Below are 57,671 nucleotides of genomic sequence, written 5' to 3'. Positions count from 1 at the left end.
GGTGCCTGAGTGCGGCACTGCTGCTCGGCGGTCTGTCCGGCTGCGGAACTGCCCGGCAATCGACCGCACAGACGCAGGCGGCGGTCTCGTGGAGCGACATGCAGCCGACCGACAGCGTGGATTTGGAGTATGCCGAGTGCTTCTCGGTCGATCACTATGACGGCGGCTATTCGCTCATTACCGTGAAGGACGACGCACGTTATCTGGTCGTTCCGGAAAACGCGTCCGTGCCGGACGGTCTGGACGCAGATATCGTGGTGCTGCAGCAGCCGCTGGACAGCATTTATCTGGTCTCCTCGAGTGTCATGGACCAGTTCGTTGCACTGGATGCGCTGGACAGTATTGCACTGTCCGGCACCAGGCAGGACGGCTGGTACATCGACGAAGCCAAGCAGGCGATGGCGGACGGCAAGATCACCTATGCGGGCAAGTACAGCGCGCCGGATTACGAGACCATCTACTCCGCTGACTGCAATCTTGCCATTGAGAATACCATGATCTACCATACGCCCGAGGTCAAGGAGCAGCTCGAAAAGCTGGGTATTCCGGTGTTTGTCGAGCGTTCCAGCTACGAGCCGCACGCACTCGGCCGCATGGAGTGGATCAAGGTGTACGGTACGCTGCTCGGCTGCGAGGACAAGGCGGAAAAGCTGTTTGCGGATAAGGTGGACGGCATTGTAGACATCCTGCAGAAGCCGGCAGCCGGCAAGACGGTTTCGTTCTTTTACATTACGTCAAACGGTGCGGTCAATGTTCGCAAATCCACGGATTATATCGCGGAGATGCTCAGTCTGGCAGGAGGAAAATACATTTTTGATGATCTGACGGACGATACGGCAAAGTCCACCGTCAATATGCAGATGGAAAGCTTTTACGCCGGAGCCAGGGACGCGGATGTGATGATCTACAACGCCACAATCGACAGTGAGCTGCAGACGCTTGACCAGCTGTTGGAAAAAAGTACGCTGCTTGCGGACTTCAAGGCCGTGAAAACCGGCAATGTGTGGTGTACAGAGAAGAATCTGTACCAGTCCACAATGGAACTGGACGAGCTGATCCGCGACTTCCATACCGTCATTGCAGACGGCGACCCGTCCACACTGAAATACTTACACAAGCTGTCCTGAAAGGAGAGGATTTCCCATGAAACCGCAGCCTAAAATGCGTTATGCGGGCGCGTTTGCCGTGCTTCTGGCACTGCTGGCCGTGCTGTTCGTGTGGAATGTCAACTCGGGCAGCCTGCACCTGTCAGTACGAGAGGTCGCGCAGATTCTGCTGACGCACAGCGGCGACAATGCGGTCATCGTGTGGGAGATTCGTCTGCCGCGTATCTTCGCGGCCATTCTACTCGGCGGTGCGCTGTCGGTCTCCGGCTTTCTGCTGCAGACCTTTTTCGCCAACCCGATCGCGGGACCGTTCGTGCTGGGTATTTCCTCGGGCGCCAAGCTGACGGTTGCGCTGACGATGATCGGCGCGCTGTCCTGCGGGCGCGTGCTCGGCTCTGCTGTCATGATAACAGCTGCCTTTGCGGGAGCCATGCTTTCGATGGGCTTTGTGCTGCTCATCGCGCAGCGCGTGCGGCAGATGCCGCTGCTAGTCGTGAGCGGCGTGATGATCGGTTATATCTGCTCAGCGGTGACGGATTTCGTCATTACCTTTGCCGAGGATTCCAATATTGTCAACCTGCATAACTGGTCGATGGGCAGCTTTTCGGGCATTTCCTGGGACAATATCCGCGTGATGACGCCGGTGGTGCTGGTGTCGCTCGTGTGCGTGTTCCTGCTGTCCAAGCCGATCGGTGCGTACCAGCTCGGAGAGGGGTATGCCCGCAGTATGGGCGTCAATATCACCGCGTTCCGCGTGGTGCTGATCCTGCTGTCGAGCGTGCTCTCGGCGTGTGTAGCGGCGTTTGCCGGACCGATTTCGTTCGTCGGCATCGCGGTTCCGCATCTTGCGAAAAGCCTGTTCGGCACGGCAAAACCGATCCTGATGATACCGGCGTGCTTTCTCGGCGGTGCGGGATTCTGCCTGCTGTGCGATCTCATCGCGCGGACGGTGTTTGCACCGACGGAGCTGAGTATCAGCACAGTGACAGCCCTGTTTGGTGCGCCGGTCGTCATTTATATTATGGTGCATCGGAAGTCCTCCAGAGGGTGAGTTGCGCTCTGCGGAGCGCGGGAGAGTGCGGCGCCCGCCGCGGGGGCAAAAAGGAAGGGACACCTGCGGTTTCCCTTCCTCTTTGAACTCCTACCTTTCCCTTGTGAGATAGTCTGACGCAAACCAGAGACCGGCGACCGCTCCGAAAAGGGGGAACGGCAGACGGGTTACTCTTTCGTGTCTTTCTCCGCTTTTTCGCGGTTCACAGATAACGTACTGCTACACAGGTCGGAAGGTCTCCGCAGGCGCGGCATGGCAGTGCCGCGCAACCCTTGGGCACGCTGTAACGCCCGGCACCTACGAATTTTTCTGCTTAGTAGAATTTATCTACGCAGATGCTGTCTATTATAACCGGCTCACAAATCGTGCGGCACTGTTATGCCGCACCCTGCACAGAGTAGCCGGTATGTGTAGCAGTACGCTATCTGACACTGCGAATATGTGGACACATGGGCGCGTTAAACGTGTCCTGCGGAAGAAAAAATCCTCTGCCGTTCCTTTGCGAGTCTCAGCTCTGCAAATTTCGCCGTGCTATCCCAAAAGGAAACGGGATTCATAAGGGTGGAAACCTTGGTGTCCACCCTTATGCCCTTCGCTGTAGGCACGGCGCCCCTGTCGGGTAGGCAAGATTCTCTTGCTTCGTAAGCAATCATGTTAAAGAAGAAGGTACAAAATGTCCCATCCTTTCGTCGAAACAAAAGAAATGACCGTCGGCTACCGCGGTGTGCCGCTCATCCGCGACATCGCCCTGCGTGTTCACCGCGGTGAGATTTTAACGCTCATCGGTCCGAACGGCTCGGGTAAATCGACCATCCTCAAAAGCCTCATCCGTCAGCTGGCGCTCATCGGCGGTACGGTATATCTGGATGGCAAATCGCTGCAGACCCTGCCCGAGCGTGACCTTGCGCGCACGATGTCCGTGCTGCTCACCGAGCATGTGCGGCCGGAGTTGATGACCTGCTGGGATGTGGCGGCTGCAGGCCGCTATCCGTACACCGGACGGCTTGGTCTGCTCAGCGACGAGGACCGCGCTAAGGTGGACGAGGCGCTGGCGCTTGTCGGCGCGGATGAACTTGCCGACCGCGATTTTTCCTGCATCAGCGATGGACAGCGGCAGCGTGTGCTGCTGGCCCGCGCCATCTGCCAGGAGCCGGAGGTCATTGTGCTCGATGAACCCACCTCCTTCCTCGACATTCGCTACAAGCTGGAACTGCTGACCGTGCTCAAGCAGCTGGTGCGCGAAAAGCAGGTGGCGGTCATTCTCTCGCTGCACGAGATTGATCTGGCGCAGAAGCTGTCCGACCGGCTCATCTGCGTTCACAACGGCAGAATTGAGCGCTGCGGCACGCCGGAGCAGGTATTCACCGGCGACTACATCCGCACCCTGTATGACCTCGAGCGCGGCACCTATAACGAGCAGTTCGGCAGTCTGGAGCTCGAGCGGGTGACAGGCGAGCCGCGTGTGTTCGTTATCGGCGGCGGCGGAAGCGGAACGGCACTGTACCGCAGACTGCAGCGGCGCGGCATTCCGTTCGCGGCAGGCGTTCTGCCGGAGAACGATGTAGAGCTGCCGACGGCTCGTGCTCTGGCGGTCGAGACCGTCACCGAGCGGGCGTATCAGCCGATCGGTGAGGACGCTTACGCGCGTGCGCAGGCGCTTGTACGGCAGTGCGGAAATGCGGTCTGCTGTCTGGATTTGTTCGGTCCGGTCAACGAAAAAAACCGCGTGCTGCGCGACTGGGCACAGCAGGAGGGGCTGCTGCGGAGCAAATCGGAATTGGAAAATATTACATGATGATCGCCTGAAATGTTGCTCAAAACGCAATGTTGTGGTAAAATAGCCAATAATGCCAATGGTGACAGGGGAGGTTCCGCCCGGTCACCGGTGAGAGCAACCACTTTGTCACAGGAAAGTGATAACATGGCAAGAAAGCAACAAAAACGACATAACAGAGGCAGCTATCGGCGGAAAACCGCCCATGCACATCGCAGTACGCGGCATATGCAGCCGGTAAGAACGCAGAAAACGGTCAGACGCCGTCTGCCCGAGGCGGAAGTGCGCCGCAGACAGCGGGCACGCCGTCGGCAGTTTGCGCTGCTCGGGCTGGCAGTCCTGCTCATTGTGCTTATTTTCGCCTTTCGGCATTTGATCAGCACACCGCAGCAGAGCGGCGCGGACGGTGATACCGGCAATTCCGGCACGAGCGCGACCGAGGAGGTCAAGCAGGTAGCCAAGGCAGTGAATGTCTATCAGTCGGTTATGTACTATCAGCCGGTGGTGCAGAAATATGCCGAGCAGAACGGCATTCCGGAGTACACGGATGTACTGCTGGCCATCATGCAGGTGGAGAGCGGCGGCAAGCTGACCGACATCATGCAGTCCTCCGGCAGCGCCGGACTGCCGAACGATTCACTCGAGGAGGAGAGCTCGATCCGGCAGGGCTGCACCTATTTTGCACACCTGCTGAGCAAGGGCAAATCGCTGGACTGTGATCTGGACTGCATCATTCAGGCGTATAATTACGGCAGCGGTTTCCTCGATTACGCGGCCAAGTTCAACGGTGTGTACAGCACCGAGCTGGCTGAGAAATTCGCGGAGAAGCAGTCTGGCGGCAATACCATCCAGTATGATAACCCGATGGCAGTTCAGGAAAACGGCGGCTGGCGGTATGCCTACGGCAATATGTTCTATGCCCGTCTGGTGAAGCAGTATTTGATCGAGTGATCGTATTTTACGCTCTGTTTGGACAAAACTACTTGACAAACCGCCTGTAAAAAGCTATACTTATCCCACAGCTTAGAGTATTTAAACCGCAGGAAAAGGAGGAAATCACCGTGCGTGCAGTTCGAATGGAAATGTGCATGATGTGTGGTTCTGCTCGTTTTTCTGCGAAGCAGCCGTAAGGCTGAAACGCATAGGCGGGCCGCTTTTCATGCGGCTGATACAGAAAACGGGCGGAAAGCAGAAACCTGCTTTCCGCTTTTCTTTTGAAAATGTAAGGAGGAATGAATGTGGCACAGGATGTGATCGTCCGGATTCAGGGTCTGAACAAGACCTTTCGCGGCAGAGCCGGAACGGTAGTTGCGCTGAACGGTATCGACCTTGATATCTATCGCGGCGAGATTTTCGGCATTATCGGTCTTTCGGGCGCAGGCAAGTCCACACTGGTACGCTGTATCAACTTTTTGGAGAAGCCCACCGAGGGCACGGTAACGGTGGATGGACAGGAGCTTGGAAAGCTGAGCAAAAAGCAGCTTTTGGAGGCCCGCCGGTCGATGGGTATGATCTTCCAGCAGTTCAACCTGCTGCAGCAGAGAACCGCACTGCAGAATATCTGTTTTCCGCTCGAGATTGCGGGAACGAGCAAAGTCGATGCGGAAAAGCGGGCGCGTGAGCTGCTTGAGATCGTCGGCCTGTCAGACCGTGCGGATAACTATCCGAGCCAGCTGTCCGGCGGTCAGCAGCAGCGTGTGGCGATTGCACGAGCACTTGCGACCAACCCGAAAATCCTGCTGTGCGACGAGGCGACAAGCGCACTCGACCCGACGACAACGCGGTCGATCCTCGCACTGCTTAAGGAGATCAACAAGACGCTCGGCATCACCATCATCGTTATCACGCATGAGATGGCGGTCATCGAGGAAATCTGCCAGAGAGTTGCAATCATTGATTCCAGCCGTATTGCCGAGGTCGGTACGGTGGACGAGGTGTTCACCCGACCGAAATCCGCAATGGCCAAGCAGCTTATCTATCCGGACGGCAAGCGCAATTCTCTTGCGACCGGCAAGCGGTACTGCCGCATTGTATTCGACGGCAATTCGTCGTTCGAGCCGGTAATCTCCAACATGGTGCTCGAGTGCAAGGCGCCGGTAAATATTATGTTCGCGGACACCAAGAACATGGATGGCAAGGCTTACGGTCAGATGATCCTGCAGCTTCCCGAGGACGAACGCGCGGCAAAACGCGCACTGGCGTACCTCGAAACCCAGAACATACACGCAGAGGAGGTAGCCGATTATGCTTCCGTTTAATGTTTGGGCGCAGAGCCTTTGGGAAACCCTGTATATGGTCATTGTTTCGACCGTTATCTCGTATGCGATCGGTCTGCCGCTCGGTCTGACGCTGGTTGTTACCGATAAGGGCGGTATTCGTCCGATGCCGATCGTCAACACGGTTCTGGGCGTGGTTGTCAATATCCTGCGCTCTATCCCGTTCCTGATTCTTGCCGTTATGATTACGCCGATTACGCGCGCGATCGTCGGCAAGGCCATCGGCACCACTGCGATGATCGTTCCGCTGACCTTTGCGGCAGCACCGTATGTAGCCCGCATGGTCGAGTCCTCCATCAAGGAGGTGCCGTTCGGTGTGATCGAAGCCGCACAGTCCATGGGTGCAAGTCCGTGGCAGATCGTGTGGAAGGTGCTCGTGCCGGAGGCAAAGCCGTCCCTGATGGTCGGCGGCGCGATTTCGGTCGTTACCATCCTCGGCTATTCCGCAATGGCAGGCTTTATCGGCGGCGGCGGTCTGGGTACCGTAGCCGTAAACTACGGCTATAACCGCTATAATTTCCCGATCATGTTGGTAGCGGTTATCATTATCGTTATCGTTGTTCAGATTTTTCAGGAGGTCGGCATGCGTCTTGCACACCATCTGGATAAGAGAAACAGATAATCGTTTTTCATTCTCAATTTTATTTTGTTATCATTAAAAATGATATATATCAGAAAAGGAGCGAATTCCCATGAAGAAGACAATCGCAGCAATCCTGGCAGGCGCCCTGTGCCTGACCGCACTGACCGCTTGCGGCGGCAGCAAGACCGACAGCGCTGCAGCTGACAGCAGCAGCGCTGCAGCAGGCGACGACAAGACGATCACCGTTGGCGCTACCCCGACTCCGCACGCTGAAATCCTGAATGCGGCAAAGGATGCACTCAAGGCTGAGGGCTACACCCTGAATGTTGTTGAGTTCACCGACTATGTGCAGCCGAACACCGCACTGGTTGACGGTGATCTGGATGCAAACTACTTCCAGCACACCCCGTACCTGAACAACTTCAACAAGGAGAACGGCACGGATCTGGTTTCTGCATTCGATATGCACTACGAGCCGTTCGGCATTTACGCCGGCAAGACCGCTTCCATCGAGGAGCTGAAGGACGGCGCTTCCATTGCCATTCCGAACGACGGCTCCAACGAGACTCGCGCACTGCTTCTGCTGCAGGATGCCGGTCTGATCAAGCTGAAGGACGGCATTGACCCGACCTCTGACGCTACCAAGCTGGATATCACCGAGAACCCGAAGAACCTGGACATCCAGGAGATCGCTGCTGAGCAGCTGCCGCGTTCTCTGGCAGACGTTGACCTTGCTGTTATCAACGGCAACTATGCACTGCAGGCAGACCTGAACGCCGCTGAGGACTCCCTCATCACCGAGAACCCGGACTACGCTAAGGTCTATGTAAACGTAGTTGCTTGCCGTTCCGGTGAGGAGAACAGCGACAAGATTCAGGCACTGAAGAAGGCGCTGCAGAGCGACGACGTTAAGAAGTACGTTGACGAGACCTATAAGGGTGCAGTCGTAACCGTATTCTAACTTCGATCACGACCACGCTCGTGATCGAGGAGGACATGCCGAGCAATAGCTCGGACATGTCTGGGGCGGGATTCTGCGCGCCCGCTTTGCGGGCACACAGAATCCCTTACTTGTATAAAATCTCACGCACATGTCGCGGGATTTTATGAAAAGAGGCGGCATAGACCGCCTTTTTCTATTATATGCGCGCTTACGCGTTGTCCGCTGCGGCGGAGCCAATGGCTCGGATTTCTGGACGAAATCCTGCCATGCGGGTGCGGCTTGCAAGCAAGCCGGAATAAAAAGAAAACCGAGGCGGATGCCTCGGTTTTTGTTTTGCCTGTTTACTGTACATTGAGCGTAAACGCCGGATTTTCGGCGGCCGCGTCCGCCAGCACGCGGAGCACCAGCTCGCCGTAATTGCCGAGATGTACGACCAGCATCTCCGGGTGCCGCAGCGTAAGCCGCGCCGCCGGATAGGCGGTCAGCAGGTCGTACAGTGCGTCCAGATTGCGGCCGTAGTCAGCAGGGAAGCCGCACACCTTGGTCAGCACATCGTGCAGTTGCTCGCGCGTGTACAGCGTTTCCGCATCCAAAAGCAGTTCTTTCATTCTCATTTCCCCCGAAATTTGAATTGTTATTCTGTGATTTCTTCAAATGTTTCATAGTGGTCGGCGGTGTAGTAGATTCGGCCGTCGTCCGCGTAGACCAGCCGTTCCGCGCCGCGCTTGTCGGCTCCGCGGGTGTTGAGGTCGCATTCGTGATAGCTGCCGTCCGGCAGGGTGCCTTCGTAGTTGCCGAACCGGTCGCCGCCGATCGAGCAGCCGGGTGCATACGGCTCGAGCGAGCCGCTCTGCCAGCCGAGTGCCTGCGCCTGCTTTTTCGTGATGTAGTTGGAGGGTAAGTGCCCGTATTCGGTCAGATAGGCGGCAACCTCGTTCTTGCTGTCGTACTGCCCATCTTCGGTGACGGAAACAGCGGAAGCGCTGTCCGAGGTGATGATGGCGGTCGGTCCGTCCGCCCCGCCAATAATGCCGATTTGACCGGCACAGCCGGTCAGTGTGCCGAACGCCAGCAGCAGAGACAGCCATAAAGCGGTTAATTTTTTCATATTCTGTTACTCCTTCGCCGTAGGATAGAACAGCACGAACAGCTCGTGGTACAGATTGCGTCCGTCACCGCTCTTGATGGCGCGCAGCTTGCCATTGACGAACACATAGCCGTCTGTATTTACGCCGATCGAGTTGCCGTTCTGGAAAGTCACGGTCAGGCGGTTGGCAGTCAGCTTGTTCTGGCTGGGCTTGATAAAGTGCGGATAGGCGGTGTAGGTCTGCTCACTGAGAAGCTGTATGATAGCGGTTTTCTGGTTGTCGTCGGTTTGCGGTACCTCCACGTCATTCTCGGTGAGGGTGATGGTGGATTGCGGTCCGGTTTCCGCGATGTCGGAAAAGTCCTGGCTGTAAACGTGGGTATAGATCAAACGTCCGGTGGCGAACAGCAGCAGAAGCAGCAGCGTGCCGCAGATAGCCAACACGAGCGAAACGGTTTTTCGCATGGAAAATTAACTCCTTTGGGTTTTATATAAAACAGATTTTTGATTGTGAACGGTAGGTTTTTTGCCTGAAATCAGGCGGGGAGGTGCGCGCTGTGGAGCGCGGGAGTTCGCCGCGCCCCGCGGCGGGGCAAGAGGGTAGACACCTACGGTTTCTAGCCTCTTAACTCCCGTTTCCCTTTATTTCTTAGTCTGGCGCAGACCAGAGATCGGCGACCGCTTCGATCAGGAGGACGGCAGATGATTTTTTCTACCGTAGGGGAGCACAGTGTGCTCCCATGTCGAAACCTATACGCAGTGCCGGATACCGTTCTGCTATATATGTGGTTTCACCTCCGCTGGGTGCGGCATAGCAGTACCGCACAACTCTTTAACGTGTTATACCAGACGGCACCTGCGAGGATAAATGCTACTAAATAGATAGATTCGTAGGTGCCGTCCATAATCTCCAGACTAACGAGTTGCGCAACACGAGTATGTTGCGCCTGCGTTGACCCTCCGACCTGTGTAGCAGAACGGTATCTGACCCTGCGAACAGGTTACGAAAAACACGGTAGAAAAAATCCTCTGCCGTTCCCCTTTTCGGAGCAGTCACATGTCGGTAATCTGCGCCAGATTAGGAAGCAAGGGAAAGGTAGGAGTTCAAAGAGGAAGGAAAACCGCAGGTTGTCCTTCCTTTTTGCCCCCGCGGCGGGTGCCGCGACGTTCCCGCCGCAGCGGCGGCGAATCCCTCGCTGAACCTCAGCGAAAAACCTCCCGCCCGTTAGGGGCGAACACGCTTACGCAGTTAGCATACCCCGGTCAGCCGGTGCAGAAAAATCCGTGCCGAATTGATAAATCAAACGCATCTAATTAAAGCATATCCTAAAAAAACAGCACTGTCAACGCAATAAAAATTACAAAATGTAAACAATTTGTATATGTCAGCGCACTTTGTGGGAATTTGTGCAATAAGGATTGACAACCATCTTCTACTATTGTAGAATATAAGCAATAAAAGGTGTTTTACATTTGTAGAATAGAAGGAGGGTTAGACTATGCGAAACGACAAGCGATTGCCCGATGCGGAGCTGGAGGTCATGCAGACAATCTGGTCTCTGGGCACACAGGTCACGGCGGCCGAGGTGCAGCAGCACGCGGATAAGGATTGGAAAATGACCAGCGTGCTCACGTTCCTGTCCCGCCTGTGCGACAAGGGATTTCTTTCCTGCACGAAGGAGGGACGGCAAAACCTGTACACGCCGCTCGTCAGCGAGGAGGACTACCGTCAGCGCGAGAGCGTCGGTTTTCTGCGCCGGCTGTGCGGCGGCTCGGTGAAAAATCTGGTCGCGAGTCTGTCGGATGCGGGCGCACTGACCGAGCAGGACATCGACGAGCTGCGCGCGTTCCTCGACAGGCAGGCGCACTAAGGAGGGGATCTTATGCTGCAATTCTCGGAAAAACTGCTCAACAATCTGATGCAGATCGGCCTGACCGTATCGTTGGCGGCGCTCGTGCCGCTCATTCTGCGGCGGCTGATGAAAAAACGCTATCCGGCCCGTATGGTATGTGTGGTGTGGGCGATTCTCGCGCTGCGGCTGCTCGTTCCGGTGCAGCTGACACTGCCGCAGGCGCCGGTGCAGGTCATGCCGCGCACCAACTATGTGGTGCAGAGCAACCAGACGGCGTTCCGGCAGGCCGGACTGCCGGTTGCGCAGAACCCAGCCCGATGGGTGACGGGCACGCAGGCGCAAATGCTCAGCGCGGCAGACACCGGCACGGTCAAGACCGTGGATATTACCGACATTCTGCTGACACTGTGGCTGGCCGGTGTTATTTCCTGTATACTCTGGCAGGGGATTGGCTATTACCGGCTGATACGCAGCCTGAAAGGTAAGTCCCGTTCGGTCGAACGCGCGGATCTGCACACGATTTTGCAGGAGCAGTGCGCCGATCTGGTTATTGACCGGGAAATCCCACTGCGGGTATCTGCGGCGGCGGACTGCCCGATGCTGGCCGGATTTATCCATCCGACGCTGTATTTGCCGGATGAGCGCATTTCCCGGACGGATGCGGCGTTCATTTTCCGCCACGAGCTGACGCATTACAAGCATGGCGATCTGTGGCTCAAGCTGCTGCTTCTGGCGGCACGATGCCTGCACTGGTTCAATCCGCTGGTGCATCTGATCGCGCGATTCGCGCAGGAGGACATTGAGGCGGCGTGCGACGACGCGGTTGTTCGCGGACACGACGGCGCGTACCGCAGAGCCTATGGCGAGACCATCCTGCGGTCGGCTATCGCGCAGGCGCAAAAGAGAAAGGCTTTGGTATCCTGCTTCGGTGATGACAAAAAGACGCTCATGCGCCGGTTTGAGGGACTGTTTGACAAGTCGGTCAAAAAACGCGGTGTCGCGCTCGTTGTGATGATCGCGCTTCTGGTCGGTTCGCTTAGCTGCACGATCGCGGTCGGTGATAACGATAAGGGTCTAACGAAAGAGCTGCGTATACAGCTGGCACAAAAACAGGCGAATGAGGCGGAAAATCTCGGTTATACGGTCAAACTGGACGGGAAAGACACCTATTTGATCACGGATAGAGAGTTCAGCGATAATCCGGGCGAAACTATTCCCGGACGTGTGGTACAAAAGCTGACCTTTGCAAAACAGGATGGAGAGTGGGCCGTATCGAACAGCGAGATTGTGCCGGAAAACGGCCGTGTTACTTCTCTGGATGAATTTAAGCTGTTGTATGAGAATGATCTCGGCTTGCCTGATTTCCTCTCGGACAGCAACCAGTGGAAAATCACAAACGGCTACAATATCAGCGACCCGGTAAATGCAGCAGAAGTGCTGCTCGGTATTTTCCCGGCGGCCAGTCAGGTGGAAGGCAGCAACCAAGATGCCGCACCGTACAACGACATCCGCAAGGTGACATTCACGTTTAAGGATAACAGCAAGGTTGTTGTCACGATGGTCAACCAGTTCGGTCAGGGCTGGCTGCCGCAGGACTGGACGGACGGCAGCGGCGTTCGTTCCCGCACGGCGGCGGATCTCGCGCAGCAGTACGCACGCGCAGTTCTGCACAAGAGCGCACAGTATATCTTCCCGATTTTGACGCCGGACGGTCAGAAAGACCTTATCGCGCAGCAGATGGCTATGACCGGCGGCGAGCAGTGGACGTGGAAATACGGTCCGTCCTCGCCGTCTGCAACGGATTTCGTGCTTGTACCCACCGATGACGAAAATAGCTGCCGCGTTGTATTCCGTCTGTCGGGCAGCGGCGTGAATGATGCGCGCTCGGCTTACACCGTGCAGACCATCCGCGAGAACAAAAACAGCTCGGTGATCGGCAATATCCGCGAACTCAGTACGGACAGCATGACGCAGAGCGAATTGTTCCGGACGTACTATGCGACCGGTCTGTCGTGGCCGACCGTGCCGCAGTACATCGACAGCATGGATACGCAGATGATAAGAGGCTACGCCGATCCGGCACAGGCGGCTATGCAGTATTTCGGCATGGCGCTGCGCGGCGATTCCTATCTGATGCTGGTGAAGGACACCGAGGTCATCCGGCGGGCGACCGGTTCGTTCGGTGAAGGCGACAGCAATACAGAAACTGCCGTTGTACAGCTGACATTTGGCGATTCCAGTGCGCCGGTTAAGGTGCAGCTGGAGAAAACCGCCGCGGGCTACTGGCAGCCGGTCGGCGTGGTGGAGGACATCACCGCCAAGAGCGGGGAACAGGAGCTCGGCATCGGTGCGAACGCAAGAGGTGCGCTGATAACCGGCAAACTGCCTGAGCTGGCAGTCGGTGATACCATCAAATTTACGTTTGCGAACGAGCCGTCCGGCGGCGTACAGCTCACCAATCGGCTGGTCAATTCGGACGGCACCATGCAGGATGCGCTGACAGATGAGCAGACAGTGCTCACCAAAACCGCTGACGGCTGGACGTACACCGTGCCGGAGAGCATGAGCAAGTCGCTTACCTCCACGGCGGTGGAGCCGTATCTGCACGCACTGGTGCTGGAATACACCGATGCCCGTCACATTCAGCACAAGGCGGCGGCGCTGTACGCCATGCAGAACGGGGAGGCGGCCACCGTCGTACACGGTGACGAAACCCTGAACTCGGTGGCATACCGCAATGATGTGCTGGACTATACGCTTGAGCTGCCACTTTCGTTCCATAATACGGTCGGCATCAGCCAGTATGAGGACGGCAGTGTGCATTTCAATATGCTGGATGAGGCAGACAGCAGCTCGGCGCATGACATCTGCATTATGACGCTGAATGTAGACGCAACCGCCGTTTTGCACAGCGAATACGGCGAAAACTGGACGAAAAACTATCCGTCTCCGGTCAAGCAGCTTGCCGAGAAGGACGGTTTGACCTATTATCTGGCGTATGTATCCGATGTGCAGTATGACCCGGCCAATCAGGAGATTGCCGCCAAGTACAAGGAAATGTTCACTGCCGCGCAGAATATCACTGCGGATGATTTTGTACTCGACGACCTGACGGATAAGGACGGTACCGTTCGCCGTGCGCAGCTGCTGACAAGTCTCGGTGCACATTATGCGGTCCTGCATATGGGCGCACAGCACGATCAGCCGTATCAGGTTGCCGTGAATACGGATAATAATTCCTGTGAGGTCTATGTCAGCCGTATCGACTGGACAACCGAAGCACAGTATAAGGTCTATGCCGCTGATAGGGTGACTTTCAAGGATATTACCAATACCGAACCGACAACAGTGGAGCATCTGGCCGATTCTACACAGGGTTTGACCGCAGAGCAGTTTGATTTGCTGTACGGTACGCTTGATTTGCCGGTCTATACCGATGATGAATTGGCAAATCTGCAAAGATTATTGCAGAAAGATCAGATACCGGAACAGGGAGCCGCATTTTTCCTTGGTTTAGGTGATATGTACGGCATATTTGACGGTGATTCTGTGAAGATTTACGGCGATAATAACGAATTTGCATCGCTGACATACCGGTTTACCGACCCGAATACCGGTAAAGAGAACGGCAAATACGTCAAGCTGACCATGCACAAGGCAACAGCCGACAGCAGCCTGCCCGCACTGTGGATTCCGTATAGCTACGAGTTGTTCACGGCTTAATCCAACGGTGCCGTGCACAATAACGTGCAAACGAGTTGCGCGACACGGGTATCCCCCAGGGGACCTTCTCTTGCCCTTCGGGCAATTCACCTTGTGTCGCGCCTGCGTAGACTAAACCGTATGTGTAGCAGCAGAGTATCTGATACTGCGTAAAGGTAGAGAAATGGGCGGACATATTGGTCGCCCCTACGGAAGATAAACAATATGGCCGTTTCTCTGGCGAGTCTCAGTTCTATGACAGGCAGACGCTAAGAGGAAGCGGGGAGATTCACAAGAGGGGTGGAAACCATAGGTGTCCACCCCTCTTGTGCCCCTCGCCGTGGGTACGGCGCCCCTGCCGGGGAGGCAAGACCCGTTCGCTTCTCAAGTGACAACCTCAAGTGCCACAAAAATTGAAAACCCATGATTTTGTTCACACAACGAACAAACACCGGCGGTATACTTGCGGTATTATAAAGAATGTAAGGTGGAATTATATTGTCTACTATTTTAATCGCAGACGATGAGGCGCGTATCCGTCGTCTGGTCAGCGACTTTCTCAAGCGGGACGGTCATACCATCGTCGAGGCCGCCGATGGCAAGGAAGCGCTGAATATTCTGGAGAACCGCCGTCCGGGACTGGATATGGCCATTCTGGACGTGATGATGCCGGGGATGGACGGCTTTGAAGTCCTGCGGGAGCTGCGCGAGCAGGAGCACGGCGAAACCCACCTGCCGGTTATGCTGCTCACCGCCCGTGCCGAGGACGCAGATCAGGTGCGCGGCCTGGAAGGCGGCGCGGACGATTACGTCACCAAGCCGTTTTCGCCGATCGTGCTGGCGGCCCGCGTGCGCACGCTGCTCAAACGAGAAGGCCGCGTCGGTGCACCGCTCGAACAGCTTGGCAAGCTGTCGGTCAATGAGCTGCGCCGTGAGGTCATGGTGGAGAACAAGCCGATCGACCTGACCCCCAAGGAGTACGAGCTGCTCATCTACTTCAAAAATAACCGCGCGATTGCGCTGTCGCGCGAGAGCATCCTCAATGCTGTCTGGGGTTACGACTACTTCGGCGATCTGCGTACCGTGGATACACACGTCAAAAAGCTGCGCGCCAAGCTCGGGGAGTGCGGCACCATGATCGAAACCGTGCGCGGCTACGGTTACCGCTTTGAGGTATGAAGCTGAAGCATCGGTCAATCCGGTTTACGTTTTTTGCTGCGATCAGCATTATCGCGTTGGTGTTTATCGGTATTCTTGTGCTGCTTAACGTGTTTTTCTATCAGGATTACTATATGATGACACGCCGGAGCGAGCTGCGTGATGCCTACGGCAGCATCTGTACCAGCTACGCGAGTGATTCCTCGGATGTTGCCGCGCTGCTGGACAGCTATGAGAGCCGCAGTGCCATTCGTCTGGCGGTGGTGACCGATAACGGCGATGTGATTACCTCGTCTGCCATGCAGGAGGGCGATGTAGGGTTTGATTTTGGGCACATGGAGCAGAAGTTCCGCAGCTTTGCGGTGCTGGCATCCGTGGTCCAGAATCGTGACTGGGTAGATTTGGGCAAAAACGAATACCGCTTTATGACGATCAGTCTGCGCGATAATGACCAGTATTTATGTCTGATCGGCGTGCTGAATGCGGAACACGGTGAATATCTGATCGCATATATGCCCTATGCGTATATCGAACAGAATTCTTCGCTGAATCTGGTGTTTCTGCTGATTGCCGGCGGCTGTGCGCTGCTGATTTGTCTGGGGTGCGGCTATGTTATCTCGCGTCAGTTTACGCGCCCGCTTATTCAAATGGCGGGACTGGCCGACCGAATGAGTGAGCTGGATTTCTCTATGCAGTACACCGGCAAGGAGGACGGCGATGAGATTGACCAGCTGGGACAGTCGCTCAACCGCCTGTCTGCGTATTTGGAGCAGGCGATCGGTGAGCTGAAGGAGTCCAATGATCAGCTGGCGCAGGAGATCGAGGAGAAGGAGCGTATCGACAATATGCGGCAGGAGTTTATCGTCAACGTGTCGCATGAGCTGAAAACGCCGATCGCGCTCATTCAGGGCTATGCCGAGGGCCTGACGGCTGGCGTGGCCGATGACCCCGAGGACCGCAAGTTCTATTGCGACACCATTGCCGATGAGGCCGATCACATGAACAAGCTGGTCATGCAGCTGCTCAGTCTTTCACGGCTGGAGCTGGGGGCAGAGCAGACGTTCGACGAGGATATTGATCTGCATGCACTTTGTGCGGAAGCGGTGCGAAAAACGGCTGTTTTGTGTGAAAACCGAGGTTTGACCGTGGAATATGAGAACACGCATATTACGGTCCGCACGGACGGTGATCTGCTCGATCAGGTGCTGATGAATTACCTGTCCAACGCCATCCGCTACACGCCCGAGGGCAAGCACATTGAGATTTCGGCGGCAAGAACCGGCAGCAGCGTGCGCCTGTCCGTGTTCAATGAAGGTGAAGGTCTGCCGGAGGAGGAACTGCCGAAAATCTGGGAGAAATTCTACCGCACCGATCGCGCCCGCACCCGAGAGGCCGGCGGCACCGGCATCGGTCTGTCGCTTGTCCGCGCCATCGCGGATACCCTGCACGGCGCCTGCGGCGCGGAGAACGTCGAAGGCGGTATCTGCTTCTGGTTTGAGCTGCCGGATCTGCTGCCCGCGGAGGACAGCAAGATAAAAGACTGAATTTGTCGAATAGAAAATTGAAAATTATGCTTGACAACTGTGCTATCCTATGGTATAGTATATAAGCACTCTGAGAGAGAGTTGCGATAAAATCTATATCGCGGGGTAGAGCAGTTGGTAGCTCGTCGGGCTCATAACCCGGAGGCCGCAGGTTCAAGTCCTGTCCCCGCAACCATGTTTAACCGCTGATTTCGTAAGAAATCAGCGGTTTTTTTGTATTTTCAGAGGATTTGAAGATGCGCAGATAGGCGCTCCAGCCCCAATTGTACCCCAACGGGGATAAAATGAGAGTGGGATTTGCTGGTTTTCGTTTGTGTGATAGGTATAATGACAATAGAAGTTTTTTTGAATTTATTCCCGCGCGAATAGAATATTGAAGTGCCCCCAAAAAAAGTTAGACAATCCTTCATAGCGTAATATCAACTAATTTCGCAACCTTTTTAAATATTCGGTTGATGTTGACTCCATATAAATTAAAAGGGAGACTACAACACCGCGATGCTGTGCGTCTCCCCCTTATGACTGATTTTATCGTTGTCCGCCAACACTCCAGCCCATACGTCTGGAATCACAATCAGGTTTTATCGTTGCCTGCCAACCCTCCGGTCTATACATCCGGATTCTCTATCGGATTTAAGGTGTCAGCCGCACCAGCAGGATGTCGCCTGCTTTCCTATTTATAGTATATTCGATATATGGTTTTTAATCAACCAGTTTTGAGAATTCTCTTTTGAAATTTCGTTTTATAAAGTGCATAAGCGCAGCGCTATCAGTAGCTTAGCTGAGAAGCGGTAGTGGAGATGTAGGTCTGCGACGGATCTTAACTCTAATATTGTATCTTAACTTGAAAAGAGTTATGATGCAATATTAGAGTTAACTGCGCAAGTAGACAGCTCTTTCTTCACACGTTTCGTTGACTTTTCCACTGGAAATGCATATAATGAAAATGGACAGAGGGCGTCATCCCTCTGGTGCGGCTGGCACCTAAAATCTGAAATTGATGCCGGACTTTGGGCCGGAATGTTGGCGGGCAACGGAAAAACCCGATAGCGATGCAGTAGAATGGTCTTTGATCAGATGGAACTGTATGTCGGCGGACGACAGAAAAACCAGTTATGAAGAGAAGACATGCGGCATTGTGAAGTGCCCCCAAAAAGTTAGACAATATTTTGAAGTAAAAATTGTTCAAGCAGCCGAAAGGGCTTGCTGTCTGTGAATTGCAGGCGGCAAGCCCTTTAGCTTTGCCTTGATCCTGCGATTGTTGTAGTAATCCAGATACGCAATGAGCTCCTGCTTGAAGTGTTCCATGGAATGAAATTCCTGTAGATACAACAGCTCGCTTTTAAGTAATCCAAAGAAGTTTTCAATCACAGCATTATCCAGACAGTTTCCCTTGCGGCTCATGCTTTGCCGGATGCCCTTCTCTCGGAGCATGCGATAGTACTGCTTGTGCTGATACGGCCAGCCCTGGTCGGAATGGAGAATGAGGTCTGTACCATACAGATCATCTAAGGTGGCTGCCATTGTTAAAAGTTTAAGCTCATTCAGTTCATTGACAAGCTCGTTCATGAGAGCGGTTCCTGTAAGCACCAGTTATCCACCTCCTTGCGCATCTGATTAACAAGAGCTTTGCTGCGAGATAAAAGGGTGTCTATACTGAAAGCTTCCGGCGGCAAACCAAAGAAACTTGGGCGGACTGTCCAAGTTTTTTAGATAAAAAGGAGAAAAATGGGAAATTTTTTCATAGCCCAAGAAAAGTAACGGGACAAAATTTAGATGAGTTTAAAGTTCCGTGCAAGTGTGATCGGAGCGATTATAAGTATCAACCAGTGACAGCAGAAGGCGAGTTAACGCTGGAAGGCGGTTACGAACAATTTTTGCTGGATATGCAAAATGATCGTCACTGGGCCAAGAGTACATGCATAGCGTATGACAGAGAATTCTGGCGGTCTGTTGCACCGATTTTTCGGGGGATACCGTATGCAGATCTCAATGAAGAACTGGCAGAAAAGCTGTGGATGGAAAGGCGACAGTTTGGTCTGGGTGACAGGATCATTGAGCAAAACGCTGAGAAAATTTTTTCCTGCATTGTTGAGCAAGCATATCAGCATGACCTGTCCCAGATGCGTTTCTGGGGAAATGTTGATGTGGAACTTTGCAAAAATGGTCTTGCGCGCACCGCTGAGGGGCAAAAGTATTTGTTCAATCTTGCACATAAGCTGCTGAAGCGCCCAAAATCGCTTCCCATCAGCGTAGTAATTCGTATTTATGAAGAAATGTTAAGTCGTGCAGATCGCTTTGGTGAGTGCGTTGCACTGCTTGCAATGCTGCTGCTGGGCCTTCGCACCTCAGAGGCCGCTGGCTTGTCATATGGCGATATTCGTCAGATGGATGAGGATCTATATGCGATTGAACGCAGATATGTGGAAAAGCAGAGCTCGCGTGACGTTCAAGTGGGCGGAAAAACATCAAATTCATATCGCTTGCTGCCACTTGTAAAAGAGTTTCGAAATTTTCTTATGGAACGTAAAAAGAAAGCGCTCACATATTACCATGAGCATGGAGGTACATCGGATGCAGAGGTAGATAGATGGCCGCTTGGATGTCAAGGTCAAGCGTACTGGAAACGCTGCACGACGAGAGAAGTGAATCAAATGTTTAAAAATATCTGCTGCGATGCTGGTGTAGAAGAAGGTTTTTTTGAGGAAGCGGATGCACTGTTAACGGTTGATGAAACATATGGGAAAGAGTATGAACAATCTGTCACGGCGTATATTCTGCGTCATCAGGCAGCAACCGAGTATGATACCACGGATGCTTCTCGTGACGAAATTTCGGCACTGATGGGTCATGCACAGGAGAATGATGGAACCGAGGTGTTTGACTTCGCCAATGCAGATGGACAGCGCAGACTGCTTCATGTCATGATGCAGCGGCCGATTTATATGTATATCTGTGGTAAGACCGGGATGGAGCAGGATACTCTGAAAAAGGGTATGTCGAAAGTGTATGACGGTCCGGTTGAACTGACGGTGACGGAGAATGCAGAGTATGAGCTTTATACGGAAACGATAGAGCCAAATGATAGGTTGAGAGTCGAAATCGAGGGCGAGGCAGAGTTATTGACAGAGCAAACAATCCTGCATACATATAGTTCGTTTAAACGGCCGATGGAACTGGGATGTACGTCAGCAATGCGTGAGGAAACACGTCTTGCGGCGGATATGGCTGAGAAGAGCCGGTCTATTTATACATCGGTCGGCCTTTTTGAGAATCCGGAACTTGTGGATAGTATGCCGGAAGTGGAGGATTTAGAGCGCGAGTGGCTGCCGGAGGTCGTGGATGCAGAGGGAAAGCCGTATCCATGCAGCCAACAGGCTGAATCGTCAAAGATGAAGTCAAAGCTGGAGGAGAAAGAGGGTATCTGTGAAGAAGAATTGCTGGCTGTGTTATCCAGCGGCAGACTGGTTAAAGTGCCGGAAAACCGCTGGATTTGTAAATCAGGCGTTTGTTCGATGGGATTGGATAAGAAACTTCAAGTGAAGCGGATAGTGGTTTTCCGACAATCAGCTGATAAAGTTCTGGTCAGTTCGAGTGGTCAGGCATGGTATCTGCCGGCTTCAATAACAGTGGATGACTTCTGCAAAAATGGTAGATGGCAGAAATGTCATGAAGCATTGCTTAAAGATGGTGTGCTGACCGAATGTAATCTTAAGGATACTTCGCTGGTCTGTGCAGCGCAAAGCGGCAGGCAGGTGCGGCTGTCGTTGGATCAAGTGCGTGTTATACCAGACGGTATGCAGATTGTACGTACAGGTGGGGAGAAAATTGTCACAGCGTGTTGCAGCACAGCGGAAGACGAATTGCTGTTTGTCAGCCGTCAAGGAAAGGCATTGCGCGTGTCTGTTCAGGCGATGCATGAGTATAAAAATCTAGGTATCGGATTGGTTTCCGGCATGAAGTTGAAGACAGGAGATTCACTTTGTCAGCTTATGGTCTACCAGCCGGAGCATAAGCTGATTATTGTGACAGAGAAAGGCAGAGGACTTGTACTGTCGCCGGACACAGCGGAAAAGCGTATGATTGAGCCAAAGCTGGGACTGGGTGCAGGTGTACAGCTGATACAGTGGGGGCATGGCGGCGATGTCATAGATGCGTTATATGTGGAAACAGGTGTACTGCTGGTAACTAAGCAGGGTAAGGCGCACTGTCATGACTTGAGTGAAGTAACTCCGCAAAATAGAGATACGACGGGACACTGGTGGGTTACAAATCATGATGTTGTGGGTGCGGTTGAGGTGGGGATTGCTAAGGCAACACCGCACAATTAAAGTCGCGGCTCCTTGCGTAGGTTCCGGTCACGCTGCCGCGCCTCATGCGCAACGTCATTTTACCGGCCTTGACGCAGGACGTGGAGTGTGCCGCCGTCGCAGGCAGAGGCCCCAGTTAATAGCCGAAGTAGTTTTAACTGGTTATGCTATTTTCAGTGTGTTATAATAAAATCAAATTATTGCGAAAAACGAGTGTCTGACAATACGAGGAGGGTTAAACCATGCCATTACCGCAAACCACACACAGCACCTATGCCGACTATCTGACATGGGATACCGAGCAGAAGTATGAGTTATTCGACGGCGTGGCAGTCATGCAGGCGCGTCCGAGTATCCAGCACCAGAACATAGAGGGCGCACTTTTGCAGCAGCTCCGCAACTTTCTGGACGGCAAGCCTTGCCGCGTATTTGCAGAGATTGAGGTGCTTCTTCCGAACCATGCCAACCAGAGCGCAGATGATGTGAGTACCGTCTATGTGCCTGATCTGGCGGTAATCTGTGATCCTAACAAATTGCGTGAACAATACTGCTTCGGTGCGCCGACTGTAGTAATGGAAATCCTTTCTCCCTCAACTGCCAAAGCGGATCGACTGGTGAAGCTGAACCGTTATCAGCAGGCGGGCGTACCGGAATACTGGATCGTATCGCCGCAGGAACAGAATGCAACCGTGTTTGTGCTGGAGAACGGCTTGTATCGTACCGTTGCCGTTTATACTAAAGAAGACACCGCCGCAAAGGTGTTTACGCTGATCGGTTGTGAGCTGGATTTGATGCACGTATTTGAGTGATGAAGTAACGAAACGTCACCCTATTTCAGAGGGGATAGCAATTTACGATACCTACATGGGTGCAATCCACTATTCTGTACGGGATAATGGAGTCATTCGTAAACTTGCAGCCTACGTTATTCTCGGCATTAATGCGGAGGGGAAAAAGAAGTTCTGACGATTACGCTTGTTGACAATGAAAGCGCAAAATACTGGCTGGCAGTCTTGAACGAACTGAAGAATCGCGGAGTGAAAGATATCCTGATTGTCTGTGCCGGTAGCCTTACCGGTATGAGAGAAGCGATTTCAGCTGCGTTTCCCAAGACAGAATATCAGCGGTATATTGTCCGTCAGATAAGAAACACCCTGAAATACGTTCCGGATAAGGACAGAAAAGCCTTTTTTGCAGATTTAAAAACCATCTATCAGGCCGTTGATGAGCAGAAGGCTCTGGCTACCTTAGACCGCGTAACTGAAAAATGGACTCCGAAATACCCGAATTACATGAAACGCTGGAAGGGCAACCGAGATGCTATTCTCTAATTTTTAAGTTTTCAACCACTGTCCGAACGGTCATTTATACGACAAATACAATCGAATCGCTGAATTCCACTTACCGGAAGCTGAATCGCCAGAGAAGCGTATTTCCAAGTGATACCGCTCTGTTAAAGGCGCTGTATCTGGATACTTTTGAGGCGGCGAAAAAATGGACTGCTACGATTCATAACTGGGCTCAGGTTTATGGAGAATTGAGCATTATGTATGAAGGACGCTTACCTGAATAATCCAAAAGCGGATCAAGAAGACAGGCGGGGAATCGCCTGCTCTTGACAAGCCCGTAGGTAGCCGTTATATATAAAGCAAGAGCGACAAGCCTGATTCACAAGCTTATCGCCCGTAATTATCATAGAAGAATCTTATTTACAGAGTTTTTTCATACACTCGAATCTCCGTTTCCGGGAACACTGCATGGATGGCTGTATCGAAACCGGTCAAATTGTCTGTACATGCGATAAAAGTATCCTCTACGCCCCGATTCCTCAGGCCATTCAGTACGGTCGCCCAGAACTTTGCGCTCTCATTCTCGCCGACCCACATCCCCAGAACATCTTTGCGGCCATCCAGATCAAGGCCGATGGCAATGTACACTGCTTTTTTACAATCTGACCTTCGATAGTGGATCGCATCCAGAAAAAACTACGGCGTAGATCGATTCCAGAGGCCGCTGCTGCCATTCTTTCGCCACAGGCAGAATCTTATCCGTGATCCGGCTTACCGTACCATTGCGACCTTCTCGGACGGTACCCGCACCCGCGAGATCATCGAGAAAAAACTTGTCGGCGTGCCTGATATTACCGAGCCCATGCCTGAAGGCTTTGGTATGTACGCAAGATAATTACTTCATATCAAGTGGAAAGAGTCGGACAGTTTGCGAAGTAGTCAATAGTTAGTAATGCGCAGTATGTGATAAAGCGCCGTATCGGCGAGATGCAGGATATGCTTATGCATACGGTCACACCGATTGCGGAAATTGCGGATATGCTCGGCTTCAGCAGTATCTATCACTTTAATGCAATGTTCAAGAAATACACCGGCCTTGATAGGATTTGTCACTCCATCAGGGAGTTGATGTATTATCCGAAAAATATCACAAAACGATTAGTTGTGGTTCATGCCAAACGGCTCGCAGGTCAGCAGCTTTTTCTTCCAGAGCGTTTCTGCATCTATGATCTGATGCTCTGAAAGCGATTTTGACAAAATTTGCAGAACAGAAAACTGCAAATCGTGACAGCTGTGGTCCGCAGACTTCAAATGGCTGATCATGCCCTTGTTATTTCCGTGGCCGCCAGTGGATACATAGACGGACCAACGCCCAAGAAGTCCGTCGTAACCATATGTCGATCCGACATATCGGTTCCCTGTCCTGGTATCCACGATCAGATAAACTGCGTTGACAGAAGACATGGCCGCATGCCACAGTTCATAGTCCGTATCATTTTCAATCACTTCTTTCAGATCATCAAAGGACAGAATGAGCTGTTCAAACCCCACAAACGGCTTTTGAGTCTTTGACTCAATCGCTACGATGGGCTTTTCGGTCGTGGCCTTTTGGTGCCACATTCGAGTCGATCCGCCCCAGTCGATGACCAGCTTTCCTTCGTAGTCCTTCAGCAGATCCACCGGTTCCAAATCAAAAAACGCTCTTTCACCACGGTATTTTTTTGCCTCACAGTCGGGCAATCCGGCGGGACATACATCCGGTATATCCGCTACAAAGCCATTGACACGACAGCAGGAATGCAGTCTCGCGTATGTACCGCCGTCGCTGATAAAAGTGATCCAGTAGGAATACCCTTTGCTGAAACCTGTTTTTTGATGCTGTGTGTATTCGTATACCATACCGGCCTTGTAGCATTCTCTGAATCGTTTATCAGACAATGCGTGGCGTATCAGCTTGACCTCTTTCGGGTCAAGTCCTACTTTCTTCAGCACATCGGAAAAGTTCAAAATCGCCATGACTGCCCATCCTTTTTCTCTTTTCGGTTACAGTTTACCATAGTTTTTGCCGCAGTAAAAGCACATTTTCACACGCTTGCAGTATCCCTTCCAGCTCCGGTGTCAGGCGTTTGCGGCACTCCTGTTTCAGATCTTCCTGCACACCATAGAATGCCTCGGCGATGCTGCCGGTGATAGCGGCCAGCGTGTCGCTGTCACCGCCGAGGGACACCGCCGTGCGGAGGGCATCCTCAAAATCCGTGCTTTCCAAAAATGCAGCAATAGCCTGCGGCACAGTCTCCTGACAGCTCTCCACATGATGATAGGTTGGGCGGATTTCGTCGCAGGTGCGGGAGAGGTCATAACTGAACTCGCATTCCACATACGCTTTGATCTCCACCTTGCTGTGGCCGGTGCGGGCAAGAAAAATCGCTGCAGTAACGGCTTGTGCGCCCTTGATTCCCTCCGGATGATCATGCGTTACCTCGGCGGTGAGTTGTGCCAGATGCAGCGCCTCTTTCATACTCTCTGCCAGCCATGCCGCGGGAGAAACCCGCATGGCACTGCCGTTGCCATAGCTGAGGTACGGCTGCGGGTTATCCTCATACAGCCACTGATTGAACCGCACACCGTAGCCCTTGTCGGGATAAGCGTGTCCCAGCCGCTGCATTTCCCGCACCAGCGCCGTTTTGATGGTGATAGCATCCTGTCCGTGAGTATCCAGCAGGGCCTGTGCCACGGCCAGCGTCATTACCGTATCGTCGGTAAATTCGGACCGCTGGCTGAATAACGGAAAGTCCTTGGCCTTGTAGTTGTTGCAGTCAAATTCGTAGGGACTGCCCACAATGTCGCCCAAAATCGCACCGTACATATTCATCATCTCCCGCGTTTCTGCACATCTTCGTCGATGCGGCGCTTCCAGTCGGCGCCGAGAGGTCTTGCGGCGCGAACGCTGCAAACTATTTCGCTGATGACCTCATAGTTCAGTGCTGTACCGGCCTCATCGCACTTGTAGTTCACCGCACAGTCAGCGCCGATGCCAAAGCGTGCCGCTTCCTTCGCTGCGTCGATATTGGCACCCAGAAAGAGAAACTCCCAGCCGTACTTTTCCTTCTGTCGCTCGATCATGCGCCGCACCGTTTCATAGTCATAACGGCGGCTGGCATTTTCGTAACCATCGGTGGTGATAATGAACATCGTCTTTTCCGGTACATCTTCGCGGCGGGCGTACTTGTGGATGTTGCCGATGTGGTGGATGGCCCCGCCCACGGCATCTAGCAGCGCCGTGAAGCCGAGGGTGAAATACTCCTTCTCGGTCATGGGCGGCACATCCTCCAGCGGCAGGCGGTCGTGGATGACCACGCTCTCGTTGTCAAAGAGTACGGTGGAGACCAGCGCCTCGCCCGCTTCCTTTTTCTGCTTGGCAATCATGGAGTTGAATCCACCGATCGTGTCTGTCTCCAGCCCCGACATGGAGCCGCTGCGGTTCAGGATAAAAACCAATTCTGTTGTATGCTTCATAAAAAAACCTCCTGTGATTTGTTATCTCTATGGTAGCAAATCACAGGAGAGCAGTGGTCGCTTTTCAAGCGACATTTTTATGCGCCGAGCAAGCTCTGATCAAAGGCGAACAGAGCTTCGTTGATTTCAAAGACGTTGTAGTTTCCATGCTCCACGAAATACTCCACGATAATGTCAAACTTGTTGGAATGGGAGAGCGCGAACCCCGCCTTCATGAGCATATCCTTCATTTCCGCAAGCGGCAGCTCAAGGGCAATGGCAAATGCAATGACTGTGGGCTTGGAAGGTTTGTAGGATTTGTCCGAACGGATCTTCGAGAAGAGTTTCCGATCAATATTTGCCTTCTTATAGCACTGTGCGTCCGTCATGCCGCGCTCATCAATCTTCCGCAGAAGCATCTCGGAAAAGCTCTCGTCGATCTGTCCCAGTGCATCATCAAGGGTTGCCGCCTTTTTAGGGGCAACTGCCGCAGAGAAGGGAGGTGTGAGCTGTTCGATTGCAATTTCACGAATGGATGCCTCGCAAGGCATCGGCTCTTCCATCCGGAAGGTGTTCATTCTGCGCAGACGCTCGGAACGACTATCGGTATGTTCGTCCACATAGCGGTCATCTATGTACGCTGCAATATCAGCAAACAACTTGCCGCTGATCTGATAGGCTTTACGGTCAAAAATGACAATGTATACTGTCATTTCGTTTTCAAGAAGGAAACTGCTGATGGTGTCAATTGCAACCTTGAGAGCCTGATCCTTCGGATAGCCGAAAATGCCGGAGGAGATCAAGGGGAATGCAACCGATTCGCAGCCGTATTCCTTCGCCAGCATGAGCGAAGTCTGATAGCAGGAGATCAACAGTTCACGTTCACCATGCTGTCCATCGTACCAACGAGGACCGACAGCATGAATGACATATTTGCATGGCAGCTGATAGCCCTTTGTGATTTTCGCGCTCCCGGTTTTGCACCACGGAGCGTTTTACATTCCGCCAGCAGCTCTGGTCCTGCAGCACGATGAATACAGCCGTCCACACCGCCGCCACCGAGCAGCGACTCGTTGGCAGCGTTGACGATGGCGTCAACCTTCATTTTCGTAATGTCGTTTCTCACAACCTGGAGCGGCATAATCTTCACCTCTTGATTTTCGTTTGAATCTATTGCATCAAAACCGGTTTAACAATAGGTATGTTGAATGAGTGCACCTTTCTTGATCGGCTGACATAGATTTCCTTTTACAGCGGTTCGGCTCGCTTGCGGGACAAAACTTCACCAGCTTGTTTGGTAAAATGTGAAATGTTTAAGACAACACCGTACAGAATTTACTCGTACATCGCTCTTACCCAGTTATGCGGTATTGCCATACGCCGCCGGGATTTTGATCTGGATTACTCGAATTATGTGAAAAAGGATTTTCCCGCGTTCAGACGCGAGCGTTCCAGACTCTCCGGGAGATTTGCAGCATATGAGGAATATTCTGGATTTCACGAAAACGAAAAGCGATTGCCTTTTTTTACCGTAATTCCCTTTGAACGCTAATGAGGCGAAAGACAATCCCTTTCGGGAAAGCCTTTCGCCTTATTTTGCGACCGTCTATACGCAACGAGTCTTTTGAACGATATGTAATTGCACTGGGAGTGCAGCGGATAATCACTCACGTTTCTCCGCATTATCGCGCTCCATAGTTTCTTTGATTGCACGTTTGATAAATGCGGTGGTGGATTCGCCTTGGTGGTTAGCGTGCGCCTGAATAACGGCGCGTTCGCCCTTGGGCACGCGGAAACGCACCTCATCTGTCTTTTCTTTCTGCCATTTTGCAGTAGCACGCATTTGCGCCTCGGTAGCCGCCATTTGCTCCCCCCTCGATATTATATCAGAGAATAGATTACACGAATATAGTGAAATTGAAATACAAGTTGCACTTATATTTGTGCATAATGCATGTTATGCAAGTGCTACTTATATGCTATTATATCAATAGTAAGAGAATTTCAAATCAAATACGGCAGTACAAGAGAGCGCCAACTCCCTTGCACCTGCGCAGGTGACGACCCACCTACACAACGGAAATCTCCCCACTATAGTACCAGTATACCCTTTTTTCGACGTTTACGCAAGGGTAAACGCCACGATCAGTGCAGAACTTCCGTCTCTTTGTCATACCGATAAATACTGTGTAGGTTTTAGATCTGCACAGTTTTTTATTTTTGACGGTATTTGCATTTATGAAATGACAAAGGAAGGCGAGATTTAATGAAAAACAAATATTTATTTCGTGTTTTTCCATATCCGGGTATCGAAACAGTATGCTGGGAAAGCTGGGACTTTGAACGTCAGCAGTTGACTCTGCCGGACGGCAGAAAAGTTTGTTTGGACAATATGCAGGCAGCTTTTGTGCGATATTGTTATCGCAAGCAGTGTGAGTATCATCAGCACGCGCCGCACATGGGCGACCGTATTTTTCAGACGTTCAAGGTGAAAACGGTATGACGCTGAACGAATGGACAGGGCAATGGCTCGCAACATATGTCAAGCCCGTGGCGAAATCGAGCGGTTATGAGCATTACTGCGACAATATGTATAAACATATTCTCCCTAAACTGGGTAATCTGCCGATGAGCCAGCTGACGACAGCGGTCGTGCAACGGTTTCTGAACGACGAGGCACAGCATGGCAATCTGCGCACCGGCGGTCCGCTGAGCGCGAAAAGTGTCAAAAACCTGCGCGTGGTGCTCGATGTCTGCTGCAAACGTGCGGTCGCAGACGGAGTTCTGACCGCAAATCCGGTCCCGGAAACCGTTTACGCGCACTGCCGGGCGAAAAAGCTGACGATGCTGAGCGACAACGCGCAGACAAAGCTCGAAAAGTGGCTGTTTTCCGACCTGTCGCTTAACAATGCGGGCATCATTCTTGCACTGTACACCGGAATGCGGATCGGCGAGGTCTGCGCAGCGCGGTGGAAGGATTACGACGCGTCGAGCGGCACGCTGCATATCACGCAGACGGTTCGGCGCGTCACGATCGACCCGAGCGCGGAATACGGAAAACGCACAAAACTGGTGTTCAGCACGGCGAAAACCGAGGCTTCGGAGCGTTCACTGTACCTACTGGAAGTGCTGCAAGGCCTGCTGACCGTGCAGTGGGAGCGGTTTCGTTCCCTGTTTGAACGGGCGCCGACAGAGACAATTTACAGCGCAGTGGGCGGCGTGCTCGACCTAGACCATCTGAGCGCTTACTGGCGAGATGTGCTAGTCGGTCTGCACCTGCCGAATGTACGGTTTCACGACATTCGGCACACGTTTGCGATGCGCGCCATTGAGCAGGGCGTGGACGCCGCGACTGTCGCAGGTCTGCTCGGGCACGCCGATGTGACGACTACTACGCATTATTACGTTCACCCGCGCGAAGCGTCCATGCACCGCGAAATGGAAGCAATCGAGCCGGTCGGGAAAATCGGTCACGCATGGCAGAACACGCGCTTGTTTGCGCCGACTCATGCGGAGGAGAAAATCCCGAAAGCGGATTTCTATGAAAAACTTCAAAAGTTTGTGTAAGGTGTGTCAGCAACGCCCCACGAATGCGGAGGATGGGATTTGTGCGATTTGCCGCCACCGAAGCAGAGAACGGTCACTCTATAAAGCGTGCGGAGAAATTTGGACAGCATCACCGGACGGGTTCTGTTGTAAATGCTAGAAGAAAGACAAAGAGAACAAGCGGTACGACTCGGATGCATTGCAGAAAGCGATTAAAAGAACGCAGCTGACGCTGACCATTCTCAAGTATCGTGCGGAGGGCATTTCCTATCAGAATATTGCCAGTCTTGTCGAGCTGCCGGTGGAAACCTGCTATACGATGGCCAAGCGAGCGCTTGAGGAAGGGCAGAAGTAAACGATCGAAAGGGCCTGCTGTCTGTGAATTGAACCGCTACCCGTCAAGAGGACAGTGAAAAAATATAAAGATTTTCTGGCCGGCAGCCTATAGGTTGCCGGCCGCATTTTATGCAGCGAGCCACAACGAGAAAGCGTTTGTGACTAACAAACAGGACGCTTCGTTCTCTTTTTATAGTGCTTGCATCATTTCAAGTATAATTCCATCTGGATCTTTGAAATAGAAGGCTTTACTTTCTCCAAATCCTTGTGAAGTGAAATTGAAATGTTGAGGTTCAGATAAGCACTCTACATTGTTTTCAATAAAATGCTTATAAGTCAAATCAATATCATCAGTATAAAAACACAGTTCGGAGATAGATGTAGTGAATAAATCTGACTGTATCTTATGAACCGCATTATCTATAAACTGAATAAGTTCAACCGGTGGAGATTCAACATTTTTAGAACCGTTTAGATAAGCAATCCGTGCTTTACAGTTTCGCCTATGAAATAATTTATCAGTTTCCTCACCCGCCATCAATAATTCTCCTTGGAATTCAAGTCCAAGAATATCTCTATAAAAAGCAATCGACCTATCCAAATCTGATATTGTTAATCCAACGTGATATATTCTTCCAACCATTTATTATATATCTCCTTAAAGATTTTCCATACTCCTGTTTTCATTACACAACTGTATTCATAAGGCAATACCGCATAATTTCCGCAAAACGCCGCAGCTTTAATTGTGCGGTGTTGCCATAAACCTTACCGGTACTATATCAAAAGGATTTCGGTATGATTCTGATGCAAAATCGTACGGTATTCTTCAGGCACATCATCCGCAATCAGATATTGAAATGCATCGAGATCGGCAACAGGATACATGGCAATTTGACCAAATTTATGGCAATCTGCCATCAAATACCAGGACCGTGCCATAGACGGCAGATTGCGATAAATATGCGTCGAAACAATAGAATGTACTGTAAGCCCCGCCTGTAAATCAATGCCTGAGATACTCGTAAATGCTTTTGAAACGAAAACATGATTTGTGAAGGTGTTTGGGTTTTCAGGACTTGAAAATAAGGTATGCGCATCTGTGGATGTCACTTCTCCACCGAGCAGATATACGCGGGAATCCGTCTTCAACAGGTCATTTAGCGCGGTAATATTATTCGTTACGATCGACAGGCCATGAAAGCGCTCAAGAAGCTTGGCCAGATAGCAGCAGGTTTGTCCGGATCCCAAAAAAATGCTGTCACCATCCTGTATTTCTTCGCAAGCGCGTTCAGCCAAAGCAATTCGTGTTCGATCGTTTACATTGGATAGCGAAGAAGGCAAAGCGCAGTCCGCCAGCACCGCACCACCGTAAATACGCTTGGCAATCCCCTCGTCCTCTAGCTGCTGCAAATCTTTCCGAATGGTAACACGACTGATGTCGAACTGCTCACTCAAATCGTTGACTAACACTTTTTTATTTGTAAAAAGCATCTTCCTTATTTCTTCAATACGACTTGTCATAGTACATTCCCCTTTCTTCTTTTAAGATAAACGAAATAAAACGAAATGTCAATATGAAATAATCGAAACTGAAAGAAAGCGAAAGTTGAAATAAACGCAGGATGGTGATATGCTAAAATCAACAAGGGAACGAAAGCCCAAAGGAGGAATCCAACATGAAAAATGTGCAGGATCGGCGTATAGAACTGTTATTGTCCGGACGTGCGGGGATCGACCTGAACACCACAAAAGCAGGCTGCACCTTTGCTGATATCCCGGCATTCACAAAATCCGTAGGCGGATCTCCCGCTAATATTGTGCAGGGAGCGGCACGTTTAGGACTAAAAACAGGCTTTCTTGGAAAAGTAGCGCACGATGGTATGGGAGAATATATCCTATCCGCTTTGCAGACACAAAATATCGAAACCAAAGGTATTGTGGTTGATAAAACAGGGGCTCGCAACTGTATTGCAGTAACAGAGATCATCAGCGCCGAAGAGAGTGGCGGCTATGCAACCGGCGGGGATGCATTCCACCATGGAACGTATCTATACCGGCAGGGAACAGCAGATATGCTATATTCCCCCGCAGATGTAAATCGTGATCTGATTGCCGCATCCCAGTCCGTGATGCTTTCTGGCACTGCCTTCTCTCAATCCCCTTCGCGTGAAGCAATGTTTACAATATTGCAGCTGGCACGAGATTTTGGAACGATGACCGTTTTAGATATCGATTACAGACCGTTCGGATGGGTATCAAAGAATGAAACTGCACGTTGCTACCAACAGGTGATCACACAATGCGACATCGTTATTGGCAATCGAGAAGAATTTGATGCTGTTGAATACCTCACCATGCCGGGCAACAAAGACAATACCAAATCAGCACAGGCGCTGTTGAATGCCGGCGTGAAGCTGGTCATTGTAAAGGACGGTGCAAACGGATCCGCAGCATACACGTCTGACGGTAAGGTCTTGCGCTGCGGCAGCATTCCTACCGCAGCAGTAAAGACGTTTGGTTCCGGTGATGCATACGCAGCAGGATTGATGTATGGCATTCTGCGAAAACACAACTTAGCGTATGCAATGCAGCTTGGCACCGCCTGTGCCTCATTGGCGCTGAAAACAATCAGCTGTGGAGATGCAATGCCTAATTTACAAGCCGCAGAGCAGCATCGTGCACAGCACGAAAAGGAGATGATGCCATGAAGTGGGAACAGAATTATGTTGCACAGGCCGCACAGCAAAAGCGAATCATCCCGGGATTTAATATATTTGGATACGAAGATGCGCAGGCTGTGATCCGTGCCGCCGAACGCGCTGTTTGTCCGGTTTTGCTGATGATCAACCGTGATGCACGTACGGCAATGGCGGTGGAGCATTGGTCAGCACTGCTGAACGCTTTAGCCGAATCTTCGAGTGTACCTGTTGGCATTCATCTGGATCACTGTACCGAAACAGATACCCTCATCCGTGCGATCGACAGCGGCTTTACCTCGGTTATGTTTGATGGTTCGCACCTACCGATAACCGAAAATTTGAAGATCACACAAGCTATTGCGCAGTATGCACATAAAAAAAACGTGTTTTTAGAAGCGGAACTGGGAACCGTTCCGTATAGCGATATCGGAGAAACCGAAATAAATCTAACCGATCCGGAAGAAGCGCGGGAAATGCAGGAGCAGACACAGGTCGATTGGCTCGCTGTTTCGGTTGGGAATATTCATCGTTTAGCCACCCGTAAGGTTTCCATTCAATTTCCTGTTTTGCAGCAAATTGAACACAAATGCCAACTACCTCTGGTAATTCACGGAGCAAGCGGCATCAAGGAGGGGGAAATTTCACAGCTCAAGCAAACTCGGGTTGGAAAAATGAATTTTGGAACCGTTTTACGAAAGACCTTTGCAGATCACTTGCGTTCCGAAATGAAAGCCCAGCCGGACGAATTCGATCGACTTCGCCTATTCAGTCATCCAATTGCGCAGGTAGAAGAACAGGCGCTTCACATCATCAAAATGCTATGGCAGGAGGAAAATTAACATGAAAATTCATCAGCAGGAGCCTTTTTCGATTGGTTATCACCCAATTACAGAATTAAACGGCAAGTATCGTGAGATGATGATGGATTTTGGTATCCTCAAGATTTCCGCAGATATGGAATTTGAAGATAACCTGCCGCTTGAACGTGTATTTGTCTTGCTTTACGGTGAAATTGAAGTCGAGTTCAATGGAAAAATCGTAAAGGGTACTCGACCCACCTACACCAACGATACGATCTGGAGCGTAAACTTGCCCAAGGATATCCCTGTCAAATTGCGTGGTATTGCAAAAGAGAGCGAGATCGCAGTCATTCGAACTGAAAATGAACGTGATTTCATGCCGGTAATCCGCGCTCAGGATGATATTGTGGAAGAAGTACGTGGCCAAGGTTTCATGAACGAGGCCGGTACTCGTATTGTGCGAACGGCACAGGATGTAAAACTTTCTCCGGAATCCAATATCATGTTTGGGGAAGATATGCACTATCCCGGAAAATGGTCCGGCTTCCCGTCACATTCACACGCACAGCCGGAGATCTACTTTTATAAGTTTTATCCTCAAAACGGTTTTGGCTTGCTGCGGCTGGGAGAGGAAGGCGTTCTGCTGGAACACAACGACACCGTTTTAATTGAACCCAACAAAGTTCATCCACAGGTTGCCGCCCCCGGCTATGCGATGTATTACCTTTGGGTCATTCGGCATCTGGAAGGGAATCCGTATATTAAACCGGATTTTGACCCGCAGCATCTGTGGGTGGAACAACCCGGCGCAAAATACTGGCCTGATTCCTGCGAAGGAAAAGCGTAAAGGAGGACTTACGCATGTTAGGAAAGGCATTACATACGAAATCAATTTGGAAAAGCAATCTAATGACCGACATTCGCCTGGCCAGCGAAGCCGGATTTGGCGCAATGGAAGTGGCTTCAAGCAAAATTTGGGACTACTTATCCTCCGGAAGTCCATTAAGTGATGTGACGGAACGGCTGAAACAATATAACATGCAGATCATCAGCATCAATGATATTGCCAATGTGGAGCGGACAGACGACGATGCGGTGCGGAATACACTGGCAGAAACAGAAAAGCTGTCTGCGGTTGCGCAGCGGTTGGGCTGTGATTGCATCCAACTCGTTCCACTGCTGGCTCTGGAGGGGCGTTCGGAAGATGAAGTAATTGCACTGACCGCAAAAAATATTGCGCGTATCTGTGACATCGGTGCGAAGTACGGCGTGCGCTTCCAGCTGGAGCCTGTTGGGTGGTCACCGATCAACTCGCTTCGCCTGACACAGAAGCTGATCCAAGCAGTAGGACGGGACAACTTCGGCACCGTCATCGACTTTTTCCATCTGTTTGTCGGCGGTGATACTACACCGGATGATGTGCGGCATTTTGATCCTAATCGTATTTATCACATTCACTTCTGTGACTGCAGGCTTCCCAAGGAGGGAGAATCCTTCGATGAGACTATTCTGCGAGGTATGTACGCTGGTGAAGGTGAAGTCCCTCTTGCAGAGTGGGTGCAGGCCGTCAAGGACACCGGCTATGAGGGTTGGTGGAGCTACGAGCTGATCAGTGCCAAGCATTGGCAGTGTGATGTAGCGGAAGTGGCTGCCGAAACCAGCCGATTGCTGGATAAATATGTGCTGAATAGATGAAAGTAACGAACATTCAGTGAGGAGATCATGAAAATGAACACAGTAAAGCTGACAATGGCGCAGGCGTTGGTACGTTTTCTTGACATGCAATATGTCTGCGTTGATGGGAAAGAAGAAAAGTTTGTGCATGGCATCATGGGAATTTTCGGTCATGGCAATGTAGTGGGATTAGGGCAGGCATTAGAGCAGTATGCCGACCAGATGCCCTTCATTCAGGGCAAGAACGAGCAGGAAATTGCCCACGTCTGTGTGGCATTCGCCAAGCAGATGCGCCGCCGCGCGATCTACGCCTGCACTGCGTCCATCGGCCCCGGCTCGCTCAATATGGTTACCGCAGCCGGCACGGCCTCGGTCAACCGTATCCCGGTGCTGCTGCTGCCGTCCGACACCTACGCCGACCGCCAGCCCGACCCGGTGCTCCAGCAGTTCGAGCATGACGAGGACTATTCGATTTCCGTCAACGATTCGTTCAAGGCGGTCAGCCGCTACTGGGATCGTGTACAACGCCCGGAACAACTCATGACAGCCATGCTCAACGCCATGCGTGTTTTGACCGATCCTGCTAAGACCGGTGCGGTCACTGTCTGCCTTCCTCAGGATGTACAGGGAGAAGCCTATGATTACCCTGAAGAATTCTTTAGAAAACGCGTCTGGCATTTGGATCGCCAGCCCGCGAGTGCCGAGGCAGTGGAGCGGGCAGCAGAACTTCTGATGACCAGCAAGAAGCCGGTCATTCTGTCGGGCGGCGGCGTGCGCTACAGCGATGCGGGCGCGGCTGTGCTGGCGTTCGCTGAAGAATTTGGTATTCCGGTTGCCGAGACGCAGGCGGGCAAGGGCGAGGTCAGCTGCGAAAGCGACTGGTATCTCGGCTGCGCTGGTATCTGCGGCACGCTGTCTGCCAACGTGATCACCAAGCAGGCCGATCTGATTCTCGCGGTCGGCACCAAACTCAATGATTTTGTTACCAATTCCAAGAATGGCTTTGCAGCCGATGCACGCTTTGTTTCCATCAACACCAGCCGCATGGACGCGCTCAAGCTGGATGCCGAATCGGTTGTCGCCGATGCGCGTGCAGGCGTGGAGGCGTTGCACACCGCTTTGCAGGCGCGCGGCTGGCACACCGACTGGAGCGATGAGGTAAAGGACGCAAAGCGCTCTTGGCAGACCGAGCTTGCGCGTCTGGCGCAGCTGGAGGCTCCGGAAGCCGCGGCGCTCAACCAGACCCGCGTGCTGATGGAACTGAATGAATTGCTGCGCGAGGACAATATCGTTGCCGCCTCCGGCAGTCTGCCGTCCGATCTGGAACGCGTCTGGACTGCGCGCCGTCCGGGTGCATACCATCTGGAATACGGTTTCTCCTGCATGGGCTATGAGGTCTCCGGCGCTCTGGGCGTCAAGTTGGCCGATCCCGAGCACGAGGTCTATACCTTCGTCGGCGACGGCGGCTTCCTGATGGGTCACTCCGATCTGCTGACCAGCATTCAGGAGGGGCACAAGATCAACGTTCTGCTTTTCAACAACAGCGGCCACCAGTGCATTCACAATCTGGAGCGTTCGCAGGGCATGGGTACCTTCGGCACTGAGTTCCGCTTCCGTGAACAGTCCACCGGCGGACTGACCGGCGGTTACGTCCCGGTGAACTATGCCAAGCTTGCCTCTGCCTATGGCGTAAAGACCTGGCGCGTCACCACGCTCACCGAGCTGCACGCTGCCATCGAGGCCAGCAAGCAGTCCGATGTCTCGACCCTGATCGAGATCATGGTTCTGCCTGGAACGATGACCGAAGGTTATGAGAATTTTTGGCGTGTTGGCACCGCCTCTGTCGCCGAGAAGGAATCCGTGCGCAAGGCTTACGAAAAGCTGAATGATGTTGTCAAGAATCTGCGGAAATATTAAGGAGAATAAATATGAAGGTACAATTTGGCTGCGCGCCGATCAACTGGACGAACGATGACCTGCCCTCTCTGGGCGGCGAACTGACTTATCAGCAGTGCCTGAGCGAAATGGCTCTGGCTGGATACAAGGGTAGCGAGGGTGGCTGCAAATACCCCAAGGATTTTGATGTGCTCAAGAAGGCGCTCGATCTGCGCGGTCTGCAGATCTGCAATATGTGGTTCTCGAGCTTTTTCACCACCTTTGAGAACGAGCGTACCTTTGCAGAGTTTGAAAAGCACATGGACTTTACCTATGGCTTGGGCGCTCGTGTGATCGGCGTCGGTGAATGCGGCGTGACCGTACACGGCCAGGAGGAGACTCCTCTCTTTTCCAACTGCCCGATCCTGACTGAGGAGCAGATGAAGAATCTGGCCGAGGGTCTGAACGAGCTGGGCCGCCGCGCCCAAAAGAAGGGAATGAAGGTCTGCTTCCATCCCCATGTTGGCACAGGCATTCAGTCGCTGGATGAGATCGACCGCTTGATGAAGCTGACCGATCCGGCTCTGGTCGGACTGCTGTTCGACACCGGCCACTCGACGATTGCGGGCGAGGACCCGGTCGAGATCCTGAAGAAGTACATCGGCCGTGTTGCGCACATCCACGTGAAGGATGTCCGCAGCGAGGTGTTTGAGCAGGTCAAGTCGGGTGGCCACAGTTTCCTGTGGGGTGTAAAGAACGGTATGTTCACCGTGCCGGGCGACGGCAACTGCGTGGACTGGATGTCGATCTTTGAGATTCTGAAGACCAGCGATTACGAGGGCTGGATCGTTGTGGAGGCCGAGCAGGATCCCGCTAAGGCTGATCCGCTGGAGTACGCCCAGAAAGCGCGCGCGTTCATGCGCGAGCAGCTCGGCGTATAATTAAGGAGAGACGGTGCAGCATGAAGAAACAACTTTCCGCTAAGCAAGCTGTTGATATGATTCCGGATGGTGCCGTAATCATGTGCGGCGGGTTTCTGGGATGTGGCACGGCACATCGTCTCATGGATGCGCTAGCAGCCAGTCAAAAGAAGGATCTTACTATCATCTGCAACGATGCCGGTCTCTTGGAAGGCCCGAACGGAGAAGCGTATTATGGCGTAGCCAAGCTGATTCACAATCATCAGGTCAGCCGCTTAGTTACTACCCATATTGGACTGAACCCAGAGGCAACAGAGCAGATGAATGCCGGTACCATGCGTATTGATCTGTTGCCGCAAGGCTCTTTGGCGGAGATGATCCGAGCAGGCGGTGCCGGTCTGGGCGGAACCTTAACCAAAACCGGCGTTGGCACGTTGGTTGAGGACGCAAAAGATTATGTGGTCGGGCGGCAGAACATCGACGGTGTTGACTATTTACTGATGCGTCCTCTGAGCGCTGATTTCGCGTTGATTTGTGGTCAGCAGGTAGATGAGGAAGGAAATGTCTGGTATGCCGGCACGGCTCGCAATTTCAATCAGGTTATGGCAACTGCTGCAGATATCGTCATTGCAGAAGCCGAGCAACTGGTATCCGTGGGAGAGATTCGACCTGAAGATGTGCAGACATACGGGATTCTGGTGGATTATATTGTGAATGGGGGGCAAGACGATGAGTGAAGCTCTGAACGCATTTGAAGCACGTTCCGCCAAGGAGATTATTGCACGTCGCACAGCCTTGGAATTGAAAAATGGCATGGTCGTAAACCTTGGCATTGGGCTTCCGACGCTTATTCCGCAGTATTTACCCTCCGATATCCGTGTGACGATCCAATCGGAGAATGGAATTATCGGATTAGACAAGGTGCAGGATGATACGCGGCATCCGCATATTACAGATGCCAGCGGCAAACTGGCTGCGGTAGCATCCGGAGGCGCATTCATCGATTCTGTGACCTCCTTCGGTCTGATTCGGGGCGGACATGTAGATGTCACGATTCTGGGAAGCCTGCAAGTGGATCAGGAGGGATCTCTTGCAAACTGGATGATCCCTGGAAAGAAAACCCCCGGAATGGGCGGCGCAATGGATTTGCTGGCAGGTGTTCGTCAGGTCATTGTTGCGATGGAACACACGGCACGAGGCATTCCTAAAATTCTGAAAAAATGCACGCTTCCGTTAACAGCAGTACATTGTGTCACTAAAATCATCACTGAAATGTGTGTGTTTAATGTTACAGATACAGGTCTTGTATTGACTGAATTAAATCCACAGTATACGATTGACGATGTGCAGGCAGTAACCGAAGCTGAGTTTGCAATTTCAAAAAATTTGACAGAAATGAATATCGTATAAGGAGGATATTGATTATGTTTAACGAGGAATTCCATCTGGAACAGCCCATTCGCTGGGGTATGGTTGGCGGCGGCCGCGGCAGCCAGATCGGTTATATCCACCGCAATTCCGCGCTGCGGGATCGCCTGTTCACGCTGTGCGCGGGTGCGTTCGATGTGAACGAGGAGCGCGGCCGGGAATTCGGCGTCAACTGGGGCGTTGCCCCCGAGCGCTGCTACCCCGATTACAAGACCATGTTTGCCGAGGAAGCTAAGCGCCCGGACGGCATTCAGGCGGTCTCTATCGCGACTCCCAACTTTACGCATTACGAGATCCTGAAAGCCGCGCTCGAAGCCGGTCTGCATGCCATCTGTGAAAAGCCGCTTTGCTTTACAACTGAACAGGCTGAAGAACTGGTTTCTCTTGCAAAAAAGCAAAATCGCATCGTTGGCGTGACCTACGGTTATACTGGTGCTCAGATGGTTCATCAGGCACGCCGCATGATTCAGGAAGGGATGTTAGGCGAAATCCGCATCATCAACATGCAATTTGCGCACGGCTATCATTCCTCCGCTGTGGAAGCGAATGATCCGGGTACAAAGTGGCGCGTCACCCCCGAAAAGGCGGGACCTTCCTACGTATTAGGGGATGTCGGTACACATGCGCTGTTCCTCGCTGAAACCATGGTACCCAACCTCAAAATTGAAAAGCTGATGTGTGCCAGACAGAGCTTTGTCAAGAGCCGTGCCCCTCTGGAGGACAACGCTTTTGTTCTGATCCAATACGATAATGGTGCGGTCGGCAACCTGTGGGCGAGCTGTGTCAACGCTGGTTCTACCCATCAGCAGAAAATCCGAGTAGTCGGTGAAAAGGCATCTATCGAGTGGTGGGATGAACACCCCAATCAGCTTATTTTTGAGGAGCAGGGAAGGCCAGTTCAGATTCTAGATCGTGGTCAGGGATATCTCTATCAGGATGACGAAGCCATCACTTGTGACCGCATGGGAGGTGGACATGCCGAAGGGCTATTTGAGTCTTGGGCGAATCTGTATCGCCGGTTCGCAACTGCAATGGATCGTGTTATCCATGGAGAATCGTCCAATGTAGTCATGGATGATATTTGGTTCCCGAATATCCGCGACGGTGCGGAGGGTGTCCGTTTCATCGAAAACTGTGTGCGTTCGTCGGATCAAGACAGTGTTTGGGTGAACTACACTTGACAAACTATAAAGTATGTGTATTTACACTAACACGGGATATACCATTGAAATACCCCATACAATCAAAGACGGGGAGGTAGACTCGGACGTATTAACGGCATTTGATGTTGGGAAATAACTAAATTTAAGATTTGACAGATGAAAAGGGCGCACAGACCTCAACGGTTTGTGCGCCTGTTTAATTCCTAAGGCAGGCAAGCGGCTGATTCGCTTTTTCCCGTTCGCGGGACAGGAATCGGCGTGATCATTGATCTGTTCGTACTGTGTGCGCGGCGCGGCATGGCGGTCTGGATCATCTTCTCCGGCATTGACGCCATCTGCGAAAAAACCGATAACGAAGAGTTTCTGCGCCGTCTGCGCTACATCAAGGAATGATGTGTGCAGGCGGCGTTTTTATGCGCCGGACAGCGGGAGCAGTTCAAAAAGCTTGAGGACCCGTCCGAGCAGCAGTGCGGAGAGCACCGTGCCGACACCGATGCCGTAAAACGGGCAGTGCTGGAACAGGCACAATCCAGCGCTGATGGCAACCATAGAGAGGTCAAACCCGTTCTTGACGGTGGAAAACCGCAGATGAAACACCTCGGATATCGTGTTCACGATGCCATCGGTCGGGGTAAGCACCATGCGGCTCTTGACGCAGAGGAACACGCCCGCGCCGGTGATGAACATCGTCAGCGCAAAGCAGAGCAGCCGCAGTGGCAGCGGAAACGGTAGCACGGGAATGAGCCAGTCGTACACGTCGGTAAGTATGCCGAACGCAAACGAAAGCGGGATTTCGAGCAGATAAGTAAGTGTGATTTTGCGCGAAAGGATACATTGCAGTACCACAAACAGCAGATAACAGAGAATGGATGCTGTGCCGAGCGAGATATGATAAATCTCTGAAATGGCGTACATCACCGAGCTGAACGCGGCAACGCCGACGTTGTAGCGGATGTTGAGCACCACTGCCGCTGCAATCAGATTCAGACCGAGAATATACCAGGCCGTACGCTTTTTGAGATCAGAGGAAGGTTTCATGCGGTTTCACCTCACTTTTCCATGTTGTCGAGCGCCTGCGAGATCATCGCAAGCAGTTTTTCGCGGTCGTCTGCCGGGATGTGCTCGAGAAGACGGTCACCGAAGTTCGTGCAGTTGCGCTGCATGGTTTCGTAAAGCTCCTCGCCCTCGGCGGTGAGCGCAATCAGCTTGTACCGCGCATCGCGCGGCGAAGGCGTCACGCAGAGCAGACCCTTGTCCGCCATGCGCTGCACGAGTGCGCGCGCAGCTTGGTGGGTCACGCCGAGGCTGCACCGTAGGTCGGAGGCGGAGCTGCCGCTGTGCGCATGAAAGAACAGGAGCGTGTCCGCCTGCTCGGCGGTAAGTCCCATGCTTTTCAGATCCTTGTTGCGGCGCAGTACGATGCGATGCGATAATTGCTGTATTTTTCGTGTGAGAATATACGAAATATCCATGTAATTTCACCTTGTTAAATATAATATACAATACATTGTATATTAGCGCGGATTGGTTCGTATGTCAAGAGCACCAACGCGGAAAACGAAAAAATTCGTGGAAATAGCGCAAACTGTGCTCGCAAATCGCTCTTACCCAGGTATGCGGTATTGCCTTGAGTGTTCAACTTCAGTTTACAATCAACCGAAATTTTTCTTTTCTCAAGTCCTGTTTGGAACTTGACTTTTTATTTGCAGGCTTTGCTCAAAAAAATCGAAACCGCTTTCGTAGAAACGGGAAAGCGGTGACTGTGCATTTAGCATAGCACAGGATACAGAAAAAGACAACCGCGAAACGTATTGACGGGGCGCGACAGAAGATGGTATGATAGAGCCACAACGGAAAGGGGAGAGCAGAGATGGCGGAAATCATTGCATTCGGCGCGTCGCCCGACCTCGACGTGATGGACCGGCAGGCGCTCACGGCGTATCTTGCAGAGATACGCCGCCGCATTGCCGCGCTCGACGAGCGCGAGCCGGAGAACATGAGCTCCGAAGCCTACGACGAGTGGAGCGAGGAGCACGAGCAGCTTGAGGACCTCGCGGACGATATTCTCGACCGGATAGAAGAATAAAGCGAAACCGGAGAGCAGGGAAAAATCCCCCGGCTCTCCGGTTTTTCTGTGCAAGCTTATTTCGCGCCCCGCGCGACGATGCGCGTTCTGTGTTCACGGACAGGTTTCGCCTCGTGGGTATGCACCAGACGGCCCTCCGACCAGACGGCTGTGATATTTGCGGCGTTCATGGTGTAGAGGGCGCGCTCAAGCCGCTCGGGCAGGCTGAGCGCCCACGGGGTCTCGGTGAAGCTGCGGTCATCCACCACGACAGCGTGCAGGCGGTCGCCGGGGGTGAAGCCGCTGCCTGCGCCGAAATAGCGGTGGCCGGAGGTCGTGCCGAGGTAGTACGCCTCGGGCACGGTCAGAAACGCCGGGTGTGCCGGGTCGGTGAAGCTGCGAACCTTGGACGCCTGAATGCTCATCGTGACCATGCGGCTGCCGGCGAGGGACGAGCCTGCGGCAATATCCGTGCCGAGGGTGACGTGAATGCCTTCGTTCAGCATTTCGCGCACAGGCGCGATGCCGCTGCACAGGTTGATGTTGGAGTCCGGGCAGTGTGCCACAACGACGCCTGCCTCGCGGATGGCGGTTCGCTCGCGCTCGTCCGAGTGGATGCAGTGCGCCATGACCGTGTGGCTTTTCCACAGGCCGAACTTGTCGTAGCTCTCCCAATACTGCGCGCAGTCAGGGTGGAGCGAGCGCACCCATGCGATTTCGTCGAGGTTTTCCGACAGGTGCGACTGGACGCAGAGGTTCTGCTCGGTGGCAATTTTGCCGAGCGCGGTCATCAACTCGTCTGTGCAGGCTGGGGTAAAGCGCGGCGTGATGATCGGGCGGACAAAGCGGAAGCGGCGGCAGCCCTCAAGCCAGCGGCGCGTTTCGCGGATGGACTCCTCGGTGGTCTCCTCAAGGTTTTCACCGCCGTTGCGGTCCATGTTGACCTTGCCGACAAAGCCGGTCACACCGGCGTTTTCGAGCTCCTCCATCAGAACGAGCGTCGCGTCCGTGTGGAGCGAGGAAAACATGCACACGCGCGTTGTGCCGTTTGCGATGAGGTCGTGCGCCAGACGGCGGTAGATGCGGCGGGCGTAGTCGAGGTCTGCGAACTTCGCCTCGACCGGGAACGTGTAGGTTTTGAGCCAGTCGAGCAGCGGCAGGTCCATGCCCATGCCGACGTTCGGAAACTGGGGCGCGTGCAGGTGCATATCGGCAAACGACTGCATGATGAGCAGACCTGAGCAGTCGTAGACGCGGCCGTCAAAGTCCTGCGGCGCCGCGTGCAGCACCTCGCGGATTGTGCCGTCGTCCTCCAGCAGAAGTGCGCCGTTTTCGATCGTTTCGAGCTTTTCAAGCATGGGCGCGTGAATAATGTTGCCTTTGAGCAGTTTCATTGTGATCGACCTTTCTGTACGATGTTCTGTAAAAATGGACATGAAAAAAGTGCCCGAAAGATGGACCTGTTCCATCATCGGACACTCATAGTAAGATCTTTCGGCGATCTCGTAGAAACTCCCGCGCCATATCAAGCGAGATTATATGAGCTCTTTTTCCGAGCGGTATTATAGCAGAGGAAAGCCGCCGCTGTCAAGAGAAGAATTCTGTAAGACATGGTCAAATGCTATCCTTGGGGTTGAGCCGATGAGAAAAGTGAATGAAAAAGGCTGCGGAAATGTATTGCATCAGGGCAAATACACTATATATTAAGGCAATACAGATTGTCGGAAAAACGAAGTTTTTCGACGGTCTCGGCTGGATGTTTGTCAATACAATGTGGGAAATTGTTCGGAGATACCAGTTGAGAAAGACAGCGAAAATATAAAAACCGCGCGTTGTAAAATGCGCAACTTCATTTTACAACGCGCAAAAAGTTTCCGATAGGTTATTGTGTTTACAAGCCTGTCGGAAGCTTTTTGTTTTTTGAATAATTGCAAGTTTCTATCAATCCAGGGAAAATATTGCTTTCTTTGGATCGGACAGGAAAAGACACAAAATCAACATAGAATTGACATCGAAAAAAAAGCGTGATATACTTCTTTGCGTGGTTAGCATGCGCTAACCACGCAACTGTCCCTGGAGAGGGACAAATTTTCGGATTGGAAGTTAGCTTTGGCTAATTAAGGATCGAAGGAGGAAGAATATGAACAAGAAAAACACTCTTGCGCTGGTGTTGGCCGGTACGATGCTTCTGCCAGCGAACGCTTTTGCAGCAAATCGTTCTGATTTCAGCGATTTGCCGAATGACTGGTCAACAGAACCGTTGATTCGTGCAATCGACAACGGTCTGCTCAGCGGTTCAAACGGCAAAATCAATGGCAAGGGATTGCTTACCCGCGCGCAGCTTGCTGCCATCGTCAATCGTGCCTTTGGCGCAGTGAAGAGTGCTTCCTTGACGAATTTTAATGATGTACTGCCGAGTGAGTGGTACTATAACGATATAGCAAAGTCTGTGCAGATGGGGATTCTGCAGGGTTCTAACGGTATGATGAATCCTAACGATCCTGTTACACGCGAGGAGGCGTTTACTGTACTGGCGCGCGCCTTTGCGTTGACAGACGATTCCTCTGCGGCACTTGAACAATTTACAGATAACGGCAGTGTATCTCCTTGGGCGGCAGACAGCATTGCGGCGCTGGTAGAAGGCGGCTATGTGAACGGCGCAAACGGCCGTCTGACCCCCAAAGCCAACATCACCCGCGCGGAGTTTGCCAAGCTGATCACCGGCATGACCGATACCTTTATCGGAGAAGAGGGTGCATCGAATCGCACGGTAGAGGGCAACTTAATCGTCCGTGCTAGCGGCGCGCTGCTTTCCGGCGTGACGGTCAATGGCGATCTCGTCATTGCGGATGGTGCGGACGGCGTTATGCTGAGCAATGTTACCGTCACCGGCCGCATTGTTATTCGCGGCGGCGCGGGCGGTGTTACTGCATCTGGCACAACGGCTGCAAAGGGAACGATCGTTTCTAATCCATCGGATACGGTGCTGATTCATGCGGTAGATGGCAAGCTCGGCGCAGTTACCGCCTATACCGATCTGACGGTGGACGGCAAGCTGGACAGCGTGACCGCCGCAAGCAAGGTGGCCGTTTCTGTGCAGAAGAATGCCGCTGTCGGCACAATCTATGCCAATGCTGCAGGTGTCAAGGTATCCGGCGAGGGCAAGGTGACCGAAGTCAAAGCGAATGCGAACGACATTTCAGTGACCAACAAGGGAGCAAAGGTGACGGCAGCCAGCGGCGTTTCTGGCGTAAAGGCCGGTGATAAGGTTGTATCCGCAGGCAAGACCGAAACGGTCGGAACGGCTTCGTCCGGCACCGCTGGCGGCGGTGGCGGATCGTCCTCCGGTGGCGGTTCTTCCTCTGGAGGCAGTTCGTCTGCGCAGACCGAATACACTATCACTTTTGATGCCAACGGCGGTGAAAACGCTCCGGCAGCGCTAAAAACGACAAAAGGCGTTCTTTCTGCTTTGCCGACGGCGCAGCCGACGCGCGCGGGTTATCTGTTCGCAGGCTGGACGACCGAAAAGAACAACACCGGTACAAAGGTAACAACCGATACGAAATTCACCGCGAACACCACAGTGTATGCCCTGTGGACTGAAATGAAGCAGGCGGCGACGCCGGTCATCGCGTTTACGGACGGCGAGGGCGCGTCCAAGACCGGTTCTGCGTTTCTGACGACCGACCGCTTTGCGCTGAGCTGTGCGACTGAGGACGCCGTCATTCATTACACCACGGACGGCACCGAGCCGACCGCCGAAAGCGCGGTTTATGCCTCTCCGGTGACGCTGACCACCGAAATGACCCGCATCCGCGCCATTGCGGTCAAGGCGGAGCACAAAAACAGCGCGGAAGCGGATTCCGGCAAAATTACTGTGACGGTGCCGGTGAGCGAGTACGCAATTTCCTTCTCCGCCGGTGAGGGCAGCGGCAGCATGGATCCTGCAGCAGTAAAGGAAAACACAGAATATGAGCTTCCCACCTGCGCATTTTCTGCACCGAAGGGTACAACAGACGGCGAAGAAATATCCAACCATGTATTCCAGGCATGGAGCGTAAAGACCGGCGACGGCGAAGCGCAGGAAAAGCAACCGGGCGATACTATCACCATCACTGCCGATACGACCGTAACGGCCTTGTGGCGGGAAGCCGAAAACGGCGAAATCACCGTTACCGGCTATGAGCCGATCTCGACACTGGAATGCGATTACAGTTCATCTTACCTCTCATCCTATTATTATAACTTACCGACTAAGGTAACCGTCAAGCTGTCCAACGGCAATACGGTTGAGGGCGTTCTGGGTTCTTCATGGAGTGTGAAGGAAGGCAAGATGGGCGCGGGCAATACCGTTACTGTGCGCAATACATTGGACTATTTGAGCGGAGGCAACAAGTACAACAACTGCATTAACCGTTCGCCGCTTGTTGATGGCTACGAAGTCACCATGCAGATCAAGTTCACCGCGCCGGAGAACATGCTCTCCATCGACTGGGATACGGACAAAACCTACAACTGGAATGAAGATGTTACCGTTACGGTTAATAACTTCAAGGGCAGTGCTTCGGATATTAATCTGACAAAGGGGTATGGTTCGGACATGGTGACATTGACCGTCGGCAACGGCCTGACCTATGACGCCGAAGCCAAAACCATCACCATCAACAGCGAAAAGCTGCTGAACGGCACGATTCCGAGCTACGGTCTTTCCGCAAAGCTGTCTCTGGGCAGCAGCCAATTCAACATGAGCATTAACTACAAGACCGACCGCAGCGCAAAGTTTGAGGGCATCGCCTATGGCAGCACGGAATACTCGAGTATCTCCCGTAAGAAGCCGTTTACGACCAATGTGACCTTCGTAAATGTGCCGGCGGAGGATGCGCAGGCAGCCACTTTCGCCTTCGGCAGCGGGGATACCGCGGAGGGCATCACGCTGACGGCGACCGATACGGAAAATGTATACAAGCTGACCGTACCGTTTGACGCGGTGAAGGAGCATCTCTCCAACAGCTATTACGGCGGCGACTATGCAACGCTTGTCATGCGTGTACGAGGTCTGTCCAGCGTCAGCATCCGCCTGTCCTACATGGGCGCGCCTGCGCTGAAATCCAATCAGTCCAGCTACTACGCTTCGGAGAATCCGATGCTGACGCTCAGCAATTTCAGCTTTGATAAGGAGAGCATGAGCACGATTGAGGTAGCGCGCAAGGCCGGCGAAGATAAAACGACGCTCAAGGTCGGTGAGGACTATACTGTGGATACCGAAAACAAGACGATCACGCTGGTAAGCGAAAAGCTCCTCGGTGCGTCCAGCCTTGCGGAAGCAAAAACGGTAACGATTGTGGTTTCTGCCGCAGCAGATGACGAATCTGCGGAGGTCACGCTGTCCTACAAGAAGGATCGTTCGCTGACGGTGGGTAATGTGTCTGACCTGTCTCCGTATGCGGCGGCGCGGGCGCAGCTTAGCGGCTCGGAAGAGGGCTACACCGGTCTGGAAGTGTACTACGGCGAAAACAAGATCGAAAACGCGAAGGTGGTTTCTACCGGCTCGTATGGCGCGTACACCTATTGGGTGGAGATCCCCTACGCGTCCATTAAGGACTATCTGGAAAGCAATACCGTAACGCTGACGGCGAAGGTCGTCGGCGTTACGAATCCGACGACCTTTACCGTCACCTACGGCGCGGTGAACGAAAACGGCCATGACCTGCCGATTCAGACCGATAAGATCGGAGATAATTACGGCAATGCGGTAACGGATATGCAGGACGGTCTGCCCAAAGCATTCTACACCAGCACGATCAGCCTGTTCGTTGCGGATGGTTCTGATCTTACCGCGGACGATTGGAAGAACATGAGTGCGACCATCGCCAAAAAGAGTGAGCCGGATAATAAGGTGATCCTCGGTGTGGATTCCACCACCACAAATTGGAGCACCGGCGGCGTAAAGGCAGTCGTTCTGGAAAGCCTGTACAAGCATCAGAACGAAATGCTAGAGCTGTTTAATTTTAACGATTCGTCCTTCACGAATGAAAAAACAGACTGGCCGGTATTCACTATCACGCTGTACAAGGCGGGCTACAAAACGGCCTCTGTTGATGTGGTGCTGTACAAGTACATTTATTGATCTCATTATGGACTGACAGGAGAAAGCACATATGCAACCAATGAAAACCATACTGCGGCGAGGGCTTTCGCTGCTGCTGGCGGCGGCGGTGCTGCTGCCCGGCGCAATGCCGGCATACGCCTTTGCGGCGGATACGCAGAGCGCCGCGGTGCAGTCGGTGCTGGCTGGCAAACAAGCGCCGTATGACCTGCTGATCTACTTCAAATCGGCAGAGGGCTCCTCCCTCACCCTCAAGCAGAAGGCGGACGCGGCGCAGGCGCAGGCCCGCGCTCTGTTGGAAAATGCGAGCGACGATGTAATCAGCTGGGAATCGTTCTATATCACCAACGTCATCCATGCGCAGATCAGCTCGAAAGAGCTGGTCTATAAGCTGGCGCAGCTGGATGATGTGGACGAGATCACATGGAACGGCACCGTAGAGCGTGTAGAGCCGGTAGAGGATGCCGAAGAGGAGGAGAGCAGCATCAAGCTGTTCTCAAACACCATCTATCAGCCGGATGAGCGCGATATTGAGTGGGGCGTTTTGCAGGTGCATGCCGATAAGGTGTGGGATGAGTTCGGCGTGGACGGCACCGGCGCGACCGTCGGTATCATCGACGGCGGCGCAAATTACAATGTAAACGCGCTGAAAAACGCGTGGAGCGGCAAGTACAAGGACTTTGTGGACGGCTACGACACCCCGCAGCACACCTCGTCGGACGATCATGGCACGCATGTCGCCGGTACGATCGTCGGCCGCGAGGGCGATAACCTCAACCGCATCGGCGTCGCGCCGGGCGCGAAATTCATCAGCGCCCGCGCCATGAGCGAGGACGGCGGCCGGGAATCCGACCTGATCGCTGCGGCAGAATGGATGCTGGAGCAAAAGCCGGATGTTATCAACAACTCCTGGGGCGGCAGCAACGATGACGACCGCTGGTTCGAGGATGTTGTAGACGCCTGGGTCGATGCCGGCATTATCCCGGTGTTTGCCGCCGGCAATACCTCTGGCGAGGTACCCGGCGCGGGTACGATCTCCAACCCGGCAAACTACGCCAATGTACTGGCTGTTGCCGCGACCGACCGCGACAAGGAGATTGGCAATTTCTCCAACAAGGGACCGTCCGCCTTCCCGGAGGCCGGACAGAAGCCGGAAATTTCTGCGCCGGGCGTACAGGTGCGCTCGGTGGATTCAAACGGCAACTATGTCAGCTGGAACGGCACCTCTATGGCGGCGCCGCATGTGACCGGCGTTGTCGCACTCATCCGCGCCGCGGCGAAAAAGCTGGACTGCGAGGATAAGGTGGATACGCTGGAGGAGGTTCGAGCACTGCTGGAGGAAACGGCCGAGCCGCTGACTGACAGCACCTATACAGAATCGCCCAATATCGCCTACGGCTATGGCCTGGTCAACGCCTATGATGCCGTTGCCAAGCTAGCAGGCCGCGATACTGTTACGCTGGAAGGCGAAGTATTGCAGGATGGTGAGGACACCGACACGCCGACCGCCGCATTTGATATGCAGGATGAATACTATTTGGGGCGCGATATTCAGGTGACGGCACGTCTTGCCGATGCGGTATCCATCCGCAGCGCAGAGCTGACCTATACCGTGCCGGGCGCCGAGGCCCAAACGGTGAAAATGAGCCTCGCCTCCGGCGAGCAGAACAACGGCGTATACACCTACACCATCCCTAGCAAGGAGTTGGCAAAGGGCAAACTTTCGCTTGCGGTCAAGACGGTGGACTACGGCATGCACGAAACGACCATTGATAAAACGGTCAGCGTGCTGCCGGGTATGACCCTGCCGTGGACGCAGAATTTTGAAAATGCGGATAACGGTCTGCCCGGCTTCCTCATGGACGGTAGCTGGGGCATCTCCAAGCGCACGAACAAGGGCGAGCCCGAGCTGCCCGGCGACGGCAACACGACCTATATCGGCATCAACCCCGGCAAGGCCTGGTTTGAGCGCCGGGTGGACAGCAATCTGTATCTGCCGCCGATCGACCTCAGTACGGTAAAGGCAGACGAGCATCCGTCGCTGAGCATGGATATGTACACCGGCTTTACCGGCCTGTGTCTGGCGAAAATTCAGGTATCCACCACCGGCGGAGGTGAGGATAGCTGGAAGGATCTTTACGATGTGATTCTCCGCCCGGATATTACCGAGCGGGAATGGACGCACTGCACCTTCTCTCTGGAAAAGTACGCAGGCGCGGAGGCTCCCATCCAGATCCGTGTGTACTTCTTTGGCCACGATTCCGACCCGGACGAGGGCGTCGGCTGGTATCTGGATAACCTTTCGGTCGTGAAGAATGAAACCGTCGCACCGGGACAGGTGCAGGCGCTCGCTGCCAGCGTCAGCGGCAAGGGACTTGCCCTGCACTTTGACGCCAACGAAGAGACCGATATGGCAAAGTATGTTCTGGAGCGCAAGACCGCGGGCGGTGATTTTGAAACGCTGGCCGAGATCGAGCAGGATTACGATGCCTTTCAGTTTATCAACAAGGGCGAGGAGGATAAGCGTCCCCTGTCGCACTATCATGTCAACTACACCGACGCGACCGCGCAAAACGGCGAGACCTATACCTATCGCGTCAAGGCAGTGGACTTTACAGGCAACGAAGGCGAGTATTCGGACGAGCTGACGCTGACCTACAAGGTGCCGGAGCATCTTACAAAGTACGATTTTGAATCGGATAACGGCGGTTTTACCGCCTCTGCTATCACCGGCACAGTGAATGACTGGATTCATGGTACGCCCACTCTACCGGAGGATCTTGCGGATCGTGAACTGCTTGAACGCGATGCATGGGAAGGGCTTTCTAAAAACCTTACTTCTCAATGGGGTGTTACACTGAACAAGCGGCCTTCGAACTGTCAGGATGCCGGTTTGATGCTGCCTGAAACGCAAGTGCAGTCTGGCGATTACCTCTATTTTGATTCGTACTGCGGCTCTAAATCTGCCTCGGACGCTGTAAGCTATACGGTGGAGATCAAACCGGCGGACAGTGACTACTGGCAGCCGCTCGTATCCCGCGAAACGGTGATGGATGATAAGCAGACTTTTACCTGGCATCAGATCGGCGTTTCGCTGGAAGATTACGCCGGCAAAACGGTGAATATTCGTTTCCGCGCCGCAGTAGGAAAAACAGTATACCTTTCTAGTTACAACCTTGGCTGGCATATCGACAATGTTATGATCGGCAGCGAGCAGCAGGAGTATCATTCTGCATCGGAAAGCAGTCAGCTGTCCAGCACAATCAAGGGTAAGGCGCGTCAGGCGCTTGGCTACGGTCTGACAAACGGCTTGACCGGCTATCACGATCAGTCTGGTATCGGCATGGCTGTGGTGACAAGCGGCACCAGTGATGGTACGTCCGGCATTCCATTCCGCGCAAAAGTGACGGTGGAGGGTTCGGAGCGCACCGCGCAGTCCAGCGAGATCGACGGCGGCTATTCTATCACGCAGGCGGCCTCCGGGGACAACAAGTATACGCTGCGCTTTGAGGCCTATGGCTATCAGACGCAGACGCAGGCCGTTTCCGGCAAGGGCAAGATCACGGTTCCGACCGTTTACATGCACCCGGCTGAAAAGGCTGCTGTTTCCGGCAAGGTAACGGACGCAGACGGAAACGCTCTGGATGGAGCACTGGTTCGTCTGGTCGATGACGAAAATGTGCCGATGCTGACGACGGACGCTTCCGGTGCCTATACCGCGGAGGTATACGCCGGCACCTATACCGCCCGCTTCTATAAAAACGGCTATATGGCAGTAGAAAAGCAGATCACGATCGGCGCGGGCAGCAACACCATGGAAACCGTAGCACTCACGCCCATTTCCGGCGTGGAGAGCGAAAAGACCGACTACGGCATCAACGCTTCTGCGGATACCGCGCAGACCATTCAGTTCACCAGCGGCCCGAAGGGCGCAGCGGTACGTTTCCAGACGCCGCACAAGGGCGGCATGCTGCAAAGCGCGGATATTTTCTTCGTGCAGAACCAGTATTACAGCGGTGAGCATGTGCAGGTCGGCGTGCTGACCTATAACGATACCGGCCGACTGATCGAGCTGGCGCCGTTCCACGATTATCAGGTGGAAACGCCCAATGCGTGGAACACCGTCGATCTTTCCGAGTACACGGTAAAGACCGACAAGCCGATCTATGTGGCCGTCACCTACGCGAAAGATAAGACCGATTTTGCTGACTGCATGGGCGTTCTTTATGACACCGGAGCAGTGGAAAAGGCGGTAGAGCGCTCTTTCGTTTACGATGGCGCCTTTACAGCCACTTCGACGATCTCTCCTGCCGGCGGCTATGCTATCCGAGCAAACTGGCTGTATCCGACCGATGCGGAACGCAATCCGGAAACAGATGATCCCAACGGTAGCGGCAGCGGTGAGCAGCCGCCTGTGATTGATGACGAAAATGCTTTTATCTTTGACCCGGAAACGCAGACCATCACCGGCTATCAGGGCAGCAAGGCAGAGGTTGTCATTCCGGCAGCGATTGGCGGCGTAGCCGTCAAGCATATCGGCAAGGCTGCATTTGACGGCACCGGCAAGGACAGCGCGCGCAAACTGACGAGCGTTGTTATTCCGGAGGGCGTGGAGACGATTGACGAGGAGGCCTTCAAGGTCAACGCGCTGCGCAACATAACGTTCCCCTCCACACTCACGACCATCGGCAAGGGCGCATTCAAGTATCAGTACAGCGATTCGGATAAGGGCTTGACGCTGACCATTCCGGAAAGCGTACACGAGATTGCTGAGGAAGCCTTCCAGGCAGTGGGCAGTCCGCTGCGCATCACCATGCCGGGCGTGACCAAGATCGGCAAAAATGCCTTTGATAGCATTCGCGATGTGCAGGTTTATGCGGATAAGTTGACCGAAATTGCCGATGAGGCGTTCGGTGTCCGCAGTTCGTATGATTTTCCGTATGCACAGGTGTTCACCGCGGAGAATACCAAGCTGCAATCGGTCGATCAGCAGTATTTGATCAATCCAGCGACGGTAACATTGACCGAGGTCAATATCCGCGATTCCGAGGATATTCTGGGACGAAATACGCTGTACGCGCCGAATCAAACCCGCATGACGCGCAATCTTCCGGCGTCGGCGTTCTATCAGATCGGCAAGACGGTGACCATTACGCCGCCGGATATTCGAATTGAAGGCGTTTCCTATATCAGCACCGATGCATCGGTAAAGCTCAAGCTGGCACGCAGCAATGCGCTGACCTTCCTGTATGATACGGTGGCACCGCATTTGTGTACCCCTGTGTTGGATACAGATGAAACACTGCGCGGCTTCTCGCTGCCGAATGCAGCCGTTGAGGCAACTGTAAACGGCAAAACCTATACAGCAACGGCTAATGCGGATGGCTATTTCGATCTGCCGATTGACCGGCAGACAGAAAATGCCGTTATCACTCTGAAAATCAACGGCAAGGCAGCTGGTTCACAGACGGTTGTAAAAAATCCGGGCAAGGACTATATTATTGAGGGCACGACCATTCTTCGTTATCTGGGAGAAGGCGGTGCGCTGACACTTCCAGCATCGGGCAGTGAAGGTGCTATCACGGAAATTGCACCGTTTGCTTTTGCGGATGCAAAACTGACCAGTGTAATCCTGCCGGACAGCGTGGAAACTGTCGGCATCGGCGCGTTTATGAACACCGGGCTGCAGTCCTTTGGATGGAACCTGAAGAACATTAACAGCGCCAAGCTGCGTAGTATTGATGAATATGCTTTCCGCGGCAATGCTATCGAAAAGGTAGAACTGCCGGAGCTGACACATCGTGTACGTACCGGCGCATTTGAGAACAACCAAATCACCGAGCTGCAGCTCGGTAAGTACACTGCTCATGTCGGCACCCGAGCTTTCAAAAACAACAAGATCGGTCGCGTTGTTCTGGCGGATACCGCGGAAGAGATCGGCGAAGAAGCATTTATGAACAACCAGATTGTTGAGCTTGTGGTCAAGGATCGTCTGCCAGGCTATGAGGATGGCTTGGAGAAAATTCCTGCAAATGCATTTGCAGGTAATCAAATGCACGAGGTATCTCTGCCGAAAACAGTAACAGCGGTCGATGAGACTGCATTTACCAACAATACGGATGGACGGTTTATCATTGCAACCGATGCGCCGGAAATCGTGCCGACTTCAGGTTATGACGTTCGGCGCAGCGATGGTACACTCCTCAAATGGAAGGATTTCGGAAATAGTGGCGGATCTTCCGGTGGCGGTGGTTCTTCCTCTGGCGGCAGCCCAACACCTGTGAAGCCTGCTGATCCGAACAATGGCAGTAATACCGGCGGTACAACAACTGAAAAATTCAGCGATGTGACTGCAAATGATTGGTTTGCATCTGCCATTTCTTATGTGTCCGGCAAGAAGCTGATGAGCGGCACAGGTAGTGGAAAGTTCTCTCCGAATGCATCCACGACCCGCGGTATGCTGATGACGATCCTTGCTCGCTACGCTGGCGAGGACACCACCGGCGGTTCGACCTGGTACGAGAAGGGCATGAACTGGGCCAAGACCAACGGTGTTTCCGACGGCACGAATCCGAACGTCAATATTACCCGTGAGCAGTTGGTTACCATGCTGTACCGCTACGCTGGCTCTCCGGCAGCTTCCGGTTCGCTGAGCGAGTTCTCTGATGCTGCAAGTGTCAGCACTTACGCGGTGAACGCAATGCAGTGGGCAGTTGCCAACGGCATTGTAAACGGCTCGAACGGCAAACTCAACCCGAAGAGCAATGCAACCCGCGCAGAGGTTGCTGCAATTCTCATGCGCTTCTGCGAGATGGGCAAGTAAGTCGATTAAAACACTGTAGCGAATCGATAGAATCACTCAAGATAATGATCCCCTAATGTAGGCTGAAAGAAGAACTGCATTAGGGGATTGCGACCTTCAATCCGCTCGGCTTCCCAGAGCGCGCCATCTCGGACGGTACCCGCACCCGCGAGATCATCGAGAAAAAACTTGTCGGCGTGCCTGATATTACCGAGCCCATGCCTGAAGGCTTTGGTATGTACGCAAGATAATTACTTCATATCAAGTGGAAAGAGTCGGACAGTTTGCGAAGTAGTCAATAGTTAGTAATGCGCAGTATGTGATGAAGCGCTGTATCGGCGAGATGCAGGATATGCTTATGCATGCGGTCACACTGATTGCGGATATGCTCGGCTTCAGCAGTATCTGTCACTTTAATGCAATGTTCAAGAAATACACCGGCACGCCGCCCGGGAAATTCCGTCAATCCTTCTGGCACAGCATGACGCATACGAAGCATGATGAAAAGCTGTAGAAATCCCTGTGTTCCAAGCATATAGCTCGGCAGCGGTCTCACACGCACAAAAAACCAGCGCCTCACAGAATCGGTGAGGCGCTGGTCTGCATAGAGGGAAAGATATAGGAGAGATTGCAGGTTAAGCGTTGTTCGACTTGCTCTTGGACTCGCGTTCGAGCAGTTCCTTGATGATTTGCGGGTATTCCTTATCCAGCTTATAGAACAGCAGGATGAAGATCATGACTGCGCCGAGGATGGCAATGCCGTAAATGTACAGGTTGGAGATAGTTGCTGCTGCCTTGGAGCCTGCCTCAACTGCCGCGCCGGTGTAGCCGGAAGCGGACATGATGAAGCCGATCAGCGCAGAGCCAATGCCCTGTCCGAACTTCTGACCGGAAGTAACGGCAGACTGAATCGCGCCGGCGGTACGCAGGCCGGTGTACCACTGGCCGTACTCGATGGCATCCGCAATCATGGTGAAGATCAGGCCGAGAATCGGTGTCATGCCGATACCGCGGAGCAGACCGCCGACCGTTACCATCGTGACGCTCAGCGGAGCAATCTTCACTACCAGAGAGCCGGCGATGATAAAGAGTGCACCGATAATGCACCAGTTGCGCTTGGTGGTCAGGTGCATGACCTTGCCAAGCAGCAACGTTGCAAAAATCGAAATACCGTAGCAAGCCGCGTTTACGTTGCCGATGATATTGGAATCCTGAATGATCTGCTTGCAGTAGTACGATGCCATCGTGCCGGAGAAGGTCTGGTACATGGCAAAGAATACGAAGAACAGGAACAGCATGATGAAGTATTTGTTCTTGAACAGCGCCGGAATCGCCTTTTTCAGCGGGATCTTCTCCTCGCCGTACTCATCGAGCACCTGCACGCGCTCACGGACGCACGCGAAGCAGAACAGCATCGCAACCGCTGCCAGAGAAGCGTAAATGGCGGTCAGCACAATCCAGTTGCGCTGGGAATCCATGCCGCCCGGCATAGAATTCAGGATACGGGTGAAGAAATAGGTGACCAGAATGTTGCCGATTGGACTCATCGCCATGCGGACAATATTGATCTTGGCGCGCTCGTCCTGATCGCGCGTCATATAGGTCATTGTGGTCGCAAACGGAAGCTGGAACATGGTATAGACCACGGTCAGCATAAGATTATAGGTGATAAACACGTAGATCGCCTGTGCGAACTGTCCCACATGCTGCGGAACGGTCATCAGCAGCACGGCTGCGATCGCATACGGAATGGACATGCGCAGCATCCAGACGCGGGCGCGTCCGTACTTGGAACGGGTGCGGTCCACGATGAAGCCTGCGGAAATATCCGAGATGCCGTTGAAAATCTGCGAAACCGCGATAATCATACCGATAACGGCCGCCGAAACGTGCGCTACATCGGTGTAGAACATCGTCAGCAGGCTGGTTGCGATGGTGAAAACGATATTGGTTGAAATTTCACCCATGCCGAAGGCGAATTTCTCAAATCCGGACACGCGATCTTTTTTGATCAGCTTGCCGTAGCCGTTCAGATTCATACTCTTTACCTCGTTTCTTTCTCTTTTTCTTTTTTTTGCTGCTT

Annotated in this window: 44 protein-coding genes, 1 tRNA gene, 4 pseudogenes and 1 riboswitch (1 of these 50 only partly in view); of the genes and pseudogenes, 33 read left to right on the top strand and 16 right to left on the bottom strand. The window is 53.0% G+C overall.

The genetic code is table 11. The features are described 5' to 3' along the window. The 7 genes from DW806_RS04555 to DW806_RS04525 all read left to right on the top strand — a co-directional run. A protein-coding gene (locus DW806_RS04555) for an ABC transporter substrate-binding protein (RefSeq protein WP_118729247.1) crosses the window boundary here: on the top strand, positions 1–1,127 show its 3' portion. The gene continues 19 nt to the left of window position 1, outside the view; only the last 1,127 of its 1,146 coding nucleotides appear in the window; the start codon falls outside the window, past its left edge; the stop codon is at positions 1,125–1,127. 16 nt (positions 1,128–1,143) lie between these two features. Beyond that, the gene (locus DW806_RS04550; RefSeq protein ID WP_110435734.1) at positions 1,144–2,157 is read left to right on the top strand and encodes a FecCD family ABC transporter permease; all 1,014 of its coding nucleotides are present in this window, start codon (positions 1,144–1,146) and stop codon (positions 2,155–2,157) included. Between the two features lie 673 nt (positions 2,158–2,830). Continuing rightward, positions 2,831–3,952: an ABC transporter ATP-binding protein gene (locus tag DW806_RS04545; RefSeq protein ID WP_118729246.1), complete on the top strand. Its 1,122-nt coding sequence runs from the start codon at positions 2,831–2,833 to the stop codon at positions 3,950–3,952. Between the two features lie 126 nt (positions 3,953–4,078). Continuing rightward, the gene (locus DW806_RS15655; RefSeq protein ID WP_243022629.1) at positions 4,079–4,882 is read left to right on the top strand and encodes a lysozyme family protein; all 804 of its coding nucleotides are present in this window, start codon (positions 4,079–4,081) and stop codon (positions 4,880–4,882) included. A 281-nt stretch (positions 4,883–5,163) separates the two neighbouring features. Continuing rightward, positions 5,164–6,189 carry a methionine ABC transporter ATP-binding protein gene (locus DW806_RS04535; protein WP_118729245.1) on the top strand — a complete coding sequence of 342 codons (1,026 nt, stop codon included), beginning with the start codon at positions 5,164–5,166 and terminating at the stop codon, positions 6,187–6,189. Then, positions 6,176–6,829, top strand: a complete 654-nt coding sequence (locus DW806_RS04530; protein WP_110435731.1) for a methionine ABC transporter permease — start codon at positions 6,176–6,178, stop codon at positions 6,827–6,829. The genes DW806_RS04535 and DW806_RS04530 overlap by 14 nt, the downstream gene beginning before the upstream one ends. A 70-nt stretch (positions 6,830–6,899) precedes the next feature. Beyond that, positions 6,900–7,751, top strand: a complete 852-nt coding sequence (locus DW806_RS04525) for a MetQ/NlpA family ABC transporter substrate-binding protein (RefSeq protein ID WP_118284817.1) — start codon at positions 6,900–6,902, stop codon at positions 7,749–7,751. 323 nt (positions 7,752–8,074) lie between these two features. On the opposite strand, the gene DW806_RS04520 is transcribed toward DW806_RS04525, so the two are convergent. The 3 genes from DW806_RS04520 to DW806_RS04510 are packed head-to-tail and all read right to left on the bottom strand — an operon-like array spanning position 8,075 to position 9,285. Then, on the bottom strand, positions 8,075–8,341 hold the full coding sequence (locus DW806_RS04520) for a barstar family protein (RefSeq protein ID WP_158574361.1): 267 nt from the start codon (positions 8,339–8,341) through the stop codon (positions 8,075–8,077). Between the two features lie 26 nt (positions 8,342–8,367). Continuing rightward, positions 8,368–8,841: a ribonuclease domain-containing protein gene (locus DW806_RS04515; protein WP_118729244.1), complete on the bottom strand. Its 474-nt coding sequence runs from the start codon at positions 8,839–8,841 to the stop codon at positions 8,368–8,370. 6 nt (positions 8,842–8,847) lie between these two features. Continuing rightward, entirely contained in the window at positions 8,848–9,285 is a 438-nt protein-coding gene (locus tag DW806_RS04510) for a hypothetical protein (protein WP_118729243.1), read from the bottom strand. A 1,034-nt stretch (positions 9,286–10,319) separates the two neighbouring features. Here DW806_RS04510 and DW806_RS04500 point away from each other — a divergent pair. The 5 genes from DW806_RS04500 (at position 10,320) to DW806_RS04480 (ending at position 17,252) form a co-directional block, all read left to right on the top strand. Beyond that, positions 10,320–10,691 carry a BlaI/MecI/CopY family transcriptional regulator gene (locus tag DW806_RS04500; RefSeq protein WP_118360575.1) on the top strand — a complete coding sequence of 124 codons (372 nt, stop codon included), beginning with the start codon at positions 10,320–10,322 and terminating at the stop codon, positions 10,689–10,691. Between the two features lie 12 nt (positions 10,692–10,703). Further along, positions 10,704–14,396 (top strand): M56 family metallopeptidase, encoded by a 3,693-nt coding sequence (locus tag DW806_RS04495; RefSeq protein ID WP_118729241.1) that lies wholly within the window; start codon positions 10,704–10,706, stop codon positions 14,394–14,396. A gap of 477 nt (positions 14,397–14,873) precedes the next feature. Continuing rightward, positions 14,874–15,554: a response regulator transcription factor gene (locus DW806_RS04490; protein ID WP_117750708.1), complete on the top strand. Its 681-nt coding sequence runs from the start codon at positions 14,874–14,876 to the stop codon at positions 15,552–15,554. Continuing rightward, positions 15,551–17,077 (top strand): sensor histidine kinase, encoded by a 1,527-nt coding sequence (locus tag DW806_RS04485; RefSeq protein WP_117492483.1) that lies wholly within the window; start codon positions 15,551–15,553, stop codon positions 17,075–17,077. The genes DW806_RS04490 and DW806_RS04485 overlap by 4 nt, the downstream gene beginning before the upstream one ends. Positions 17,078–17,176: 99 nt before the next feature. Beyond that, a tRNA-Met gene (locus DW806_RS04480) sits at positions 17,177–17,252 on the top strand. Positions 17,253–18,262: 1,010 nt separating this feature from the next. Here the strand turns inward: DW806_RS04480 and DW806_RS04475 are convergent. Next, positions 18,263–18,565 (bottom strand): annotated as a pseudogene (locus DW806_RS04475) (transposase); the annotation flags it as partial. 341 nt (positions 18,566–18,906) lie between these two features. Here DW806_RS04475 and DW806_RS04470 point away from each other — a divergent pair. The 3 genes and pseudogenes from DW806_RS04470 to DW806_RS04460 all read left to right on the top strand — a co-directional run. After that, the gene (locus DW806_RS04470; protein WP_118729240.1) at positions 18,907–21,408 is read left to right on the top strand and encodes a tyrosine-type recombinase/integrase; all 2,502 of its coding nucleotides are present in this window, start codon (positions 18,907–18,909) and stop codon (positions 21,406–21,408) included. A gap of 221 nt (positions 21,409–21,629) precedes the next feature. Beyond that, positions 21,630–22,196, top strand: a complete 567-nt coding sequence (locus DW806_RS04465) for a Uma2 family endonuclease (RefSeq protein WP_118729239.1) — start codon at positions 21,630–21,632, stop codon at positions 22,194–22,196. 52 nt (positions 22,197–22,248) lie between these two features. After that, positions 22,249–22,960, top strand: a pseudogene (locus tag DW806_RS04460) (IS256 family transposase); the annotation flags it as partial. 154 nt (positions 22,961–23,114) lie between these two features. Here the strand turns inward: DW806_RS04460 and DW806_RS04455 are convergent. Beyond that, positions 23,115–23,451 (bottom strand): annotated as a pseudogene (locus tag DW806_RS04455) (transposase); the annotation flags it as partial. Positions 23,452–23,639: 188 nt separating this feature from the next. Here DW806_RS04455 and DW806_RS16025 point away from each other — a divergent pair. Continuing rightward, a complete protein-coding gene (locus tag DW806_RS16025; protein ID WP_118729238.1) occupies positions 23,640–23,918 on the top strand; it encodes a helix-turn-helix domain-containing protein in 279 nt (92 codons plus the stop codon). On the opposite strand, the gene DW806_RS04445 is transcribed toward DW806_RS16025, so the two are convergent. From DW806_RS04445 to DW806_RS04425, 5 genes and pseudogenes are all read right to left on the bottom strand, one after another. Continuing rightward, on the bottom strand, positions 23,835–24,692 hold the full coding sequence (locus DW806_RS04445) for a GIY-YIG nuclease family protein (protein ID WP_118729237.1): 858 nt from the start codon (positions 24,690–24,692) through the stop codon (positions 23,835–23,837). The genes DW806_RS16025 and DW806_RS04445 overlap by 84 nt on opposite strands. 34 nt (positions 24,693–24,726) lie before the next feature. After that, positions 24,727–25,542, bottom strand: coding sequence for an ADP-ribosylglycohydrolase family protein (locus tag DW806_RS04440; protein WP_118729236.1), 816 nt, complete (start codon positions 25,540–25,542; stop codon positions 24,727–24,729). Between the two features lie 5 nt (positions 25,543–25,547). Then, on the bottom strand, positions 25,548–26,192 hold the full coding sequence (locus DW806_RS04435; RefSeq protein WP_118729235.1) for a vWA domain-containing protein: 645 nt from the start codon (positions 26,190–26,192) through the stop codon (positions 25,548–25,550). Between the two features lie 77 nt (positions 26,193–26,269). Then, positions 26,270–27,312: pseudogene (locus DW806_RS04430) on the bottom strand (O-acetyl-ADP-ribose deacetylase). A gap of 522 nt (positions 27,313–27,834) precedes the next feature. Then, positions 27,835–28,035, bottom strand: coding sequence for a hypothetical protein (locus DW806_RS04425; protein WP_118729234.1), 201 nt, complete (start codon positions 28,033–28,035; stop codon positions 27,835–27,837). Positions 28,036–28,437: 402 nt separating this feature from the next. On the opposite strand from DW806_RS04425, the gene DW806_RS04420 reads away from it, so the two are divergent. From DW806_RS04420 to DW806_RS15110, 3 genes are all read left to right on the top strand, one after another. Continuing rightward, positions 28,438–28,674, top strand: coding sequence for a hypothetical protein (locus DW806_RS04420; protein ID WP_118729233.1), 237 nt, complete (start codon positions 28,438–28,440; stop codon positions 28,672–28,674). Continuing rightward, the gene (locus DW806_RS04415) at positions 28,671–29,738 is read left to right on the top strand and encodes a tyrosine-type recombinase/integrase (protein WP_118729232.1); all 1,068 of its coding nucleotides are present in this window, start codon (positions 28,671–28,673) and stop codon (positions 29,736–29,738) included. The genes DW806_RS04420 and DW806_RS04415 overlap by 4 nt, the downstream gene beginning before the upstream one ends. Positions 29,739–29,916: 178 nt before the next feature. Next, positions 29,917–30,072 (top strand): hypothetical protein, encoded by a 156-nt coding sequence (locus DW806_RS15110; protein WP_158578288.1) that lies wholly within the window; start codon positions 29,917–29,919, stop codon positions 30,070–30,072. A gap of 171 nt (positions 30,073–30,243) precedes the next feature. Here the strand turns inward: DW806_RS15110 and DW806_RS04410 are convergent, their stop codons facing one another. Together DW806_RS04410 and DW806_RS04405 are read right to left on the bottom strand one after the other, a co-directional pair. Continuing rightward, positions 30,244–30,696, bottom strand: a complete 453-nt coding sequence (locus DW806_RS04410; RefSeq protein ID WP_116705357.1) for a VOC family protein — start codon at positions 30,694–30,696, stop codon at positions 30,244–30,246. 134 nt (positions 30,697–30,830) lie between these two features. Continuing rightward, positions 30,831–31,577, bottom strand: a complete 747-nt coding sequence (locus tag DW806_RS04405; protein WP_118729231.1) for a DeoR/GlpR family DNA-binding transcription regulator — start codon at positions 31,575–31,577, stop codon at positions 30,831–30,833. Positions 31,578–31,732: 155 nt separating this feature from the next. On the opposite strand from DW806_RS04405, the gene iolC reads away from it, so the two are divergent. From iolC to DW806_RS15875, 10 genes are all read left to right on the top strand, one after another. Further along, positions 31,733–32,764, top strand: coding sequence for a 5-dehydro-2-deoxygluconokinase (gene iolC, locus DW806_RS04400; protein ID WP_118729230.1), 1,032 nt, complete (start codon positions 31,733–31,735; stop codon positions 32,762–32,764). After that, complete coding sequence (locus tag DW806_RS04395) at positions 32,761–33,594, top strand: class II fructose-bisphosphate aldolase (protein WP_118729229.1); 834 nt, start codon at positions 32,761–32,763, stop codon at positions 33,592–33,594. Before iolC ends, DW806_RS04395 begins: the two co-directional genes overlap by 4 nt. A gap of 1 nt (position 33,595) precedes the next feature. Beyond that, entirely contained in the window at positions 33,596–34,402 is an 807-nt protein-coding gene (locus DW806_RS04390) for a 5-deoxy-glucuronate isomerase (RefSeq protein ID WP_117490217.1), read from the top strand. Positions 34,403–34,464: 62 nt separating this feature from the next. Beyond that, positions 34,465–35,250, top strand: coding sequence for a sugar phosphate isomerase/epimerase family protein (locus tag DW806_RS04385; protein WP_158578287.1), 786 nt, complete (start codon positions 34,465–34,467; stop codon positions 35,248–35,250). Positions 35,251–35,283: 33 nt separating this feature from the next. Continuing rightward, positions 35,284–37,146 (top strand): 3D-(3,5/4)-trihydroxycyclohexane-1,2-dione acylhydrolase (decyclizing), encoded by a 1,863-nt coding sequence (iolD, locus tag DW806_RS04380; protein WP_118729227.1) that lies wholly within the window; start codon positions 35,284–35,286, stop codon positions 37,144–37,146. A gap of 11 nt (positions 37,147–37,157) precedes the next feature. Continuing rightward, positions 37,158–38,045, top strand: coding sequence for a myo-inosose-2 dehydratase (gene iolE / locus DW806_RS04375; protein ID WP_118729226.1), 888 nt, complete (start codon positions 37,158–37,160; stop codon positions 38,043–38,045). A 20-nt stretch (positions 38,046–38,065) separates the two neighbouring features. Continuing rightward, complete coding sequence (locus DW806_RS04370) at positions 38,066–38,761, top strand: CoA transferase subunit A (RefSeq protein ID WP_118284780.1); 696 nt, start codon at positions 38,066–38,068, stop codon at positions 38,759–38,761. Beyond that, a complete protein-coding gene (locus DW806_RS04365) occupies positions 38,754–39,434 on the top strand; it encodes a 3-oxoacid CoA-transferase subunit B (RefSeq protein WP_118284779.1) in 681 nt (226 codons plus the stop codon). The genes DW806_RS04370 and DW806_RS04365 overlap by 8 nt, the downstream gene beginning before the upstream one ends. A 14-nt stretch (positions 39,435–39,448) precedes the next feature. Then, the gene (locus DW806_RS04360; RefSeq protein ID WP_118729225.1) at positions 39,449–40,633 is read left to right on the top strand and encodes a Gfo/Idh/MocA family protein; all 1,185 of its coding nucleotides are present in this window, start codon (positions 39,449–39,451) and stop codon (positions 40,631–40,633) included. A 240-nt stretch (positions 40,634–40,873) separates the two neighbouring features. Continuing rightward, entirely contained in the window at positions 40,874–41,008 is a 135-nt protein-coding gene (locus tag DW806_RS15875) for a hypothetical protein (RefSeq protein WP_278278737.1), read from the top strand. Positions 41,009–41,026: 18 nt separating this feature from the next. On the opposite strand, the gene DW806_RS04355 is transcribed toward DW806_RS15875, so the two are convergent. Continuing rightward, positions 41,027–41,653, bottom strand: coding sequence for a YczE/YyaS/YitT family protein (locus tag DW806_RS04355; RefSeq protein ID WP_116705346.1), 627 nt, complete (start codon positions 41,651–41,653; stop codon positions 41,027–41,029). Positions 41,654–41,664: 11 nt separating this feature from the next. Beyond that, complete coding sequence (locus tag DW806_RS04350) at positions 41,665–42,087, bottom strand: MarR family winged helix-turn-helix transcriptional regulator (RefSeq protein WP_118729224.1); 423 nt, start codon at positions 42,085–42,087, stop codon at positions 41,665–41,667. Between the two features lie 398 nt (positions 42,088–42,485). On the opposite strand from DW806_RS04350, the gene DW806_RS04345 reads away from it, so the two are divergent. Beyond that, positions 42,486–42,701 carry a hypothetical protein gene (locus DW806_RS04345; protein WP_116705343.1) on the top strand — a complete coding sequence of 72 codons (216 nt, stop codon included), beginning with the start codon at positions 42,486–42,488 and terminating at the stop codon, positions 42,699–42,701. 56 nt (positions 42,702–42,757) lie between these two features. On the opposite strand, the gene DW806_RS04340 is transcribed toward DW806_RS04345, so the two are convergent. Continuing rightward, positions 42,758–44,074, bottom strand: a complete 1,317-nt coding sequence (locus DW806_RS04340; protein ID WP_243022628.1) for an amidohydrolase family protein — start codon at positions 44,072–44,074, stop codon at positions 42,758–42,760. A 68-nt stretch (positions 44,075–44,142) separates the two neighbouring features. Then, positions 44,143–44,243: riboswitch (purine riboswitch) on the bottom strand. A gap of 577 nt (positions 44,244–44,820) precedes the next feature. Here DW806_RS04340 and DW806_RS04335 point away from each other — a divergent pair. From DW806_RS04335 to DW806_RS04325, 3 genes are all read left to right on the top strand, one after another. Further along, entirely contained in the window at positions 44,821–48,807 is a 3,987-nt protein-coding gene (locus DW806_RS04335) for an S-layer homology domain-containing protein (protein WP_118729223.1), read from the top strand. A 31-nt stretch (positions 48,808–48,838) separates the two neighbouring features. Continuing rightward, entirely contained in the window at positions 48,839–55,609 is a 6,771-nt protein-coding gene (locus DW806_RS04330) for a S8 family serine peptidase (RefSeq protein ID WP_118729222.1), read from the top strand. A gap of 301 nt (positions 55,610–55,910) precedes the next feature. After that, entirely contained in the window at positions 55,911–56,102 is a 192-nt protein-coding gene (locus DW806_RS04325) for a helix-turn-helix domain-containing protein (protein ID WP_118729221.1), read from the top strand. Between the two features lie 121 nt (positions 56,103–56,223). Here the strand turns inward: DW806_RS04325 and DW806_RS04320 are convergent, their stop codons facing one another. Next, positions 56,224–57,627, bottom strand: a complete 1,404-nt coding sequence (locus DW806_RS04320) for an MFS transporter (RefSeq protein ID WP_158578286.1) — start codon at positions 57,625–57,627, stop codon at positions 56,224–56,226. Positions 57,628–57,671: the final 44 nt, after the last annotated feature.

This window comes from Butyricicoccus sp. AM32-19 (genome assembly GCF_003480365.1).
Classification (GTDB): Bacteria; Bacillota; Clostridia; order Oscillospirales; family Butyricicoccaceae; genus Agathobaculum; species Agathobaculum butyriciproducens.
This window is presented reverse-complemented; position numbering and strand designations above follow the sequence as displayed.

Coding starts and splice junctions, on each gene's coding strand:
- DW806_RS04550 (WP_110435734.1), top strand. CDS start 1,144: ATGAAACCGCAGCCTAAAATGCGTTATGCGGGCGCGTTTGCCGTGCTT.
- DW806_RS04545 (WP_118729246.1), top strand. CDS start 2,831: ATGTCCCATCCTTTCGTCGAAACAAAAGAAATGACCGTCGGCTACCGC.
- DW806_RS15655 (WP_243022629.1), top strand. CDS start 4,079: ATGGCAAGAAAGCAACAAAAACGACATAACAGAGGCAGCTATCGGCGG.
- DW806_RS04535 (WP_118729245.1), top strand. CDS start 5,164: ATGAATGTGGCACAGGATGTGATCGTCCGGATTCAGGGTCTGAACAAG.
- DW806_RS04530 (WP_110435731.1), top strand. CDS start 6,176: ATGCTTCCGTTTAATGTTTGGGCGCAGAGCCTTTGGGAAACCCTGTAT.
- DW806_RS04525 (WP_118284817.1), top strand. CDS start 6,900: ATGAAGAAGACAATCGCAGCAATCCTGGCAGGCGCCCTGTGCCTGACC.
- DW806_RS04520 (WP_158574361.1), bottom strand. CDS start 8,341: ATGAAAGAACTGCTTTTGGATGCGGAAACGCTGTACACGCGCGAGCAA.
- DW806_RS04515 (WP_118729244.1), bottom strand. CDS start 8,841: ATGAAAAAATTAACCGCTTTATGGCTGTCTCTGCTGCTGGCGTTCGGC.
- DW806_RS04510 (WP_118729243.1), bottom strand. CDS start 9,285: ATGCGAAAAACCGTTTCGCTCGTGTTGGCTATCTGCGGCACGCTGCTG.
- DW806_RS04500 (WP_118360575.1), top strand. CDS start 10,320: ATGCGAAACGACAAGCGATTGCCCGATGCGGAGCTGGAGGTCATGCAG.
- DW806_RS04495 (WP_118729241.1), top strand. CDS start 10,704: ATGCTGCAATTCTCGGAAAAACTGCTCAACAATCTGATGCAGATCGGC.
- DW806_RS04485 (WP_117492483.1), top strand. CDS start 15,551: ATGAAGCTGAAGCATCGGTCAATCCGGTTTACGTTTTTTGCTGCGATC.
- DW806_RS04465 (WP_118729239.1), top strand. CDS start 21,630: ATGCCATTACCGCAAACCACACACAGCACCTATGCCGACTATCTGACA.
- DW806_RS04445 (WP_118729237.1), bottom strand. CDS start 24,692: ATGGCGATTTTGAACTTTTCCGATGTGCTGAAGAAAGTAGGACTTGAC.
- DW806_RS04440 (WP_118729236.1), bottom strand. CDS start 25,542: ATGTACGGTGCGATTTTGGGCGACATTGTGGGCAGTCCCTACGAATTT.
- DW806_RS04435 (WP_118729235.1), bottom strand. CDS start 26,192: ATGAAGCATACAACAGAATTGGTTTTTATCCTGAACCGCAGCGGCTCC.
- DW806_RS04425 (WP_118729234.1), bottom strand. CDS start 28,035: ATGGCGGCTACCGAGGCGCAAATGCGTGCTACTGCAAAATGGCAGAAA.
- DW806_RS04420 (WP_118729233.1), top strand. CDS start 28,438: ATGAAAAACAAATATTTATTTCGTGTTTTTCCATATCCGGGTATCGAA.
- DW806_RS04415 (WP_118729232.1), top strand. CDS start 28,671: ATGACGCTGAACGAATGGACAGGGCAATGGCTCGCAACATATGTCAAG.
- DW806_RS04410 (WP_116705357.1), bottom strand. CDS start 30,696: ATGGTTGGAAGAATATATCACGTTGGATTAACAATATCAGATTTGGAT.
- DW806_RS04405 (WP_118729231.1), bottom strand. CDS start 31,577: ATGACAAGTCGTATTGAAGAAATAAGGAAGATGCTTTTTACAAATAAA.
- iolC (WP_118729230.1), top strand. CDS start 31,733: ATGAAAAATGTGCAGGATCGGCGTATAGAACTGTTATTGTCCGGACGT.
- DW806_RS04395 (WP_118729229.1), top strand. CDS start 32,761: ATGAAGTGGGAACAGAATTATGTTGCACAGGCCGCACAGCAAAAGCGA.
- DW806_RS04390 (WP_117490217.1), top strand. CDS start 33,596: ATGAAAATTCATCAGCAGGAGCCTTTTTCGATTGGTTATCACCCAATT.
- DW806_RS04385 (WP_158578287.1), top strand. CDS start 34,465: ATGACCGACATTCGCCTGGCCAGCGAAGCCGGATTTGGCGCAATGGAA.
- iolD (WP_118729227.1), top strand. CDS start 35,284: ATGAACACAGTAAAGCTGACAATGGCGCAGGCGTTGGTACGTTTTCTT.
- iolE (WP_118729226.1), top strand. CDS start 37,158: ATGAAGGTACAATTTGGCTGCGCGCCGATCAACTGGACGAACGATGAC.
- DW806_RS04370 (WP_118284780.1), top strand. CDS start 38,066: ATGAAGAAACAACTTTCCGCTAAGCAAGCTGTTGATATGATTCCGGAT.
- DW806_RS04365 (WP_118284779.1), top strand. CDS start 38,754: ATGAGTGAAGCTCTGAACGCATTTGAAGCACGTTCCGCCAAGGAGATT.
- DW806_RS04360 (WP_118729225.1), top strand. CDS start 39,449: ATGTTTAACGAGGAATTCCATCTGGAACAGCCCATTCGCTGGGGTATG.
- DW806_RS04355 (WP_116705346.1), bottom strand. CDS start 41,653: ATGAAACCTTCCTCTGATCTCAAAAAGCGTACGGCCTGGTATATTCTC.
- DW806_RS04350 (WP_118729224.1), bottom strand. CDS start 42,087: ATGGATATTTCGTATATTCTCACACGAAAAATACAGCAATTATCGCAT.
- DW806_RS04345 (WP_116705343.1), top strand. CDS start 42,486: ATGGCGGAAATCATTGCATTCGGCGCGTCGCCCGACCTCGACGTGATG.
- DW806_RS04340 (WP_243022628.1), bottom strand. CDS start 44,074: ATGAAACTGCTCAAAGGCAACATTATTCACGCGCCCATGCTTGAAAAG.
- DW806_RS04335 (WP_118729223.1), top strand. CDS start 44,821: ATGAACAAGAAAAACACTCTTGCGCTGGTGTTGGCCGGTACGATGCTT.
- DW806_RS04330 (WP_118729222.1), top strand. CDS start 48,839: ATGCAACCAATGAAAACCATACTGCGGCGAGGGCTTTCGCTGCTGCTG.
- DW806_RS04325 (WP_118729221.1), top strand. CDS start 55,911: ATGAAGCGCTGTATCGGCGAGATGCAGGATATGCTTATGCATGCGGTC.
- DW806_RS04320 (WP_158578286.1), bottom strand. CDS start 57,627: ATGAATCTGAACGGCTACGGCAAGCTGATCAAAAAAGATCGCGTGTCC.